The sequence below is a fragment of the Billgrantia sp. NRB1 genome, from assembly GCF_056921725.1.
In genome coordinates this window covers 1699749-1757419 of the sequence record NZ_CM167783.1, presented here as the reverse complement: position 1 = coordinate 1757419, position 57671 = coordinate 1699749, and the positions used below count along the sequence as shown (strand labels likewise).

The following is a 57671-nucleotide window of genomic DNA, read 5'->3' as shown; positions in this document are numbered from 1 at the left end:
GGCGGGACTGGCCGTTTACCTGCTGCTCTCCCGCGCCGGCCCACTGGGCCAGCTCGGCCTGCTGTTCACGCCCACCGCCATGGTGATCGCTCAGGCAATGCTGATCCTCCCGATCATCGCCGCCCTGACCCGCCAGCAGATCGAGGAGCTGCACGCCGAGTACCGCGAGCAGCTCCACTCCCTCGGCGTCTCCCGGCCGCGCATGATTCCCACCCTGCTGTGGGACGCCCGCTTCGGTCTGCTGACAGTGGTGTTGGCCGGCTTTGGCCGCGCCAGTGCCGAGGTCGGCGCGGTGATGATGGTAGGCGGCAATATCGAGGGCGTGACGCGGGTGATGACCACCGCCATCGTGCTCGAGACCGGCAAGGGCAATCTGGCCCTGGCGCTGGGTCTCGGCCTGGTGCTGCTGGTGCTGGTGACCCTGATCAATGGCGCGGCCTACGTGCTGGGCGAAACCGCCAGGAGGCGACTGGGATGATCAGCCCGCTCCTCTTTGAAGGCGTGAGTCTCCGCCACCGCGGCCAGCCGCTCTTGCACCCCTTCGATCTGCACCTGAGCGGCTGTCGCCGCAGCCTGGTGATGGGCCCCAACGGTGCCGGCAAGAGCCTGCTGCTGCGTCTTGCCCACGGTCTGATTGCCCCCAGCGCTGGACGCGTGCGCTGGCAGGGGCCAGCGCCTCGCCAAGCCATGGTCTTCCAGCGCCCGGTGTTGCTGAGGCGCTCGGCGCTGGACAACCTCACCTATGCCCTGGCCGTGACCGGCACGCCACAGCGAAAGCGCCGGGCGCTGGCCGGCGAGGCCCTGGCTCACTTTGGCCTGGAGCACCTGGCGCAGCGCCCGGCGCGGGTGCTCTCCGGGGGCGAGCAGCAGCGCCTGACCCTGGCCCGCGCCTGGTTGCTCGAGCCCGAAGTGCTCTTTCTCGACGAACCCACCTCGGCGCTGGACCCGGCCTCGATGCGCGCCGTCGAGAAAGCGGTGCTCGACTTTCATGCACGCGGTACCCGCATCCTGATGACCACCCACGATCTCAACCAGGCCAAACGCCTGGCGGATGAGATCATCCTGCTCCACGAGGGGCGCCTCATCGAGCACAGCGGCGTGGAGCGCTTTTTCAATGCGCCGACCTCCCCGACCGCCCGCACTTTCCTGAACGGCGACCTGGTCTGGTAGCTCGGCCCACTCGACGGAGGAGCACAGCGTCATGCACAAGACGAGCGTCCGCCTGGCCGCTGCCGGCCTGATGGGGCTATCGCTCTACGCCACCGCGGCAGACGTCGGCCATATCACCCTCGCCTCCACCACCTCCACCGAAAATTCGGGGCTCTTCGCGCATCTGCTGCCACGATTTCATGCGGCCACCGGCATCGAAGTGCGTGTCGTGGCCGTGGGTACCGGCCAGGCCTTCGAGATCGCCCGGCGCGGCGATGCCGACGCCCTGCTGGTCCACGATACCGCAGGCGAGGCGCAGTTCATCTCCGAGGGTTACGGCAGCGAGCGTGCCGACATCATGTATAACGATTTCGTGTTGCTCGGCCCCGCCGAGGATCCTGCTGCCATCGCCGACGCCGACACGGCGGCCGAGGCGCTAGCACGCATCGCATCAGCCGAGGCCCCCTTCGCCTCCCGAGGCGACGACAGCGGCACCCATCGCGCCGAGCGGCGACTCTGGCAGGCCGGCGGCATGGAGCCCAGTGGCCCCTGGTACCGACAGCTCGGCAGCGGCATGGGGCCAACGCTCAATACCGCCGCCGCCATGGACGCCTACGTGTTGAGCGACCGCGCCACCTGGGCCGCCTTCGCCAATCGCCAGAACCTGGTGCTGCTATTCGAGGGCGATGAAGCGCTATTCAACCCGTACGGCAGCGTCGTTATCGACGCCGAGCGCCACCCGCATCTCAAGCATGACCTGGCGGCCCGGTGGCACGCCTGGCTGCGCTCCGAAGCCGGCCAGCAAGCCATCACCGAGTTTCAGGTCAAAGGCGAACCACTGTTTTTTCCTGCAGTCGAATGACGCCATCTCCTACAGCGGCAATCCGGCGCTCTACCCGCTGGTCGACGATCAGGGCTGTCGCGACCTGGTGGTGGTCCAGGTCAATCCTCTGGTGCGCCGTACGTACACTGCCCGACAGCTCCCGGGACATCGTCAACCGGGCCAACGAGATCACCTTCAACTCGAGCCTGCTCAAGGAGCTACGCAGCATTCAGCTGCCGCAGCAGCTGATCGACGCCGAAGGGCTGGAACTGGAGGCCTACCCCGCCATGCGGCTAGACCTGATCCATGCCGAGCACTGCAGGGAGACCCAGAACAATCGGAGAAGGCCGTGAGGCCTCCCCCGGGGTTTCCTACCCACTGTTAGAACAGCGATTAAAACCTCCATTCAAAGCTGGCGCGGGCGCTGTGGTCTTCGGCGCCGTCGCCGAATTGGCCACCGTAGCCGACGCTGATAGCGGCGTTGTCGCTGATGTCCACCTGCACGCCGGCTTCCGCCACGGCGCTGTCTTCGGCCATGGGGGTTCCACTGATGGTGAAGGTGTCGCCGCTGTCGAAGCGCTGTTCACGTTCGAAGGTGGTGTCGCTCAGGGCGTGTTGCCAGCCGATGCTGCCGTAGACGCTGACCTGGGAGTCGCCGGCGTCGAAGCTGGCTTCCGGGCGCACGCCCAGTGTGGTGACGGTTGTGTTGTAGCTTTCGCTGCGGCTATTGAGCACGGCGCTGCCACCGTCTTCATTCACGCCGGCGGCCCGCTGGTGGATCTGGGCGACCTGCGCGAAGGGTTCCACACTCATGGCGCCCACTTCGATGGGAGCGGCGATCTCGGCGTAGCCGTGAAGGGTATGGGCACGGTAGTCGTCTTCCAGGCGCTGGCTGCTATTGCCGAGGCTGACGTGACGGCTGCTGTCGATCTCGTGGTGGGTGTAGAAGGCACCACCGCGTAGCTCGACACGCTGGCCGCTGCCATGGACGCTCAGCGGTGTGCTGGCGTAGGCGCCGAGATGGAAGCTGTCGACATCGGCATTGCCGCGGCCGTCCTGGGCACTGATATCGCTGCGGGTCATGCCGGTCATCAGCCCGCCGCGGAGGTTGGCGCTCAGGTCGGTATCCAAGCCGACGAATACCCCGGCGACATTGCGCTTGGCACCGGCGGCGTTGCCGTCGCCATCCTGCTCGCCCCACACGCCTAGCGCACGGGTCCAGTAGGTGATGCCGTTGTGCTCAGCCTGCTGGTCCATCAGTGCCTGCTTGCGACCGCCCCGGCGCAGGCGATCATGGGTGGCATCGCGGGCCAGGCGGCTGTCGCTGATCAGTACACCGGGCAGTGTGGCGTGCAGTTCGCCGGAGAGTTGACCCATCGCTGCGATGGCCTGTGCCTCACTCATGTTCAATACATGGTCGTAGACCTCGTGCCCCGCCGCCAGGGTAAAGGCCGCATCGGCGGTGGCGATCTGATTGGCCGTCATCCCTGGCAGCGCAAAGCTGTCGATGGGCGCGGGCTCCGGCTCAGGTTCGGGCTCCGGTTGAGGTTCAGGTTCGGGCTCCGGTTGAGGCTCGGGTTCGGGCTCCGGCTCCGGCTCCGGTTGAGGCTCCGGTTGAGGCTCGGGTTCGGGCTCCGGTTCGGGCTCCGGTTGAGGCTCGGGCTCGGGTTCCTCGGTGGCTAGGGTGCTTGTGACGGCCAAGGCATCACCGTCCTGCGCAAACGTAAAGTTCAGGAATGCGAAATCATTCTGCAGGTCGTTATTCAGCGCCTGCTCATCTTCGATCGTCAGGCTGCTGGCATCGATAAAGGTGTATTGGGCGTTATCCGCGAAGTTGGTGCCGCTGCCGTCTTCAGGCGTCAGGTGCACGATGGCTCCAGCTTCGATCAGGGCATTGCCGCTGACCTGCACCAGATCATTGTTGACGCCAGCGATGGTGCCGCCATCGCTCATTTCCACCAACAGGGTGCCGCCCGTTGCCAGTGTCCAGTCGCCGTCTACCGTCAGCGTACCGATGGAGTTACCCGGCGAGAGCGTACCGCCCGATTGGATGGTGGTGGTACCCACGGTACCGGAGCCACCGAGGATGGCGCCGTTTTCAATGATCAGCGAGCCACCCAGCGCACCGTTCCCGTCCGCGTCGCCGACAAGCAATGTGCCGCCCGAGACCGTGGTCGCGCCCCCAAAGCTCGAACTGTCACCAGTGAGCAGCACCGCGCCGCGGCCAGCAAAGCTGAAGGCGCCATTTCCCGAGAGGATGCCGTCATAATGGGCATCGTCCGCGTCGTTTGCCTGGTCGAAAACCACCGTACCGTCATTGGCGATGTTGCCGGAAATCGAATGCACATTGCCGACCAGCGTGCCGGACTGGACAAGGGTATTCCCATAATCATTGTTGCCGGTCAGCTCCAGCGTACCCTCTCCCGTCATCACCAGGTTGCCAGAACCGGATATGCCGCCATCAAGCCGGAGAACGGTGGCATCGACGACGTCGAACCGGCCATTGTCGTTCAAGATGATCACCCGGCTGCTGTCAATATCTGCCATGGTTGCCAATGTGCCGCCATTGAACGTCAGGGTGCCATTGGCATGACCAAGATTGGCATCATTCGAGATATTCAGCGTGCCCCAGTGCAATGTGGTGCCGCCAGCATAGGTGTTGTCGTTCGACAACGATAACGTGCCGTCGCCATCCAGCGTGATGCCGCCGCTGCCCGCGATTACCCCCGACTGGGTCACGCTGTCGCCGTCGGCCACCGACAGTATGAGTTCATCGTTGAGCGTCATGGTATGGCCGATATCCAGCCCATTGTCATAGGCCAGTGTCCCACCATTGATGGTCAGCGTGCCGGTGCCGAGCGCATCGTCGTGACCCAGCACAAGCGTCCCGGCGTTCAGCGCCGTGCCGCCGGTGAAGGTGTTGTTGCCTGTCAGGGTCAATGTGCCGTTGCCGTCCAGTATGACACCCCCGCTGCCCGAGATCGCGCCGGATTGGGTGGCGCTGTCGCCATCCACCACGTTCAAGGTCAAATCGTCGTTGAGCGCGATGGTATTGGCGATATCCAGCCCGTCGCCATAGCTGAGCGCGCCGCCATTGACCGTTACGGCGCCGGTGCCGAGCGCGTTGTTGTGACCGAGCGCAAGTGTCCCGGAATTCAGCACCGTGCCGCCGGTAAAGCCACTATCGCCTAACAGCGCCAGCGTGCCGTCGCCCTCCAGTGTGATGCTGCCGTCTTCGAAGATCGCGCCGGATTGGGTCGCGCTGTCGCCATCGGCCAGCGACAGGGTCAGGTCATCGTTGAGTGCGATGGCATTGGCGATAGCCACCCCGTCGCCATAGGCGAGTGTCCCGCCATTGGCGTGCAGCACGCCGATGCCCAGCGCATTGTCGTGACCGAGCGCAAGCGTCCCCGCGTTCAGTATCGTGCCGCCGGTGAAGGTGTTGTAGGCCGTCAGCGACACGGTCCCCGGGCCATCAAACCCGATCATGCCGCTGCCCGAGATTACCCCCGACTGGGTCGCGCTGTCGCCATCAGCCACCGACAGGTTCAGAGCGCCATCAAGCGTGATGGCATTGCCGATGTCCAGCCCATCACCATAGGCGAGTGTCCCACCATTGGCGGTCAGTGCACCGGTGCCAAGCGCGGCGTCGTGACTGAGCGCGATCGTTCCGGCGTTCAGCACCGTGCCGCCGTCATAGCTGTTGTCGCCCGACAGCGCCAACGTGCCGCCGCCCTCCTTGATGAGCCCAGACCCGGACGTACCGGCAACCGTATCGGCGATGGTCGCCGTCTGGCCGGCCGTCACCTCATAGATCAGATCCATACCCATCAGGAAAAAGCTGTCACCCGCCGCATCGCCGGTGGAACCGCCCCCGCTGCCGCCCGAGCCCGCGACGGTGCTGTTGCCGGCAGAGCCGCCATCGATGACGCGGATTGAACCGCCGTCGCGGACGAAGATCGCCCCGCCAAATCCCGACCCGCCATTGCCGCCCCGTGGAGGGTTGACGCCGGCGGCGCCGCCAAAGCCGCCATCGCCGCCGCCAAAGCCGCCGCTGCCGCCGCTGCCGCCACCAGAAACGCCAAAGCCGCCGCCGCCACCGCCGCCACCGAAGCCGCCATCGCTGCCATCACCGCCGGTCGCGGTGCCGCCATCACTGCCGCCCGCGCCACCACCGCCGCCATCAAGTCCACCACCACCGCCGCCGGAGTAGCCATTATTGGCACCGCCTCCGCTCCCACCCCTGGCCTCGTTATCGGCGAGGTCAACCGAATCCAGCACCAGATTGGCCTCGCTCTCGACAAAGACCCCACCACCCAGACCGGCGCCGCCGCCGCCGCCGCCATTGCCCGAGGCACCATCACCGCCGGTCGACGCGCCGTCCCGGATGGTCAGGCCACGCAGTGTCACATCGACGGCGTCGCTGCCATTGCCAACGCGAAAGACCCGATGCTGGCCATCACCGCTGATGGTCACGCCGCTAGAGCCGGAACCATTAATTGCCACATCGAAATCAAGAGCAGGCAATTCAGACCCCAGAACGATATCGCCGGAAACACCGGGGCCAAACTCTATCGTATGAGGGCCGGCACCATCGGCGGCGGCATCGGCGATGGCCTGTCTTAGCGACCCCGCGCCGGAGTCATTGGTATTGTTCACGGTAAACACGGCCGCATGGGCGGACATACTGGAGGCCAGGCCAAGCATCAAGGCAAGCGCCGATCCGGCCAACACCCCCACACCCCAAGCAGGCTCACGCATACTGCGAGGTGCAGCCATGCTCGATGATGGGCGCGCCCCCGATACCCGGGGGCGACCGCCCTTACCACAAGAACGAGCAGTTTCCGCCACTGCTTGCCAGGTGCCGGTGGAGTGGTTGAAAAGGGTACGATAGACATGATTCATGGTGTGGTTCCCTGGCTCTTCTCCATTGCCATCAGGCGATGGGTGAACTACGTCTCTTGAGTTTGTCGTTCTGACGTCACGTAATGTAGACATGGTGATCAGGCAAGCAAGCCGATGGCCCTTGTTGCATTGACCGCCCGGATGCGTATAGAAACGCCGCGCTTTTCGAGTCGACCACAGAAGACGGTGTAGCAGGACCAACTCACGCTTCAGGCCGTGTAGCTGCTCCAGAGCGGTACTGCCGGGATAATCGAGGGTCTCGCTTTCCAGGTCCTCGATTCGCTCTCCAATGCCGTCCAGCACCGGGAATCCGCTGGGTGCTGCCCTGTCACTCTCGCCGACGAATGCAATCCCCGCGATGATCCACCGATCAAACCATCTATCTGTATTACTGCAAGTAACTGTGCCTTAATGGGCATGAAAGTGGAATGGATGCCTGGAGGATAGCGTTGCACTCTCGACCGTCACTGTGGGGCCTGATACCCGGGCTTGCGCTCGTCTATCTGCTGGTGGGCATCGTCGTCAGTCACTCCGGACTGCATACCCAGATCATTCCGTTCTGGCTCCCCGCCGGGGTCGCCCTGGCGGCGGGGCGGCACTTCGGCTACCGCATCCTGCCGGGGGCGGGCCTGGGCAGCCTGATCTTCAACCTGGGCATGCCCACGCAGTGGAGCTTCGCCCTGACCCCGGCGCTCTGGCAGTCGGCCCTGCTGATTGCCATCGGCGTGACCCTGCAGGCGGCAGTGGGCACCTACCTGCTGAAGCGCCTCGGCGAGCCGATCTCGATCGGTGGCGAGCTTAAACTCGCACGCTTCATTTTCCTGGTGGGCTTTGGCAGCAGCCTGATCAGCGCCAGCATCGGCGTCACCAGCCTGTGGGGGCTGACCCAGCCGGCAGGCGGCATGAGTCTGGCCCACGACTGGCTGACCTGGTGGCTGGGCGACAGCTTCGGCATCATCCTGATGACACCGCTGTGCCTGGCCCTGCTGACGCCGGCCCACCAGCGCCGCAATCCGAACCTGCATAGGCGCCTGGTGATGCTGCTGGCCGGCGGGCTTGGCGCCATTCTGATCACCAACCAGGCATATCTCTTTCATCTCGAGCGCCAGCTGGCCAGCGGCTTCCAGCGGGATGTGGAAATCCTGCAGGCCAACGTCAATCGCCTCTATCAGCAGAACCTGGCCGATCTTAGCCGCCTCGAGCGCGAATTCACCCAGCAGCAGGGCATGACACCCGAGGCCTTCCGCGACGTCACAGACGATATTTTCACCGACAATCCGGCGGTGCTCGCCTACTCCTGGGACCTGATCGTCGCCGCCGAGGAGCGAGAGGCGTTCGAGGCACACACCCAGGCGCTGCTGGACTGGCCGGCGTTCGAGGTCTACGGCGAATCGCCCGAGCCCGATGATCCACTGGTCGTGGTCCAGTACGTGGAACCGTTCACCGAGAATATCGCGGCGCTGGGCTTCAACCTGCTCTCCGAGCCCGACCGACGCCGCTGGGTCCTCAAGGCCCAGGAAACCGGCCGACCGGTGGGCACCGAGATCCTCAACCTTACCCAGGCCCCCGACGAGCCAGGCGCCCTGATCCTGCAGCCGGTCTACCTCAACCCCGACGCCGAGGATGGCGATCTGCTCAGCCGCGACAAGCAGTTGGTCGGCTTCATGGCCGGGGTCTTCACCATCCAGCGCATGGTCAAGGCGGCCATCGCCCAGAGCGAACTGGAGCATGTCACCCTGACTCTCAGGGATGACGATGAGGTCTTCTATCGGTATCCGTCGTCGAACAGCGGTGACGCCACCGAGTTCTATCGCGGCAGCTTCGCCTTCGATTTTGCCCAGCAGCCCTGGCAGGTAGAGATAAGCGGCGGCCACGCCTATCGCGCCGCTAGCTCCCAGAACAGCTCGCTGGAGTTCCAGCTGCTGCTGGTGCTGGTTGGGGCCCTGGCCTCCAGCGTCATCCTCGGCATGTACAGCCGTGAGGACAGCCTGGCCAGCCGCGTTGCGGAACAGACACGCTCGCTGCGCTTCCAGGCCGAGCACGATCCCTTGACCGAGCTGCCCAATCGGCTGCGGCTCGAGCAGCAGATGACAGCGCTGCTGGAGCGGCCCGACCCGCCGCCCTTCGCGCTGCTGTTCATGGACCTGGACCGCTTCAAGCTGATCAATGACAGCCTGGGCCACACCACCGGCGACCAGCTGCTGATCGAGCTGACCCGGCGCTGGCAGGCCACCCTCCCAGCCGGGTGCGAGCTCTATCGCCTGGGCGGAGATGAATTCGTGCTGCTGCAGCAGCTGACGCCAGACACGGTGCCCGAAGCGACCGCCGAGCGCCTGCTGGCCGAGACCCGCAAGGCCATCCGCGTGGATGGCCTGCACCTGCAGATCACCGCCAGCGTGGGGCTGGCCCTCTGCCCTCTGCATGGCGTCGAGCACCAGACGCTGCTGCGTAACGCCGACACCGCGCTGCACGGCGCCAAGGCCCTGGGAAAGAACCGGGTGCTGCGCTACCAGCACAGCCAGACGGACGCCACCCAGCAGCACTTTTCCCTGGAACAGGACCTGCGCCTGGCCGTCGGCACCCATCAGTTGCTGCTGCATTTTCAGGCCCAGTACTCCCTGAAGGACAAGACGCTGGACGGGGTCGAGGCCCTGTTGCGCTGGGAGCATCCGCAACGCGGCATGGTCTCTCCCGGAGCGTTCATCCCGCTCGCCGAAGAGACCCAGCTGATTGTGCCGATCGGCTGGCAGGTGATCGAGATGACCTGCCGACAGATCGCCGCCTGGGACGCGGTAGCCCAGCCCGTTCCCTGTGTGGCCGTGAATATCTCTCCCCTGCAGCTGCTGCAGTCGGATTTCGTCGACTGCCTGAACCGCCTGGTGGACGCTGCCGGCGTGTCTCGGCACCGTCTGGAGTTGGAGATCACCGAGACCCTGCTGCATCTCGACCCGGACTTCGCCTTCCAGCAGCTCAAGGCCCTGCGACGCGCCGGCTATCGCCTGGCCCTGGACGACTTCGGCACCGGCTACTCATCGTTCAATCGACTCAAGAAGATGCCGCTGGACCGCATCAAGATCGATCGCTGCTTCGTCAAGGACATCGGCCGCAACCCCAAGGATGAAGCGATCATCCGCAGCATCATCGATCTGGGGCACCGGCTGGACATGAGCGTACTCGCCGAGGGTGTGGAAACCTGGGAGCAGTTCAACTACCTCGCCGCCGCTGGCTGCGACAGCATGCAGGGCTTCCTGCTGGCCAGGCCTACCGCCTCCCCCACCCTCTCGAGCCGCTATCAGGAGGAGCACGTGCTGCCCGGCGACTCGATCGAGTGAGCGAGGCTAGCTCAGGGAAGCCGCTCCAGCCCCGCCAGCAGCGCACCCAGCTCATTGCAGAGGAACCGCGCCTCCACGCACTCCGCCAGGTGCCCTTCGGCGAAGCGCAGAAAACCCAGCGCCGCATGGGAGAGGCGCCGGTCCCTGCGCACAATGAACTGCCAGTGGCTCTCGATGGGCAGCCCCTCCACCGGCAGGATCACCAGGTCGGAGTGCTCCGGCGGCAGCACATGCTCCGAGAGCACCGCGAGTCCCATACCCGACGCCACGCCCACGCGAATGGCCTCGTTGCTGGCCATCTGCAGGGTCGGCCCCAGGGACAGCCCCTGCTCCTGCAGCCAGCTCTCGAAGAGCATGCGAGTGGCCGAGCCCGGCTCGCGAAGCAAGAAACGCTCCTCCAGCAGCTCGCTCATCGCCACTCGCTCACGCTCAGCCAGCGGATGCCCCCGGGGCACCACGACCACCAGCGGATTACGCAGGAAACGCCCGGCCAGGGCGTGGGCCAGCGACGGCGGATGGCTGAAGACGTAGAGGTCGTCGTCCTGGCGCTCGAAGCGCGTCAGCATCTGGCGTCGGTTGCCGATATGCAGCGTCACATCGACATTGGGGAAGGCTTGGCTGTACGGCCCCAGCAGCCGGGGCAGCACGTACTGCGCCGTGTTGACCAAGGCGATGCTGAAACGGCCCCGCTCTCCGCCGCGCAGCGCTTCGAGATAATCCTGATAGTCACCGAAGCGCCCCAGTACCTCGCGGCTTGCGCGATAGAGCTCCCGCCCTGCCTCAGTGGGGGCCAGGCGACCCTGGCGCGTTATCAGCAGCGGCTCACCCACTGCCTCGGCCAGGCGCTTGAGCTGCTGGGACACGGTGGGCTGGGTCAGGTGAAGCTGCCTAGCCGCCTCGCTAACGGATCCACTGCGCACCACCACCACATAGACCTGAAGTAGGCGAAACGTCAGGTGGCGAATGTTCATCGGAGGCCTCCTGCCGACCACCTTATATAGATAAAAAGCTATGCTTCATCGCTATAGTTGTTATTTGTATCAATATATGGATTTGCTCACAATCGCCGCCGCCTCTCCTCCCCAACCAACGAGATGAGCCCATGCCCGATATCGTGGTGATGTTTTTCCTGCTCGGCCTGCTCGCCGGCGTCGTCAAGTCCGACCTGAATATCCCCAAGGCCGCCTACGACACCTTGAGCCTGCTGCTGATGCTGACCATCGGCCTCAAGGGGGGCATGGCCCTATACGGCAACCTGCGCTGGTCGCTGATTCCCGAGCTGGCCGCCGTGGCCGCCCTCGGCGCCCTGATCCCGCTGGCCCTGATGCCCATCCTGCGCCGGCTTACACGCCTCTCTCCCGCCGACAGCGCGAGTATCGCGGCCCACTACGGCTCGGTCAGCGCCGGTACCTTCGCCGTGGCGCTGGCGTTCGCAGAGAGCCGCGCCCTGCCGATCGGCGCCGAGGTGACACTCTACCTGGTGATGATGGAGCTACCGGCGATCATGGTGGCCATCGCCCTCTACCGGCGTCATGCCGGCAAGGAGGCAGGCGAAGCGCTCCAGGGCATCTGGCACGAAACCCTGACCAACCGTGGCGTCATCCTGCTGGCCGGTGGCGCGGTGATCGGTGCCATGTACGGTCCCCGGGAAGGTGCCGCCGTCACCGAGTTGTTCATGGGCGCTTTCCATGCGGTGCTCGCCCTGTTCCTGCTCCAGATGGGCCTCACCGCAGCGGAAACCCTGCGCCCCATTCCCTGGTACCACTGGCGCCTGCTCACCTTCGCCCTGGTGGCCCCGTTCTTCCTGGCCATGGCCGGCCTCGGTGTTGGCCTGATGCTGGGCCTGCCCATGGGCTCGCTGATGATACTCACGGCACTCGCCGCCAGCGCCTCGTATATCGCTGCACCGGCGGCCATGCGAACGGCGATACCCCAGGCCAACATCGGCCTGGCCATGCTGGCGGCGCTGGGCTTCACCTTCCCACTCAACGTGCTGTTAGGCATCCCCATCTACTACCAGCTGGCTCTGTGGCTGGGTAGCTGAACGCAACCCAGGACGCCACCGCCCCCAGGCGGTGGCGTCTTGCGTTGGGCTGAACCACGCTTGGGGTAAATCACCGCCTTCGACATTCGTCGGAGCCACCAAAACCTGCACTTTACGTTAACGTCAACCTCGCCTAGGCTTGGACCATCGTCAACAGAGTGCGGCACTTTGCGCCCACTTCGGCCCGACGGCCAACCACCTGACAGCACGACAAGGGAGCCCCCCATGCACACGCCCTACAAGCCCCTCGACTTCGGATTCGATGACGAACTCAACATGCTGCGCGATCAGGTCAACGCCTTCGCCCGCGACGAGATCGCGCCGCGCGCCGCTGAGATCGACGAGAAGAACGAGTTCCCCAACGACCTGTGGCAGAAGTTCGGCGACATGGGCCTGCTCGGCATCACCGTGCCCGACGAGGATGGCGGCAGCGGCATGGGCTACCTCGCCCACTGCATCGCCATGGAAGAGATCTCCCGGGCCAGCGCCTCGGTGGGCCTCTCCTACGGCGCCCACTCCAACCTCTGCGTCAACCAGCTCAAGATCAACGCCAACCCCGAGCAGAAGGCCAAGTACCTGCCCAAGCTGATGAGCGGCGAGCACGTGGGAGCGCTGGCCATGTCCGAGCCGGGCGCCGGTTCCGACGTGGTCTCCATGAAGCTGCGTGCCCGCAAGGAGGGTGACAAGTACATCCTCAACGGCAACAAGATGTGGATCACCAACGGCCCCGACGCCGATGTCCTGGTGGTCTACGCCAAGACCGACCCGGATGCCGGCTCCAAGGGCATCACCGCCTTCATCATTGAGAAGGGCATGGCCGGCTTCTCCACCGCCCAGAAGCTCGACAAGCTGGGCATGCGCGGCTCCAACACCTGCGAGCTGGTGTTCGAGGACTGCGAGGTACCGGCCGAGAACGTGCTGGGTGAGGAAGGCAAGGGCGTGCGCGTGCTGATGAGCGGCCTGGACTACGAGCGCACCGTGCTGGCCGCCGGCCCCATCGGCATCATGCAGGCCGCCATGGATATCGTGGTGCCCTACGTCCACGAGCGTAAGCAGTTCAACCAGTCCATCGGCGAGTTCCAACTGGTGCAGGGCAAGATCGCCGACATGTACTCCACCCTGAACGCCTGCCGCGCCTATCTCTATGCGGTGGCATCGGCCTGCGACCGCGGCCAGACCTCCCGCAAGGACGCCGCCGGCGTGATCCTCTACTGCGCCGAGAAGGCCACCCAGGTGGCGCTGGACGCCATCCAGCTGTTGGGCGGCAACGGCTACATCAACGAGTACCCCACCGGGCGGCTGCTGCGCGACGCCAAGCTCTACGAGATCGGCGCCGGCACCAGCGAGATTCGCCGCATGCTGATCGGCCGCGAGATCTTCAACGAGTCCAAGTAAGGGGAGCCGGCAATGGCGATTCTGAACACCCAGATCAATCCGCGCAGCGACGGTTTCCAGGCCAACGATAAGGCCATGCGCCACGAGGTCATGAAGCTGCGCGAGCTGACCGCGGCCATCGCTCAGGGCGGTGGCGAAAAGGCCCGGACCCGACACGAGTCCCGCGGCAAGCTGTTCGTGCGCGACCGCATCGACCACCTGATCGATGAGGGCTCGCCTTTCCTCGAATTCTCGGCGCTGGCCGCCCATGAAGTCTACGATGGCCCGGTTCCCGCAGCCAGCGTGGTCACGGGCATCGGTCGCGTCTCGGGCGTCGAGTGCGTCATCGTCGCCAACGACGCCACGGTCAAAGGCGGCACCTACTTCCCGCTCACCGTGAAGAAGCACATTCGCGCCCAGGAAATCGCCCGCAAGCACCGCCTGCCGTGCATCTACCTGGTCGACTCCGGCGGCGCCCACCTGCCCAGCCAGGATGAGGTCTTCCCGGACCGCGACCACTTCGGCCGCATCTTCTACAACCAGGCCACCCTGTCCGCCGAAGGCATCCCGCAGATCGCCGTGGTGATGGGCTCCTGCACCGCCGGCGGCGCCTATGTACCGGCCATGGCCGACGAATCCATCATCGTCAAGCAGCAGGGCACCATCTTCCTGGGCGGCCCGCCCCTGGTGAAGGCCGCCACCGGCGAGACCATCAGCGCCGAGGATCTGGGCGGCGCCGACGTCCACTGCAAGCTCAGCGGCGTGGCCGACCACTACGCCGAGAACGATGCCCACGCCCTGCAGCTGGCCCGCGCCTGCGTGTCCCGGCTCAACTGGCAGAAGCGCGGCGAGCTCAAGATGCAGGCGCCCAAGCCGCCGCGGCTGGACCCAAGCGAGCTCTACGGCATCGTCGGCACCGACCTCAAGAAGCCCTACGACGTGCGCGAGGTGATCGGACGCATCGTCGACGACTCCGACTTCGACGAGTTCAAGCGCTACTACGGTGACACCCTGGTCACCGGCTTTGCGCATATCCACGGCTACCCGGTGGGCATCGTCGCCAACAACGGCGTGCTGTTCTCCGAGTCCGCGGTGAAGGGCGCGCACTTCATCGAGCTGTGTGCGCAGAGGAAAATACCTTTGATTTTCCTCCAAAATATTACCGGCTTTATGGTGGGCTCCAAGTACGAGCATGAGGGCATCGCCAAGCACGGTGCCAAGCTGGTCACCGCCGTGGCCTGCGCCAAGGTACCCAAGTTCACCGTGCTGATCGGCGGCAGCTTCGGCGCCGGCAACTACGGCATGTGCGGTCGCGCCTACGACCCCAACCTGCTCTTCATGTGGCCCAACGCCCGGATCTCGGTGATGGGCGGTGAACAGGCCGCCGGGGTGCTGGCCCAGGTCAAGCGCGAACAGTATGAGCGCGACGGCCGCGAGTGGTCACCGGAGGACGAGGAAGCCTTCAAGAAGCCCACTCGCGAGCAGTACGAGCATCAGGGCCACCCCTACTACGCCAGCGCTCGACTGTGGGATGACGGGGTCATCGACCCGGCCCAGACCCGCGACGTGCTGGGGCTGTCGCTGGCCGCCGCCATGAATGCGGAAGTTCAGGAAACGAAGTTCGGCGTATTCCGGATGTGAGGCTGCTATGACACAGACATATTCCGAACTGCAGATCGACGAGCGCGGCGTCGCCTGGCTGACGCTGAACCGTCCCGAGGTCCACAACGCCTTCGACGACAGCCTGATCGCCGAGCTCAACGTCCACCTGGAGCGGCTGCACGTGGCCGCCGGCCACGGCGAGGTACGCGTGGTGGTGCTGGGCTCCGAGGGCAAGAGCTTCTCCGCCGGCGCCGATCTGGGCTGGATGAAGCGCATGGTGGAGTACGACTTCGACGGCAACCTCGCCGACTCGCGCAAGCTCTCCGCCCTGATGCACGGCCTGGACACCCTGCCCTGCCCCACGGTCTGTCGCGTGCAGGGCGCCGCCTTCGGTGGCGCCGTGGGCCTGGCCGCCTGCTGCGACATCGTGATCGCCTCCGAGAAGGCCAAGTTCTGCCTCTCCGAGGTGAAGATCGGTCTCTCGCCGGCGGTGATCAGCCCCTACGTGCAGCGTGCCCTGGGGGAGCGCCAGATGCGCCGCTTCGCGCTCTCCGCCGAGGTCATGGATTCGGCCACCGCCCTGGCGCTGGGCCTGGCCCACCAGGTGGTCGGCCCCGACGACCTGGACGAGGCCGTGAACGCCATGCTCGACACCCTGCTGGGCGGCTCGCCCCAGGCCCAGCGTGCCACCAAGGCGCTGCTGACCGAAGTGGCTCGGGAGCCCGACAGTAAGGCGACGCGCGAGCACACCTGCCGCGTGATCAGCGAACTGCGCGTTAGCGCCGAGGGCCAGGAGGGCCTGTCCAGCTTCTTCGAGAAGCGCCGCCCCGCCTGGAACCAGCCCGACGACGACAACACGACTTCCGCCACGGAGCGACGCTCATGAGCCGACCCACTACCTTCGACACCCTGCTGGTCGCCAACCGCGGCGAAATCGCCTGCCGCGTGATGCGCACGGCCCGCGCCATGGGCTTGCGTACCGTGGCGGTCTACTCCGACGCCGATGCCAACGCCCGTCATGTGCGCGAAGCCGACGAGGCCGTGCGCCTGGGCCCCGCGGCGGCCCGCGAGAGCTATCTCAAGGTCGAGGCGGTGGTGGAAGCCGCCAAGCGCACCGGCGCCGGCGCCATCCACCCAGGCTACGGCTTCCTCTCCGAGAACGGCCCCTTCGTCGAGGCACTGGACGCCGCCGGCATCACCTTCGTCGGCCCGCCTGCCTCGGCGATCGCTGCCATGGGCGACAAGTCCGCCGCCAAGGCTCGCATGGCCAACGCTGGCGTACCGCTGGTGCCGGGCTACCACGGTGACGACCAGGACGACGGCCTGCTGCGTCGCGAGGCCGATGCGATCGGCTACCCGGTGCTGCTCAAGGCCAGCGCCGGCGGCGGCGGCAAGGGCATGCGCGTGGTCGAATCCAGCGGCGACTTCCAGGCCGCCCTGGACGGCTGCCGGCGCGAGTCCCAGGCCGCCTTCGGCGACACCCGGATGCTGATCGAGAAGTACCTGACCCAGCCGCGTCACGTCGAGGTTCAGGTCTTCTGCGATAGCCACGGCAACGGCGTCTACCTGTTCGAGCGCGACTGCTCCGTGCAGCGCCGCCATCAGAAGGTGCTCGAGGAAGCACCCGCGCCGGGCATGACCCCCGAACTGCGCCGTGAAATGGGCGAGGCCGCGGTGCGCGCCGCCAAGGAGATCGGCTACGTGGGGGCCGGTACGGTGGAATTCCTGCTCGACGCCGACGGCTCCTTCTACTTCATGGAGATGAACACCCGCCTGCAGGTGGAGCACCCGGTTACCGAGATGATCACCGGCCAGGACCTGGTCGAGTGGCAGCTGCGGGTAGCCATGGGCGAAACGCTGCCCTGCTCCCAGGACGAGCTGACCATCACCGGCCACAGCTTCGAGGCGCGGCTCTACGCCGAGGACCCCGAGCAGGACTTCCTGCCCGCCACCGGCACCCTCAGCCAGTTCGCCATGGACCTCAAGGGCGCCGGCCTCGACCCCGAGCGAGTTCGCCTGGACAGCGGCGTGGAAACCGGCGACGCCGTCTCCATGCACTACGACCCGATGCTGGCCAAGCTGATCGTGCACGGCGACGACCGCACCCAGGCGCTGGCCACCCTCAACCGCGCCCTGGCGGCGCTCGACGTGCAGGGCGTGGTCACCAACCGCGCCTTCCTGCAGCGCCTGGCCACCCACCCCGGCTTCAAGAACGCCGAGCTGGATACCCGCTTCATCGAGCGCAACGAGGCCACGCTGTTCGCCCCGCGCCGCTACCGCATCGAGGAGTACGCCGGCGCCGCGCTGATCGGCCTCAACCAGCTCTCCCGCGAGTGCGAGAGCGACTCCCCCTGGGACCGCCACGACGGCTTCCGCCTCAACGCGCCCCACGCCATCCGCATCGCCCTGTGCGACCCGGACCACGCCCAGGACGCCGACGACTCCGAGGCAGTGGTGGTAGTGGAAGGCACCCGCGAGACCGACGCCGACCCCTGGCAGCTGACCATCGGCGGCGAGACCTTGACTGCTCGCCTGCAGCACCTGGCCGGTGACGCCGTGGCAGTGACCCTTAACGGCCACCGCCGTCGCCTGCAGGCGCGCCGCGACGGCAACATCGTCGTCATGGTCGACCCCGCCGGCGAGACCCGACTGTTCTGGCGGCGCATCGACGCCATCGACCACGGCCACCACGAGGCCGAATCCACCCTCACCGCCCCCATGCACGGCACCGTGGTGGCGCTGCTGGTGGAAGCCGGCCAGAAAGTGGAGAAAGGCATGCCGCTGATGGTCATGGAAGCCATGAAGATGGAGCACACCATGTCCGCCCCCGCCGACGGCCACGTGGAGTGCTTCCACTTCGCCGCCGGCGACACCGTCGGCCAGGGCGACGTGCTGCTCGAATTCGCCGCCGAGGAGTAAGCAAGCGGTAGGGGCGCCGTACCGGGCGCCCCGAGTTCCCGTCGAGACAGGAGGCCGCAGGCATCCCGAAACGACCGCTGTAGGAGCGCTGCTTCGCATCGCGACTGGAGGCCGCAGGCCTCCCCAATCAACGGCCACTGCTGGAGACACCACCATGGCTTTTCCCCAACACGTGCGCCTGGTCGAGGTCGGCCCCCGCGACGGGCTGCAGAACGAGCCCGAACCGATTCGCACCGAAACCAAGCTCGAACTGATCGACCGCCTGGGGGCGGCCGGCCTCGCCTACATCGAGGCGGCCAGCTTTGTCTCCCCCAAGTGGGTACCGCAGATGGCCGACCACCGCGAGGTGATGACCGGCCTCAGCCGCCGCAACGGTGTCACCTACGCTGCCCTCACCCCCAACCTCAAGGGGCTCGAAGGAGCGCTGGAGTGCGGCGTCGAGGAAGTGGCGGTCTTCGGGGCGGCCTCCGAGGCCTTCTCGCAGAAGAACATCAACTGCTCCGTGGCCGAATCCCTGGAGCGCTTCGCCCCGGTGCTGGAGCGTGCCAAGCAGGCCAAGGTCCGCGTGCGCGGCTACGTCTCCTGCGTGCTCGGCTGCCCCTACGAGGGCGAGATCACCCCCGCCAAGGTGGCCGAGGTAAGCAAGGCGCTCTATGACATGGGCTGCTACGAGGTGTCGCTCGGTGACACCATCGGCGTGGGCACCCCGCTCAAGGCGAAGCGCATGCTCGAAGCGGTGAGCCGGGACGTTCCCATGGAGAGACTCGCCGCCCACTTCCACGACACCTACGGCCAGGCACTCGCCAACCTCTACGCCGTGCTGGAAGAGGGCATCGTGGTCGTCGACAGCTCCGTGGCCGGCCTCGGCGGCTGTCCCTACGCCAAGGGCGCCTCGGGCAACGTGGCCAGCGAAGACGTGGTCTATCTGCTGGATGGCCTGGGCATCGAGACCGGCATCGACCTCGACGCCCTGGCCGCCACCGGCAGCTGGATCACCCAGACCATCGGGCGGCCGAACCGGTCGAAGGTGGGTGTTGCCCTGGCCAGCCGTTGACAGATCGGGGATCGGCGCCCTGCCCTTTCAAGTGACTACTGTCCTTGCCCCCGGCATTTCGCTCATGCCGGGGCTTTTACGGTAGATGCCACCGAAAAGCCCTTGAGCCAGTGAGTGACTCGGGAGCATGTGTCAGATGAACACCATCACCGTACATTCTGGGTGCAACGTCCGTGTTGCACTTTATTGGTTGAATCCAGGCTTAAAGCTTGTTACTCAGATGAGGGGAATAAATAATATAGCTCCTCAAGGTTGTTCTCATGAATAATTCGCTCCAACGAGTAACCTTCAGGATTAGTGTAATAAATGTCTGCGCCATGTTCAATTAAAACTTTTGCGCCATCAATATTTCCAGCAAGCGCTGCAATTAACAGAGGAGTGTTGTATGGTGCATCATCATCAACACTGACATTAGGACTGAACTGATTCGACAGCAGATACTCTAGCTCAGTTAACATAAAATCTCGTCTTGCCACCTCGAACAGCAACTCACCTTCAGCGTGCTTTCTCTTGCTTTCAGGGACTGATTGCAGCACATCCAGAATCATATCCATACTATTTCCCTTTATCAAAAGAATATCAAAAAATCCATACCCTTTTGAGCTTGCAATAGTAAAGTCAGCTCCATGTTCCAGCAGCACTCCCATACCTTCCACGTTATCTACAACAGCAGACATCAAAAGGGGGGTTGACTCGAAGTTTTCAACAACACACTCCTTCAACTCCACATTAGGATTGGCCCCGGCCTCAAGAAGCATTGATACCACCTCATTGTGGAAATTTCTAGTCGCCACGAATAATGGAGTAACGCCCTCAAAATTTGCCGCATTAAGGTTTGCGCCAGCCGATATCAACTCGCCAATCAGCCTCAAATCATTTATCTCTGCTGCAACTAACAAAAGGCTATAGCCACAGGTATTTTGCGTATCAGGATATCCCCCTTTCAAAAACTCAAATGCTTCAGTATTATCTTGAGTCTCTATAAGATCGGTGAGCATTGTTTCAAACTCAGTGTGATCCGCCTCATCTACATTGCAAACGCACTGAGCCTTTGCATGTCCTGAAGTAGCAGCAAGAAATAATACTGCCAATGCAATCATCTTCATATTATCCTTCCCCCACCTCAATTAATCCCTGATCCCATATTGCCAAACCTGCTTTCCAGCAGTTCTCCTGCAGTTTTCCACGTTATCACCAAATCTTGCTGGTATGGTTAAAAACCCCAGTCTGGGAATTTTAACATCCAAAATTAATTCTTGGGCTTTATGCAGACCTTTAGCAGCCAAATTGATGTGTTCGATTTCAGAGGGTGCTTCCCCTGCACCCAAGGCTGTGGAAATAGCTGCACAGCTAAGAATTCCTGCGCTAAGGCCAAGGCCTCTGAGTATTGCGGATCCCGAGCAAAAGCCGACATGCTGGATGGGAATAGTATTCCAACTCCGGGGCGATAGCTGTTCCCTGTCAATACCTCTCCGGTGGGGCGAGGTACCGGCGGCGGCATGTTGGCGGCATGGGCTTCGCGTGCCGCCGGCCCATAGGCGGCGCCCAGATTGCTTAGCCCCATACCAGACAACCCCAGCGGATCCACCATTCCGGTCGGGTTGGTGACGTAGCCGTACAGGTTGGTGCCGCCATTCAGACCGATGGGGTCCTGGGTGATGTACCTGCCCTGCTGCGGGTCGTAGTAGCGGTGGCGGTTGTAGTAGAGGCCGCTCTCTTCGTCGTGCCACTGGCCCTGGAAGCGGATCGGTTGTGGGGTGTTGCCTTGCTCGTGGGTGACGGCGGCCCAGTCATGGGGCTGGGCGTGCCACAGGGTCTCGCCCTGGGGCGTGACCAGACGCAGCGGGGTGCCGAGGGCGTCGGTGACGTAGGCGCCGATCCGTTTCGTTGCGCCATCGCCGGCTTGGTCGATTCTCAGCATGGGCACGAAGCTCCCGGGTTCGTAGACCACGGTGGTGCGCTGATGGTCGGTTTCCTCATGCACCAGGCGATCGCCGTCCCAGCCGTAGTGGTGGGTGGCGGTGGACGAGGTCATCGTGGTAGGGAGTTCAGACGCTCAGCCACGCTACCGCCAGGGAAGACAGCGAAGTGCCTTCCCTGGCGGGTGGTACATGGGGGCATGTGTCAGGTGAACACCGTCACTGTACATTCTATGGGATTAGTAAATAAGCAATCGCGATCCCGGTAATTTGCCCAAAAAAAATCGCAAAGCATATCGAGGCTCTAGCAAATCTTTCAAGAAATCCAATCCTTAAGATAACAACGCCATTGTAAAATAAGGATGTTAACCAAACCCCTAGTATCATAAGAAAAATCCAAGCTAGTGGCGAGGAAGGGCCAAAAGTGGCTAGTGACAAAGCGATAACAACATAAGAGGGGAGCATTACGACCCCCTCGATATTACGACTTCTCCAGAAGCTTTCACTTGTTTTTCTATCTTTCATCAGTTGCTGCCCGGTCTGCACATTCCAATTTCATAGTGTCTATCCGACAAGCCGTCACCGTCTAAGTCGCAATACAGGCTTTGACATTCAGCCATCCCTCCCGAATAGAAAAGCAGTCCCCACAGTCCTCTGGGGTTAGGCATAATCCTGCCAGTTGACGGTTCAATCTTCATCGCCCCGCCAGTAATGCTTCCTAGTCGATTACTAAGACCCGCATTCCCTATCCGTTCTAACGCTGTCCGAGGTGCAGGGCCCTGACGTGTGATAGGTGCACCAACTCGACCTTGCCGCCCCGACTGATCTATAGGACCTGGCCTACCAAACAACCCCAACGGATCCACCATCCCCGTCGGGTTGGTGACGTAGCCATACAGGTTCATCCCGCCGTTCAGGCCAATCGGGTCCTGGCTAATATACCGCCCTTGCTGGGGGTCGTAGTAGCGGTGGCGGTTGTAGTAGAGGCCGCTCTCTTCGTCGTGCCACTGGCCCTGGAAGCGGATAGGTTGGGTGACGTTGCGCTCGGCGCGCTGCTTCTTGACCGCGGCCCAGTCGTCGGGGTCGGCGAGCCAGCGGGGTTGGCCGTTGGGGCCGAGTAGCTGCAACGGGGTGCCCAGGGCGTCGGTGACGTAGGCGCTAAGGCGACGCACTGGCTCACCATCGTGCTGCGCTTCATCGATGCGCAGCATGGGCACGAAGGTGCCGGGTTCATAGACCACGGTGGTGCGCTGATGGTCGGTTTCCTCATGCACCAGGCGGTCGCCGTCCCAGCCGTAGTGGTGGGTGGCGGTGGTGCCGTTGGCGTGGCGCACGCGCTTGCCGATGCGCCGGCCGAGGGCGTCGTAGCGGTAGTGGGCCTCGCGGGTATGGCCGTAGGCGCTGGTGTGGGTGAGGTGCACCAAACGGTTGGCGCCGTCGTAGCCCAGGGTCAGGCGTTCGCCGTTGGGGGCCTCGCGCTCGATCAGGTTGCCGGCGCCGTCATGGCGGTAGCGGTTGCCGTTGAGCCGGCTGATCTGGTTATCGGCCTGGGCGGAGGCCTGGCCTTCGAGGCGATTGCCGGCGGCGTCCATCGGGTAGCGGTGGGCGTGGTCGCCGTGCTGGCTGGCGATCAGCCGCCCGGCCGGGTCGTAGCGGTAGGCGATGGTGCTGGCCTGGCCTTGGCCCTGCTGGGTGCGGAAGGTCATCCGCCCCAGGGCGTCGTACTGGTAGTGTTGCTCGGCGCTAAGGCCGGGCCTGCCCAGGCTGAGGTGGGCGATCTGGCCGAGGGCGGTATAGCCGCGCTCGAGGATCAGCGGTTGGGGACTGCCATTGGCGTCCGGCGCGCTGAGGTGGAAACGCCGCCGGGTCTCGCGGTGCAGGGCATCGGGTTCCAGGGCGATCTCCAGGCCGAGCCCGCTGGCCAGCAGGCCATGCAGGTGGCCGCTGCCGTAGGTCAGCCAGCCGAGCTCGGTCAGGTCGCCGAAGCGGCTGGCCTGGGGCGCGCCGGTGGCGGTAAGCTGATGCTGGTATTGCCACTGCCAACCGCTATCTCCTTCCAAGCCGGCATGCCGCTGCTGTTCGCCGCTCGGGCGCCCCGCCTTATCGAAGACGAACGTGACCTCGCCATGGGCGTTCTCGGCGCCGGCCAGCTGGCCATCGGCACGCCAGTGGTAGCGCTCCGTGCTGGCCGGGGCGGCGTCGGTCTCGGGCAGATGACGGGCGATCAGCCGGCCATTGGCGTCGTAATCAAAACGGGTGACCAGCGGCCGGCCGTCGGGGCCCGGGCGGTTGACTTCCGTGCGTTCGATCAGCTGACCGGCGGCGTCGTAGGCGTAGCGCTGTTCGCGGCCGTCGGGGCCGGTCTCGCTGATGAGTCGACCCATCACGTCATAGGCGAAGCGGTAGACCGCGCCATTGCCCAGGGTCAGCTCGCCGAGGCGCCCGGCCTCATCATAGGCCAGGGTGGTGTGGCTGCCGTCGGCATCGATCCGCTGGGCGGGGCGGCCGTGCTCGTCGTAGAAGAGCTGCTGACGGTAGCCCTGGGGGCCCTCCTGTTCCACCGGGCGGCCCTGGGCGTCGTGGTGGTGGTGCCAGTGGCTGCCGTCGGGCAGCTGGGTGGACTGGCGCCGCCCCATGACGTCATGGGTGGTGCGGGTGGTCTCACCCAAGGCGTTGGTGACGCTGGCCAGATGGCCGCGGGCGTCATGGGCGTAGGTGGTGCGCCGCTCGGAGCAGTCGGTCTCCGCCGCCAGCTGGCCCAGGGCGTTCCATTCGAGGCGCCGGGTGGCGCCCTGCGCATCGGTGACGGCGGTGGGCCGGTCGGGCAGGCGCGGATCCTCGTAGGCCAGGGTGGTGGTGCCCTCGGGGCCGCTGATCGCGACAGGATGACCGCGCTCGTTGCGCTCGATCTGCCAGGATTGCGCCTCCGGCCCCTCGACGCGGATGGGCTGCCCCAGAGCGTCGCGCGCGATGGCCCAGCGGCTGCCGTCCGGGGCGGTCTGGGCGATCACCTGGCCCTGGTCATCCCGCTCCATCACGGTCTCGCGGCCCAGCGGGTCGAGGGTGGCGATCTGGTGTCCGGCGCGGTCATAGCGGAACTCGATGCGTGAGCCGTCGGCGCGGGTATGCGCCGTCCAGCGCTGACCGGGGCCGGCGCCGACGAAGTGGTAGCGCTCCTCGCGGCCGAGGCTATCGGTGACGCGGGTGTGATCGGGATGGTAGGCGTAGGCGCGCGCCAGGCCGCCGGCCTCCTGCTGGCCGATCACCCGGCCGTCGGGGGCGTGGCGATCCCAGCGGTAGTGGGCCTCGAGGCCGCCGGGCACGCGGTGGGCGACGAGCATATGCGCCTGCCACTCGAACTCGCGGACCACCTCGCCATGGCGGTGGCGCACGGCGATCAGGTCGCCGGCGGGGCTATAGGAGTAGCGCACCAGCCACTCGTCCTGGGCGCTGCCGTCGTGCTCCCGGATCAGCTTGACGCCCATCAGGCGCTGGCCGCGGTCCGCCTCGCTTTCGGGCAGCAGCGCGTCATAGTCGAAGCGGTAGTGGCGCCCGGCGCTGTCCTCGACCCGTACCAGCAGGTCGGCCTCCCAGGTATAGGTGGTGGCATAGCCATTGCGGTCCCGCTCCTGGATCAGCTGCCACTTGCCGGAAGGGCTATCGCCATTCTCGGCTGATACGGAAGGCGCGAAGACATAGTAGAGGCCACCGGCATCGCTAAGCACGATCCGCTCGGGGTCGGTACGCAGTGCCTCGTCGAGGGCCTGCCAGCGAACCTCTTCTTCTGCCTCGCCCGGTTCGCCCCCACGCCGCAGCCAGAGCTGCTCGGTGGGCGAGTGGCGGGCCTGGCCCGGGGCCAGGGGCCCGAAGGTGATATCGCGGCCCTGGGCGTCGTGGACCACGCAGGCGTCGTCGCGCAGGGTGAGCGACAGGCCCTCGCCGGGCAGCGACCAGCCCTGGCCCAGTACGCCGATGCGCGCATTGCAGGAGAGGTAGCCGCGGCTGAACACGAAGGGCCGCGGCGCCGGCAGGGCAATGTCGGTCTCGGCGGGCAGCAGCTTGGCGCCGAGCAGCGGGTTGACCGGGCTGCCCACGGCGGGCGCGCAGGCGCTGCAGCGGTCGGCCAGGCCGTCGGCGATATCCACCGCGCCCAGGTCCAGCGGCGTGGCGGCGACGATCTCGCTTTCCAACAATGGCGTCTGGTGAGGCGCGAGGGTCACGTCCTCGCTGGTCTCCGGGGTGGCCTCGCCGGGCAGGCGCGGCAGCACCACGGCCTGGCCGCGGCCCCGCCCGGGGCTGCCGCCGGAGTTGATGCGCACCTGGCTGCCGACGATGGTCACCCCGGCGCCGTCGAGCTTGATAAAGCTGCCGCCGGCGGCCAGGGTCAGTTCGGCGCCGGCCTCCACCACCACCTGGGTACCGGCCTGGTGGTGGACCTCCTGGCCGGCCTCCACCCGTTGGGCCGCGCCATAGTGCTCGTGGCGGGTCTGGTCCACCCGCAGGTGGTCATCGCCCTTCACCTGGGTGTGGCGCTGGCCGTGCACGGTGAGGTGGTCGTCGCCGTGGATCTCGCCGAGGCGGTGGCGCTCGACGGCGAGGTGGCTGTCGCGGCGGATGGTCTCGGTGCGGTCGTTGAGGGTCAGCAGCTCCAGGTCCTTCTGGGCGTGCAGCCAGATCTGCTCGGCGTCGGTGGCATCCTCGAAGCGCAGCTCGTTGAAGCCTTCCGCCTTGTGGCTCTGGGTGCGCAGCACGGTGCGGGTCTTGTGCGCGGGCAGCGCATAGGGCGGGGTGTTGACCGCGTGATAGGTGCGCCCGGTGATCAGCGGCTGGTCCGGGTCGCCCTCCAGGAAGGAGACGATCACCTCGTGGCCGATGCGCGGAATGGCCATGGCGCCGTAGCCGCCGCCGGCCCAGTCCTGGCTGACCCGAATCCAGGCACTGGCCCCTCTTTCAGCGGCTTCGCCGCCAGCCCCGGCGGTATCGGGCTCGGCGTAGCGGTCCCAGGGGAACTGCACCTTGACCCGGCCGTGTTCGTCGCAGTGGATCTCCTCGCCCTCGGGGCCGACCACGACGGCCACCTGCGGGCCGTCGACCCGCGGCCGGACGGGCGGCGCGGGACGCCAGACGCGCTCGGCGGGGGCCAGCACCAGCTCGTTATAATAGCGGGTCATCTGGCCCTGGCCAGCCGCCTCCCCCTGGGCGACGCCATCCTCCTCCAGGGCCTGGGGCTGCTCGCCATGATGCACCACCTCGACCACCTGCCAGTCGCGGTTGAGGGCGGCGATATCGTGGTCGGCGAGGGTGAAGCGGGTACCCGGGGCCAGCTCCGGCAGGTCGCTCTCGGCCTCGGCGGTATTGGCCTCGGCGCGCAGCGCTTCCAGCCGCACCCGGGTGAAGGGCACCCCGGAGGCATCCGCCTTGTAGCGGCCCGGGTAGTCGAAGTGCTCGTACTCTCTATCAACCACGCCACGCTGGCCATGCTCGCCCAGCCCCTCTGCAACATGCTCGTGGAGCTGGTCGTAGGCCGGGTTCTTGAAGGTGTAGTCCTTGAGCGTCACCGCCGCCGGGCGCACCCGCGAGACCTGGGTGAGCTTGCGCACATGGCGGCGCGGCGGGGTGCCGCCGGCGCGGCCGTGGTAGGTACGCTCGCCCAGGTGGGGCAGCAGCACCGGCGCGTCGGCGAAGATCAGCCGATGGGCGCCGCCGACCGCGGGCTCGAACTCATGGAAGTAGACCAGCCCCTCCTCGGCGGCCAGGCGCTCGACGAAGGCCAGGTCGCTCTCGCGGTACTGCACGCAGTACTCGCGCTCCTCGGGCTCGCGGGTCAGGGCGAAGGCCACGTCCGTCAGGCCGCGCTCGGCGCACAGGGTGGCGAGGATGTCCTGGGGCGGGACGTCCTGGAAAATGCGCGAGTTGTGGCGCAGGCCGAGGCGCCACAGCGCCGGGCGGATGACCAGGGTGTAGAAGGTGCGGCGGTGGCCGCGGTCGCCGCGACCGAACTCGCTGACCACGCCATGGAGGTGGCGCAGCGGCTCGCCGTCCTCCCAGACGACCAGGGTGGCGTTGCGCTCGAGCACCTCGGCGGGGCCGAGGTCGGGGTCGCGGCTGGCCAGGGTGACCCTGAGCTCGAAGGGGGCGGAGAGCCGCTCGCGATGGGTGAAGTCGACCACCGCCAGGCCGGGGATGCCGGCGAGGCTCAGGGTGAACTGGAGTCCGGTGGAATCGGCCATCAGCTGCCCTCCCCGCTGGCGGAGCCGATCACCACGCCGCCGCAGTCCACGGCGTGGCCGGTGTCGGTGCCGATATTACCAACGAGGACAAAGGGGGTGCCCATGATGAGAAATCCTTTTCCAATGTAACGTAGTCATCCTGATGAATACTGTTCTACTTTAAGCTCTTTCCCCCACTTCCAGCGAAAGCAAGGTTAACGGTCATGGCCTGGTGGTAGCCGCGGTGTTAAGCCTTCAGCACGCATCTGTTCGCGCATTTCAACTGGTGAGGGAGGCGGAAACTCGACACCACGCGCTATCATCATATCGCGCAGTTCTCTGTATTTTTCTCCCACGGCACCACCTCTATCTTGAGTGCGATTATGAACTCGCCAAGCAGTAGTGACACCATTTTCCATACGGATATTGGGTTCTGAGCCCTGCTCCAGGAGATAAATGGCTATCTCGGGTTTTGTGCCAGCTGTGCTACGATCAAAAGGGCTAGGCCCCACACCGTCACGCGTCCGGTAGTGTATGTCTGCCCCTCGCTCTACCAGTAATTTTACGTGCTCGAGGCTGCCCATTGAAATGGCGCTAAAAAGAAGTGGATTGTCCCCGCCAATGTCATCATTGGGCGATAGTCCGCCGTCCAGCATGGCTTCAAGGTAGTGGGTATCCGGCGCCCCTAGGGCGAGGCCAAGGGGGGTGCGCGCCCCTTTCCCTTCGATAGGTCCCTCATTGGGATGAACCCCTATTTCCACCAGGGTGCGAACGGCTTCAGGGTTTTGTTTTAGCATTGCAAACCACATCAGAGTGATCTGCTTGTTGCCACGGGCATGGAGGTCAATTCCCCGTTCAGCACCTTGGCGCAGGGCGTCCATTTCATTGCGCTCGATGGCTTCGGCCATTTCAAGCTGGGGGCCGGTGAAAAAATCGCTTGCAGAATATTTGTGAGACATAAAGACTCCATTAGACTGACAGCCGGTAATCAGTAAACTCACCGCGAGTAGTATGGCCATCGTTAAACCCCATAATCGTGTTGGGGGACATTCCGTCATGGCAAGGCTCCCTAGTATCAACAGTGATGGCCCGTGGCTTCCGCAAGCTGGCGTTGATCATAGGCCTTCTGTGCCTCAAGCCCATCAATGACCTGCTCCATACCATGGCGCTCGACCGGGTTGGCGCCGCGGCCGGGCAGTTGATACGGAGTGCCTGCAGCGTCCGGCAAGGCCGCAGCCAATAGTGTACTGCCCAAGGCTCCTACAGCAGCGCCCTTTATGCCACCAAATGTTGCTCCTACAGCAGCAGCGGTGACGGCCGAGCCCCAGCTATTCTCCTGTAGGGCAGTCAGCACCTCCCCTTTTACGCGGTAGGCCGCGATATTTTCCTGCTCGGGAATGTGCAGCATACCTCCGTAACGTTCAATGGTGCTTGTGTGCAGACCCGCTGCGTTAAAGGTCGTGGTATTCATACCGCTGGCCCGAGAGGCGGCGGATGCCATGCCTCCGCCTAGCGAATGGCCTGTCACATGCACGTTGGCGCCCGTATCTTTTATCATGCTCCCTAATCCGACGGCTCGCTCATAATAATCAGAAGAGAAATTAAGTGATTGCTGCGCATTATTCCGCCAGTCTTCTCCAGAAGACATAGTTGTGCCCTTGAAAGCCAGCGCGGGTTCAAACGCATCACCGAAAATCTCTGGGTTAGGCATGTACATACCCGCTCGAAAGCCGCTTTCTTCAGGTTGTAAATCCTCCGGGCTTAGGTCCATGCTCGCAAGAAATTCTTGATCACCACCTTTGCTTTCCCACCCTATGGGATCTGGCTGGCCAGGGTCATATACATGCTGGGCTAGCTTTGCATGCTCGACGGCGAGGCTATTGCGCTCAAAGCGTTCAGCGGTTGCCAACAATTCAGCCCGCTGGCTATGACTGGCAGGTAACCGATTGGCTTTTGCCCGCCCTGCGGCGATCTGCCCTTGACGACACTGCCAACGAAAGGCTTTTTCATGAAGCGCCGCTTCTCCCCCGTTTGCTTCTTCTACTGCTTCATCAAGCGCAAGCGTAGTATCGGGAGCATCTTCTTCAGTTGATACCTGGCTGCCCACCCAGGAGGCGGCAGTGACGGTGGCCGTTCCCAGAAGCGGAGTCAGATGTGGATCATGTGTGACATCATCGCTTACCTCGGGGACTGCTTCGCCTGGAGGTCGCGGTAGTTTGGCCGCTTGCCCGCTGCCCGCGCCGGGGTTGCCGCCGGCGTTGACCTTGATCCAGGGGCCGACGATGGCCACGCCGCTGCGGTCGAGCTTGATAAAGCTGCCGCCGGCCTTGAGGGTGATCTCGCAGCCGGCGTTGAGCACGACCTTGTGGCCGGCCTTGATATGCAGTTCGCGGCCGCTCTCGGTCAGCCAGGCCTGGCCGGCCTCGAGGTGCAGGCTGCCGTGCACGGTGAGGTGCTGGCCGTCCTCACCCTTCACCTGGGTGTGGCGCTGGCCGTGCACCGTGAGGTGATCGTCGCCGTGGATCTCGCCGAGGCGGTGGCGCTCGATGGCGAGGTGGCTGTCGCGGCGGATGGTCTCGGTGCGGTCGTTGAGGGTCAGCAGCTCCAGGTCCTTCTGGGCGTGCAGCCAGATCTGCTCGGCGTCGGTCGCATCCTCGAAGCGCAGCTCGTTGAAGCCTTCCGCCTTGTGGCTCTGGGTGCGCAGCACGGTGCGGGTCTTGTGCGCGGGCAGCGCATAGGGCGGGGTGTTGACCGCGTGATAGGTGCGCCCGGTGATGATCGGCTGGTCCGGGTCGCCCTCCAGGAAGGAGACGATCACCTCGTGGCCGATGCGCGGAATGGCCATACTGCCGTAGCCGCCACCGGCCCAGTCCTGGCTGACCCGAATCCAGGCGCTGGCCCCTCTTTCAGCGGCTTCGCCGCCAGCCCCGGCGGTATCGGGGTCGGCGTAGCGGTCCCAGGGGAACTGCACCTTGACCCGGCCGTGTTCGTCGCAGTGGATCTCCTCACCCTCGGGGCCCACCACGAAGGCCACCTGGGGGCCGTCGACCCGGGGCCGGACGGGCGGCGCGGGACGCCAGGCGCGGTCGGCGGGGGCCAGCACCAGCTCGTTGTAATAACGGGTGCGGCCGTCGCTGTCGACGCCATCCTCTTCCAGAGCCTGGGGCTGCTCGCCATGATGCACCACCGCCACCACCTGCCAGTCGCGATTGAGGGCATCGATATCGTGATCGGCGAGGGTGAAGCGGCTGCCCGGGGCCAGCTCCGGCAGGTCGCTCTCGGCCGCGGCGGTATTGGCCTCGGCGCGCAGCGCCTCCAGCCGCACCCGGGTGAAGGGTACCCCGGAGGCGTCCGCCTTGTAGCGGCCCGGATAGTCGAAGTGCTCGTACTCTCTATCAACCACGCCACGCTGGCCATGCTCGCCCAGCCCCTCTGCAACATGCTCGTGGAGCTGGTCATAGGCCGGCTGCTTGAAGGTGTAGTCCTTGAGCGTCACCGCCGCCGGGCGCACCCGTGAGACCTGGGTGAGCTTGCGCACATGGCGGCGCGGCGGGGTGCCGCCGGCGCGGCCGTGGTAGGTGCGCGCGCCCAGGTGGGGCAGCAGCGTCGGCGCGTCGGCGAAGATCAGCCGGTGGGCGCCGCCGACCGCGGGCTCGAACTCATGGAAGTAGAAAAGCCCCTCCTCGGCGGCCAGGCGCTCGACGAAGGCCAGGTCGCTCTCGCGGTACTGCACGCAGTACTCGCGCTCCTCGGGCTCGCGGGTCAGGGCGAAGGCCACGTCGGTGAGGCCGCGCTCGGCGCACAGGGTGGCGAGGATGTCCTGGGGCGGGACGTCCTGGAAAATGCGCGCGTTGTGGCGCAGGCCGAGGCGCCACAGCGCCGGGCGGATGACCAGGGTGTAGAAGGTGCGGCGGTGGCCGCGGTCGCCGCGGCCGAACTCGCTGACCACACCGTGGAGGTGGCGTAGCGGCTCGCCGTCCTGCCAGACCGTCAGGGTAGCGTTGCGATCGAGCGTGTCGGCGGGGGCGATCTCCGGGTCGCGGCTGGCCAGGGTGACCCTGAGCTCGAAGGGGGCGGAGAGCCGCTCGCGATGGGTGAAGTCGACCACCGCCAGGCCGGGGATGCCGGCCAGGCTCAGGGTGAACTGGAGTCCGGTGGAATCGGCCATGTCGCCTCCCTGCGACTGGAGAAGAACGCGATAACAGTGGGAACTGGCAAGCGCAAGCCATCGCGCATTATCGGGCGGTCAACATACCAGTCATGGGAGTGCATATCTGTGACATTTCACGGACAGCCGTGTAGGAAATCGCCAACAAAGGCGACCGGCCCTCCTTCCCTCGGCGACACTTGCGGCACGCGACGCCCCGGGCCGTTGTCCGCCGGGCGGCACATGGATAAGCTAAGGGGTCAGGGTCACGACAAGGAGTCCCCTGCCCCATGAAAACCCTCGGGATGCTGGGCGGCATGAGCTGGAAGTCCACCGCCAGCGACTATCGGGCACTATCTCTCCATCACATCATCGACGCCCTGCAGCAGAGAGGCGCCGAGGCGGTGCGATGAAGCTGATCCTCAGCCGCAAGGGCTTCGACTCCGCCGCCGGCGGCGTGCCCAGCCCCATCCTGCCCGACGGCCGACTGCTGGCCCTGCCGATCCCGGATGCGACCTCGACGATTCGCTATGGCGATATCGCCGTCGATGACACCACTCTCGACGCTCTGGTCTCGCCGCTGACCCGCGACCGGCTCACCGCCGACGACGGCGCCCACCTGGACCCCGACCTGATCGACGCCATGCTGCCCCGAGCCCCCGGCTGGCGGCCCCTCTTCGGACAGAGTGGCCAGGCCCAGGGGCACCTGCGCAACCAGGGCGTCGGCCCCGGGGACCTGTTCCTGTTCTTCGGCCTGTTCCGGCAGATCGAGCGCCAAGACGGACACTGGCGCTGGGCCCCCGGCTCACGCCCCTGTCACGTCATCTGGGGCTGGCTGCAGGTCGGCTCGGTGGTTCCGGTCGATCAGGCCCGGGGCGACGACTACGCCTGGGCCCATTACCACCCCCACTTCCGCCACGGGGAGAATCCCCACAATACGCTCTATCTGGCCCACCCTCGCCTGGACCTGCCGGGCGTCGACGAGACGCTGCCCGGGGCCGGGATCTTTCCCCGTTTCGCGCCTCAGCAACGGCTCACCGCGCCGGACGCGCAGCGGGTCTCGCAATGGCGGCTGCCCGCCTGGTGCTACCCGGACGACGGTCGCCCGCCGCTGAGCTATCACGCCAGGCGCCAGCGCTGGCGCCGACACCCCGACCACACCGAGCTGGACGCGGTCGCCCGGGGCCAGGAGTTTATCCTGGACGGCGATCACTATCCCCAGGCCCTGCCCTGGGCCGCCGAGCTGATTCGAAAGCGTCGCTAGGCTTTGTCCGAAAAGTCGGCGAGCGAAGGCCAGACAAGGCAAAAATCGGCGAAAAGACGGAGTTTACGGGGTGTAAATGAGTACTTTGAGCCGATTTTTAACGCCGTATGGTCGAGCGCAGCCAGTTTTCAGACAGAGCCTAGCAGCCGCGGCAAGCGAGCGGGTCGAGGCGGTGCTATGGTAGGCCCTCCCTCCAGTCGATGATGGAAGGATACCCGCGTGAAATATCTCGGAGCCCACGTCAGTGCCGCCGGTGGCCCCGACCAGGCCGTGCGGCGCGCCGTAGAGATCGGCGGCGACGCCTTCGCCCTGTTCACCAAGAACCAGCGCCAGTGGCACGCCAAGCCGCTGACCGACGAGGCCATCGAGGCCTTCCGCACGGCCTGCCGCGAGCACGGCTTCGGCCCGGGGCAGATCCTTCCCCATGACAGCTACCTGATCAATCTTGGCCATCCGGACACCGCCGGGCTCGAGAAGTCCCGGGCGGCCTTTCTCGACGAATTCCAGCGCTGCGAACAGCTCGGGCTCACCCTGCTCAACTTCCATCCCGGCAGTCACCTGAAGAAGATCAGCGAAGCCGAGTGCCTGAGGCGCATCGCCGAGTCGATCAACCATGTGCTCGCCGACACCCGCGGCGTTACCGCGGTGATCGAGAACACCGCCGGCCAGGGCACCAACCTGGGCTGGCGTTTCGAGCACCTGGCCGAGATCATCGACCAGGTCGAGGACAAGTCGCGTGTCGGGGTCTGCCTCGACACCTGCCACGCCTTTGCCGCCGGCTACGACCTGCGCACGCCGGAGGCCTGCACCGAGACGCTGGACGAATTCGACAAGGTGGTGGGCTTTGGGTATCTGCGCGGCATGCACCTGAACGATGCCAAGAGCGAATTTGCCAGCCGCGTCGATCGCCATCACAGCCTGGGCCGAGGCAATATCGGGCTGGACGCCTTCACCACCCTGATGCGCGACCCGCGCATCGATGAGATCCCGATGGTGCTGGAGACCATCGAGCCGGCCATCTGGGCCGAGGAGATCGCCTGGCTGCGTGCCCAGATCGAGTCTGATTGAGTCAGGCAGCAAGCACCCGGGGCAACAAGCGCACCCCGGGTGGGAAGCGAGGGCGACACTCAGCCCCAGCTGCCCTTGCCTCCTCCTATGCCGCTGACCGTGGAGACCGTGCCCGACTGGAAATGGCCCAGCAGCTTGCTGTTGCGGTCGAAAAACAGGATGCTCAGATAAACCGGCGTCGACTGAAACTCGAAACTCACGGTATCGCGATAGAGCCGGTCGATATCGTCAGTGTAGACATCCCCAAAGAGTGCACCACCCCCTGGGGATGAGGCCCCACCGGCGTGGCCATCGAAGCTCTTGCCATCGGTAATGTTAACCTGGAACTGAAGGTAGAAAATTAGGCTGGCCACGCTTCCTGTCGCACCATAGGCCTTCTCTGAAGCAACCAGCCTTTCGGCCACCTCATCAATCTGCTCTGGCTCCAGCTTGCCATTCATCGCGACGCGAAAGTCGTGAGCGATTAGTTGCTTGTCAATATCGTGAGGAGCGTTCATCGGTTAATACCTCGTGCAGATGTCGTGGAATAAGCGGCCATTAACCGACCGCGGTTTAGCTGCCCTAACCATTCCAGTCCAGTTGCCATGAGGTGACAGCATCAGCTTGGTATCACCGCTGCCGCGGGATACCACCCAGCGGATCACTTCGGTATCAGCGTCTCCCGCCCTCTTGGTTGAAGCGCGCAGATAAACGACCCTGAAGCAAACCACTGCCCAGGGAGTATCACCATGGACCATGCACCGCTCCGGGTCGCCGTCATTGGCGGCGGCGTCTCCGGCCTGTCGCTGGCCTACTATCTGCAGAAATATGGCGGCGAGACGGCCAGGGAAATCGAGGTCACCGTATTCGAACGCAAGGCCACCCTAGGCGGCAATGCCGAGACGGTGTGGGTCGACATGGGCAACCGTCGCCAGCCGGGAAAGCCCGACGTTCCCTATCGACGCTGGGCCGATCTGGGGGTCAACGATGTCAACCTGGCCACCTATCACCGCCTGCGCGCGGTGCTCGGCGAGATCGGCGAGCTGTCGCGCATGAAGCCTCTGGAGAATACCGAGAGCTATTACAGCCGCGACGGGCGCATCGCCCTGACGGACGATAGCGATCTGGTTCGCGGCGTCAGCGACCCGGCTCACGAACTGAGCCAGGCCGAGGGAGGCAAGCTGGCACCGCTGATCACCGTGGTACACCGCAGCGCCATCGAGCTGGTAGAGAGCCGGCGCGTTACCCCGCGCTACACGGTCGACGACTTCTTCGACGGCTGCGTCGCCGCCCCCGCGGAGATGCTGGCCGCAGCCGCCGATCGGTTGCACATCACCATTGACTGGCAGGACCCAGCGCTTCCGGCTCGCCTAGAGCGAATCCGCCGGGTTATCTACTATCCCCGCATCTCGGCCATGTATTTCGCCGACGATCGCGGCCCCGGCGGCATGCCACTCCAGTCCCCCTTCGAGTATTACCGCATTCAAGAAGGTGGTTCGCCTCCGGATCGCCGCTACTTCGAGCACGGCGCCCAGCACTGGCTGGAGGCGCTGGCCGCCCATATCGCCAACCCGGAGTCCCAGGGCCCCAGCGTCGAGATCCTGCGGGGCATCGAGGTGGAGGCCAGCGTCTCGCCGCAGGGCGTGACGCTGGCGGAGCGTGCCCCAGGCGAACGCCGCTGGGAGGCAGACCTGCTAATCATGGCGACCCACGCCGAAGATGCCCTGCCCATGCTGACGTTCGGCGGCGGCCTTGCCGACACCCAGCGGGAGCTTGAGCATATCCTTGGCAAGGTGCGCTACACCCGCAGCTTCGGAGTCTGTCATACCGCCGCCGCTCGCCTGCCTCCCGACCGCAACCTGTGGCGCACCTACAACATCGAAGTGCGTAGCGCCGACGACACCCTCTTCCCCTACCGCATCGACTATGTGGCGAATCGCCACCAGAACGATGCCGTTAACCCCGACTACGATCAGGCGGGCCTGCCGCAGTACTTCGTCTCACTAGTGGATGACCTCAATCGCATTCCCCGGCGCGAGATGCTCGACCGGCGCCCTTCTCCCCTCAACGCCCCCGCCGCGCTGGTGGAAGCCGAACCCCACGAGGCCGGCTACCGGGACCGGCTGCCGCGCCTGGCCGCTGAGCTGGAGAACAAGGCCTGGACGGTGTTCAAGCACAATGTGCTGGATGCCGACTGCCTGGAAGCTCAGGCGGACATCGCCCGCTACAACGGTACCAACGCCCGGAAACACATCGAGGGCCATCGGGACGTGTGCCCGCTGCTGTTCGCCGGCGGCTGGACTCGCGGCGCTGGCCTGCAGGAGCAGTGCTTGGAGCAATCGGCGCAGATCATCGCTCTGGTGCTGGGGCATACCAACCAATCCGAATAGGCTCACAGCCGCTGGGCCGCCAGGCAGGGCTGCGTCATCAGCAGACCAGCGGCCTCGCCGCGGCGCCAGCAGGCCCGCAGGGTCGCCAGGGCACCGGACTCGGCCCTCTCCAGCCAGTCGGCGTGGGCCTCGATCAGGGTTCGATGGTGCTTGCCCCAGGCGCAGGGTTCATCCGCCATCAGTTGAGTGAGGCGCCCGGCATAGTGGCGGGCCTCAGCGGGGCGGCGGTCGAGCAGGCAGACCTCCGCCGCCGCGATCAGGAAGCGGTAGCCGTTGTGCCCCACGCAGCCAGCGTCGAGCAGTGCTTCGCCCTGCTTCAGCGTGGCCAAACGTGCCTCGGAATCCTCTTCCAGCAGCGCCCTGGTGCCCAGCACCCAGGGGCCGATAAAGGCCTTGAGCCCGTGCTGCTCCACCAGCTGCCAGGATCGCTCGATCGTGGCGCGGGCCTGCGCCTGCCGTCCGGTAATCAGTTCGACCCGGGCACGACTCTCCAGCAGGAAGGCCTCAAAGCGCCCTGACCCCAGACCGCGAGCCACGGCCAACGCCAGGCTGACCTGTTCGTCGGCGGCATGGGGATCGCCCTGGGAAAGCAGAATCCAAGCGGCGGTCAGCCGTGCGACCACCTCGGCACGCCGATTGCCGACCCGTTTGCCCAGCTCGGCGGCATCGAAACAGTCGGCGAGCGCCGCATCGGTCTCGTTGGCATAGATGCGGGCCGTCCCCAGCATGAACAGGTTGGAAGCCTCCAGGTCGGCGTGACCGTGAGTCCGGCATAGCGCCACGCAGTGGTCGAACAGCTCGTGGGTGCTGCGCATCTGCCCCTCGGCATAATGGGCATCGCCAAGCCCACTCAGGGCCTGAATCTCGGTGCGCACGCCGCCGCCACGGCGGGCATGCGCCAGCGCCCGGGTGTGATATGCCCGACTGGTGGCAAAATCCCCTCGGGGAAAATAGAGGTTGCCCTTGAGATAGAGCGCCTCGGCCAGGGGCAAGGGGTCCTCCAGCGTCTCGCCCAAGGGCAGCAGCTCGTCGAGGATCGCCTCCTCGGCCTCCAGGGCATCGAGCATGTTCAGGGCCCGGGCCAGCCAGAGGTCGGCGGCAATGCGCTGCCGCTCCTCTCCAGCGACACCGCGGGCCGTTTCGAAGTGCTCCCGTGCCGCCTGGATGCGCCCGGTGGCCATCGCTACCTGACCCAGCAGCAACGTCAGCCGGTACTCATCCTTTGGCGCATAGTCGATGGACTGGCACTGGGTCAGCAGCGCCATGGCCTCTTCATGCCGATAACGAGCCATTTCCGCCGCCACCGCCTGCAGGAATGCCCTCGGCGCCTCCAGGGATCGCGCACGGTGCAGGTGGCGTGCACGCAGTCCTGGCTCGGCCTCGCCGTAGTGCTCGGCCAGGCGGAGATGCAGGCGATCGCGCTGTACCTTGGGGATCCCTTCGTAGATGCCCTGCAGAATCAGGTCGTGCACGAAGCGGTAGCGCCCTTCTTCCAGGGGGCGCACGAGGCTGTGACGCTGAAGCAGATCGGGGTGGTAATCGGGCTGCCCCAGCACCTCCTGCAACGACGCCAGGGAGAAACGCTGCCCCATGGCAGCGGCGATGCAGATGGCCCGGCGATCCAGCTCGGTAAGCTGATCCAGCTTGGTCTGTACCAGGTTGGCAAGGCTGGCCGGCAAGCTACGATGAGGATGGAACAGCAGCAGCTGAGTCAGGAACAGCGGATTGCCCTGGGCCTGGCTTACGCAGCGGGCGGCATGTTCAGCGGGAATCGTCCCGAAGCTGGCCACCAGCGCCTCGGCCTCCTGGGGACGCAGCGGCGGCAGCTCGATCAGGGTCAGCGGCGACTCCGGCAGCTGCGGTCGCAAGCGGGTCTCCAGCGGGTCCTGTTCCAGGCGCGAGGTGAACAGCCAGATCACCGGCGCTTCCAGGGTGGCCTGGAGCAGCCCTGTCAGGGTGCCCAGCAACGCTTCGTCGGCCCAGTGAAGGTCCTCTACCACAAGGAGTTGGGGGCGGTGAATGGACCGCGCCAGAATGAGGTCGCACAGCGCCAGGGTCAAACGCTGGCTACGAGTCTCCGGCGTCATCGCCGCATAGAGACGCTGGGCATTCTCCGGCTGTGGCAGACCCAGCAGCGGGCGCAGCAGCATGGCATGATCCAGAGGCAACCGCAGCGCCGAGAGGCGGGCTAGCAGCTGCGCCTCGTCCACGGTTTTGTCCGATGTCTGCAGCAGTGAGCGGGCAAGCTGCATCAGCGGGCCCTCATCGGCGCGAGTACCGAAATCCAGCACCTCCGCCTGGTGGTGATCGGCATGGGCCGCCGCCATCGCGGCAAACTCGGCGCTGAGCCGAGTCTTGCCGATGCCAGCCATGCCGCGGATATAGATCAGATGGCCGTCCTGGTAGGCCTGTGTACTCTCCAGGATGGCTTGCAGCTGCCCCAACTGGACACGGCGCCCCACCAGTTCGAAGCGCGCCTCCTGTGCCTCATCGCGGGGATGGCAATAGCGCAGCCAGCTGCCGCCGCGATCCTCGAAGACGAAGCGCTCGACGAGCTGCACTGCCACCCCGCGCTCGACCCAAACGCCGCTCGTACCGGCTCCCATCGCCGGAGGCTCCGCGACCGGCCAGCGGCCAGCCTGAAGGCGAGCGCCCGGGGCCACCCCCTGCTCTATCAGGGTCACCGCGCACAGCAGCCCGCGCTGCGCATCGCTGCGGTAGGCACGGGGCAGCCCGAAGAGTGCCGTCCCTGGCTCTGCCAGGCTGCCGCCGAAATGCTTCACCCAGGTGGCCATGGCCGCCTTGTCGGCCGCCACAGCGTGCAGCTGAATCAGCAGACGCGCGCTTTCCATCTCCTCGGTCTCGGCGCTGGGTTCGTCGCCAGCCGCCTCGGCCACCGCCGACAGGTCCTCGACCTCGACACCGTAGATATCGGCCAGGTGGCGAGCGGTGCGATAGAGCACCGCCCGCCCGCTCTCGGCCCGCTTGATGGATGCGATGGAGACGCACAGGCGCCGGTCGAAACAGTGCTCGGCCAGGGCCTCCTGGCTCAGGCCGAGCCTCTTGCGGTGCTCTTTCAAACGCTGGCGATCCAGCCGCAAGCGCCCGTCTTGTGGGAGTGGCACGGTTGGCTTCCTTTCCTGGAGGCGCGACGTGAAAGCCATCGCGGCTCGTTGAGACTCAACATTAGCAGAGTCTTAGCCTAGCAGATCGCTCCCCAGCGGCAGAGTGCCCCGGCACGGGCATCGCTTACGAGGAGAGCTCGGCCGCCTCCCCCTCGATATCCACCCCGATGAAGCCGCCGGACTGGCGCCGCCACAGGGCGGCGTAGAGGCCGTCTCGGGCCAGCAGCTCCTGGTGGGTGCCGCTCTCGACGATCTGCCCCTCGTCGATGACCACCAACCGGTCGAGCATGGCGATGGTGGAGAGGCGGTGGGCGATGGCGATCACCGTCTTGCCCGCCATCAGCGCGTAGAGCTGCTCCTGGATCGCCGCCTCCACCTCGGAGTCCAGCGCCGAGGTGGCCTCGTCCAGCACCAGGATGGGCGCGTTCTTGAGCAGCACCCGGGCGATGGCGATGCGCTGGCGCTGGCCGCCGGAGAGCTTCACGCCCCGCTCGCCGACGTGGGCGTCCAGGCCGCGGCGTCCCTGGAGATCCACCAGGTCGTCGATGAAGGTATCGGCATGGGCGCGGCGCACCGCCTCCCGAATCTGCTCCTCGCTGGCCTCCGGGCTGCCGTAGCGGATGTTGTCGCGCACCGAACGGTGCAGCAGCGAGGTGTCCTGGGTGACCATGCCGATATGCCGGCGCAGCGACTCCTGGGTCACCCCGGCGACGTCCTGGTCGTCGATGAGGATGCGCCCGTCCTCCAGGTCGTAGAAGCGCAGCAGCAGGTTGGCCAGCGTGGACTTGCCAGCCCCGGAGCGGCCGATCAGCCCCACCTTCTCGCCGGACGCAATGGTCAGGTCGAGCCCGTCGAAGACTCGGCGGCCCTCGCCGTCGGGGCGCGCGTAGCCGAAGCGCAGGGCTTCGAAACGAATCTCGCCGCGGGGTACCGAGAGCGCCCGGGCATCGGGCGCGTCGGTCACCGCCGGCTCCCGGGCGATGGTGTTGATGCCATCCTGCACGGTGCCGATGTTCTCGAAGAGCCCCGCCACCTCCCAGAGGATCCAATCGGACATGAAGCGGATACGCATCACCAGGGCGATCGCCACGGCGATGATGCCCAGGGACACCGTCTCCAGGTACCAGGCGCCGATGGCCATGGCCGCCACCCCGGCCAGCAGCAGCGAGTTGAGCGCTGTCAGGCTCACGGTGAGCCAGGTCGCCAGGCGCATCTGCCGGTAGACGGTAGTCATGAAGCCCTCCATGGCATCCCGGGCGTAGGCCTGCTCGCGACGGGTGTCGGCGAACAGCTTGATGGTCTGGATATTGCTGTAGCTGTCGACGATGCGCCCGGTCATCACCGCACGGGCGTCGGCCTGGGCCATGGAGACCGCCCGCAGCCGCGGCACGAAGACCCACATGATGGCGACATAGCCGACAAGCCATATCACCAGCGGCAGCATCAGCCAGGGCTCGGCGCGCCCCATCAGCAGCATGGCGCCGGTGAAGTAAACGACCACATAGACCATCAGGTCCATCAGCTTCATCACCGTCTCGCGGATCGCTAGGGCAGTCTGCATCACCTTCTGGGAGACCCGTCCGGCGAACTCGTCCTGATAGAAGGCCAGGCTCTGGCCCAGCATATGGCGATGCGCCAACCAGCGCCCGATCATTGGGTAGTTGCCGAAGATGCTCTGGTGGGTCACCAGCGCCTGCAGCAGGGTCAACATCGGCAGGCCAACCAGCACCAGCGCCGCGATGCCCGCCAGGCGCCAGCCGTAGTCGGCGAAGAAGCCCTCCCGCTCAGCGCCGGCCAGCCAGTCCACCAGCTGTCCCATGTAGTGAAAGAAGAGCACCTCCGCCGCCGAGACCAGGGCCGTGAGCAGCGACATCACGATCAGCAGCGGCAGCACCGGCCGTGAGAAGTGCAGGATAAAGGCGAACAATCCCGTGGGCGGGGTTCCCCGACTCTCCTTGGGATAGGGATTCACCAGGGTCTCGAAGTAGCGAAACATGGCAGCCGTCCAGTTGCATTCAGGGGCCCGGGCCCGCTTGCCCGAGAATGGCAGGCAGGGTAAAACCTCTAGTTAAGTCGAGGTCAAGGAGAATGTCATGTCCCCTCCCCTGCCGCGCGAGCTGAGCGTCGGCGAGGTCGCCCGGCGAAGCGGCCTGGCGGTCTCGGCCATCCACTTCTACGAGGCCAAGGGGCTGATCACCAGCCGCCGCAATGCCGGCAACCAGCGGCGCTTCCGGCGCGACGTCCTGCGCCGCTTGGCGATCATCAAGGTTGCCCAGCGCACTGGCATCTCGCTCGACGAGATACGCGAGGCCTTCGACACCCTGCCCGATGCCCGAGCCCCCGGTGCCGCTGACTGGCAGCGCCTCTCGGCTGACTGGCGAGCGGCCCTGGACGAGCGCATCCGCTGCCTCACCCAGCTGCGCGACCAGCTCGACCACTGCATCGGCTGCGGCTGCCTGTCCCTGGACGAGTGCCCGCTGCGCAACCCCGATGATGAACTGAGCGAGCAGGGCTGCGGCGCACAGCTGCTGGAACCCGACTGAGCCCGCGCCCCTGAGCGCCCGCCCCCTCATCAGCCCCGCCACAGCCAGGCCCGGACTGGCCACCGGGGCTATGCTGACGGAGATGAACAAGCGCCTGGTAGTACTCGGCGCCCGGGGCGACTACGGATACGAGCCGGGCGAGCGCATGGCCCACGCCAACCACATCGAACCGCTCCTGCACGCCGTGTTCGGCTACCTGGACATCGAGGCACTGCATAGCATCGTTGGCGTAACGATCAGGGCTCGCCTTTCTCGGCTGATGACCCCTGAATTTCTCCTCCGATGGCCCCGACATGGCGCAGGCTGACGATGGAGACCACCGCCAGCGCCAGGATAGCGATGCCGCCCACGGTGGCGGTCACATTCAGCCCCGCGGTAAAGGCCTGCTGGGCTTCCATCAGTACGCCGGCAGGCAGGCTATCGCCGGCCGCAACGGTGACCCATAGGCTATCCTCCACGATACCCGCCGCCTCAGCAATTTCGCCATCGGCCATCGTCGCGCTGACCTGGGCGCGATAGACGAAGGTGGCCAGGCTACCCAACAGCGCAACGCCCAGCTCCTGCACCACCCGCGACGTGGCGCGCGAGGTCGAGTCACTCAAGGAGCAGGGCGTCGAGGGCATCGTGCTCGACCTGCGCAACAACGGCGGTGGCGCCTTGCAGGAAGCCAATTCGCTGATCGGCCTGTTCATCGACCGCGGCCCCACCGTGCAGGTGCGCGACACCCGTGGCCGCATCAGCCTCTACGGCGACACCGAGAGCGGCAGCCTCTACGAGGGGCCGCTGGGGGTGCTGGTCAACCGACTGTCGGCCTCGGAAATTTTCGCCAGCGCCATCCAGGACTACGGTCGCGGCCTGGTGCTCGGCAACCGTACCTTTGGCAAGGGCACGGTGCAGACCGTCAACGACCTCAGCCACGGCCAGGTCAAGCTGACCCGCGCCAAGTTCTACCGCATCTCCGGCGAGAGTACTCAGCACCGCGGCGTGGAACCGGACAGAGTGTTCCCCAGCCTGCTCGACCCCGAGATCATCGGCGAGAGCGCCCTCGACAACGCCCTGGAGTGGGACACCGTGCGCGCCGTGCAGTATCGCCACTACGGCGAGCCGTGGCGCTATCTCGAAGAGCTGAGTGCACGGCACCGCGAGCGCGTGGCAGCGAACCCCAACTTCGTCTATCTCGAGTCTCAGGCGGAACTGGCCCGCGAGCTGCGCGAAGAGCAGACCAGCGTCAGCCTCAACCGCGAGCAGCGCCAGCGCGAGATGGAAGAGCTAGAGGGACGTCAGCTCGGCCTCGAGAACGACCGCCGTCGCGCCCTGGGTCTCGAGCTACTCGACGACTGGGTCGACGCCCGCGGCGAGGATGAAGAGGAGAGCGAACCCGCCGAACGTGCCAAGCTGCTGGAAAGCGCCGAGGTGCTCCTCGACTACGCACTGCTGTCCGAACGCCGCTAACCCGCACCACGCACTGCCCGCCTGCCCCGCCACCCTGGCGGGGCAGGCGTTTGTGTATTCGACTATGCTGATATCAACGCCGTATCACCCACGGCAATGACAAGGATGTCAGCATGGTCGCTCTCCGCTACACCGCTCCGGGCCTACTGCACTGGTTCGCCAGCTTGGCGTTGGCTTTCTGCAGCGCCACTCTGCTGCCCACCGCCGTTGCGCATGACTGCCCCGATACGGCACCGGATGATGCCAGTGTCGAACAGCTCGCCGAACGCGTTGCCGCCTGGGACGAAGCCTATTATCAGCGCGGCGAGCGGTTGGTCGAGGATGCCCTTTACGACCAGGCACGCCAGCGGCTGGAACGCTGGCAGGTCTGCCGCGGTAAGCGCTCCGCCGACACCCCGCATGAACCCGACGGCCCGCTCCACCACCCGGTGGCACAGACCGGCCTGGCCAAGCTCGACGACCAGGCCAGCCTGGCACGCTGGATGCAGCGCCGTCAGGCTCACTCGCTATGGGTGCAGCCCAAGGTCGACGGCGTAGCCGTGACGCTGGTCTATGAACGCGGCCAGCTGGTACAGGCCATCAGCCGCGGCGACGGCGAACGCGGCAGCGACTGGCTGCCACATCTACGCCAGGCGCCCCATGTTGCCCAGCGCCTGACAGCCCCCTACCCAGCGCGCGTAGTGCTGCAGGGCGAGCTCTATCTGCGCCTTGATGACCACGTGCAGGCCGAGCACGGCAGCGCCGGGGCGCGCAGTGCCATCATCGGCCTGATGTCGCGCCATGCCTGGCAGACGGAGGATGCCGAGCGGGTCGGCCTGTTCGTCTGGGACTGGCCGGACGGGCCAGCCGGCATGCAGCAGCGGCTGGACAGGCTCACCGCCTGGGGCTTTGACGACAGCGTGGCCATGACCCAGGCGGTGACCCGTGCCGATGAGGTGGCCGCCTGGCGTCAGCGCTGGTATCGCGGCGCCCTCCCCTTTGCCACCGATGGCATCGTCGTGCGTCAGAGCCAGCGGCCAGATGCCGAGGCTTGGCAGGCGGCCGCGCCGGCCTGGGCGGTGGCCTGGAAGCACCCGGCCCAGCAGGCGATGGCCGAAGTACGCGGCATCGAGTTCCGCGTTGGCCGCACCGGCCAGATCACCCCGGTACTCAGGTTGATGCCCACCGTTCTCGACGATCGCACGATCCGCCGCGTCAGCCTCGGCTCGCTGGCGCAGTGGCAACGTCACGATATCCGCCCTGGGGATCACGTCACAATTCGCCTTGCCGGGTTGACCATCCCCCAGTTCGAGTCGGTGCTGACGCGCCGCCAGCCGCGCCCGCCCCTGGAAGTCCCAGACGCCGAGGCATTTCACCCCCTCAGCTGCCTGCGTCTGAGCCCGGGCTGCGAAAGCCAGTTTCTGGCCCGGCTGACGTGGCTCTCCGGCCCGGACGGCCTAGACATGGCCGGCATCGGCGAGGGCAGCTGGCAGCGCCTGATCGATGCGGGGCTACTCGAGGAGCTGCTCGACTGGCGCGACCTCAGCCCGACTCAGTTGCAGCAGCCCCACGGCGTCGGCGAGGTACGCGCCGCCCAGTGGCACGCCCTGTTCGCCGAGAGCGCCGAGCAGTCGCTACCCCGCTGGCTGGTGGCCCTGGGGATGCCCAAGGTCGCGCCCGCGGCACTTCAAGACGCCAATGGCGAGGTCACACTCGCCGAACTGCGCCAGCGCTCCGCGACCGACTGGCGCGCCCGGGCAGGCATCGGCGAGATCACCGCCGAGCGGCTGGTAGCGTTCTTCAGCGATCCGCGCATCAACGCCTGGCTCGACGCCCTGGTCGAGTCAGCCCAGGGCTGACTGCACCTCGGCCAGGCGGCGTTCGAGAAAGCGCCTCTCCGCCGCCTGGGGCGATAGCGCCAACGCCTCGCGATACGCCTCGGCGGCCTCAGCATAGCGTTTCAGGCGCCGCAGTAGATCGGCGCGTACCGCCGGCAGCAGGTGGTATCCCGGCAGGTGAATCTCATCGAGCAGTGCCAGGCCGACTTCGAGACCATCGGCCATGGCGATCGCCACGGCACGGTTCAGCGCCACCACCGGGGTCGGTTGCATGGCGTAGAGCAGGCTGTAGAGCGCCGCAATGCGCCGCCAGTCGGTGTCGGCGGCGCCTGGCGCCTCGACGTGCAGCCCGGCGATGGCGGCCTGCACGACATAGGGGCCGGGTGGGCCGTCGCGCAGCACCTGGTGCAGATGGGCACGCCCCTCTTCTATCGATTCATGATGCCAGCGCGAGCGATCCTGATCCTCCAGCAGAACGATATCGCCGTCCTCGTCGAGACGCGTATCGCGCCGTGCATCGTGGAACAGCATCAGTGCCAACAGGCCGCGCGCTTCGGGCTCGGCGGGCATCAGCCCCACGAGCAAGCGGCCCAGACGGATGGCTTCATGACACAGTTCCTCGCGCACTAGCCGCTCACCGCCGCTGGCGGCATAACCCTCGTTGAAGATCAGGTAGATCACCGCCAGCACCGCATCGAGACGCTCACCAAGGGCGGCGTCATCCGGCACCTCGAACGGAATGCCGGCATCGCGTATCTTGGCCTGGGCGCGTACAAGACGCTGGGCCAGCGTCGGCACCGGCAGCATGAACGCGCGGGCAATTTCCTCGGTGGTCAGACCGCCCAGGGTGCGCAAGGTCAAGGCAACCTGAGCGGGACGCCCGAGCGCCGGGTGGCAGCAGGTGAACATCAGCCGTAGGCTATCCAGCGGCACCTCATCATCCGGCGCTGGCGCCTCGCCCAGTGTCTGCTCGAGATGCATGGCCAACTCGCCCTGCTTGCGCTCGAGCATCTGGCGATGGCGCAGCTGATCGAGCGCCTTGTGGCGGGCGGTCGCCGCCAGCCAGGCCAGGGGACTGGGGGGCGTACCCTGCTCGGGCCACTGATACATGGCGGCCTCGAAGGCCGCCTGCAGCGCATCCTCGGCCAAGGCGAAGTCGCCGAAGCGACGAATCAGACCCGCCAACAATCGGCCATAGGCCTCGCGATAGAGCGCGTCGAGATTCATTGCCTACATGCGATAGGCGGGGTCGACCGGCCGCACCTCGACCGAGCCCCCCACTCGCAGCGGCGGAATGCGCCGGGCCAGCGCCAGCGCCTCGTCTAGATCGCGGCACTCCACGACATGGAAACCCCCCAACTGCTCGCGGGCCTCGGCGAAAGGCCCGTCGTGGGTCACCACCTGGCCATTCTGCTCGCGCAGCGTGGTAGCACTTTCCACCGACTGCAGACGCGCCCCGCCGCGATAAGCGCCGCTGGTGACCATCTCCTGGATCAGCGCATGGTAGTCGTGCATTACCGCATCGCGGGACGCCTCCGGCAGTCCCTCCCACAGCGCTTCGTCGATACAGCACATCAGCATGTATTGCATGTCATCTCTCCCCATTTACCTGACAAGGCCGTTCGCCCTGGTCATCACACTATCGCTGCAGGTCGGCGCTTTTCGACATCGACCCACGCCAAGCTGCAGGGAGATCAACGCTGCTTCATGGCCACCACCGACAGGCCCGTGACCACGAAAGTCAGGCCGGCACCGACATTGAGACCAGAAACGATCCGCGGCCGCGCCTGCAGCCAGATGGAGAGACGCGCCGCAAAGACGCCCATGAGAGAGAACCCGACTGCCGTCAACGCGGCAAACCAGCCACCATAGATGAGCATCTGCACGGCGACGGATCCTGCCGCTGGGTCAACGAACTGGGGAATGAAGGCCAGCAGGTTGTCAGGCCCTGGCGCAAGCACCAGCAGAATGCAGGCCGCGGTATAGGCGACCCAAATCTCGAACGAAAACATTGCCTCTCCTTAACGGTGATAGGTACGCGGCATCCTTGTCACCGCAAAGGATAGAACGCCTTGGCAAGGGCGCCACTATTCGACTTATCTCAAGCGCCCAGGCACGGCTCAGCGAACACTTCTCGTAGCCATTCGGCCACTCGCTCAAGGGCAACATGGCCAGCGAAGCGGCTGTGCCGAATCAGCTGATAACGCAGCCCAGGAAGCCTTGGCCCGAAGGGGACCTGCAGCACGCCACGTTCAAGTTCATCCTTCACCAGCGTTTGGCTCAGCAGTGCCACGCCCTGGCCGGCAATGGCCGCCTGGATCGCATGACTCTCGTCGGAGAAGGTTAGGCTCGCGCCCAGGTCGGCGATGCTGCCACCCGCCGCTTGGCACCAGTGCTGCCAAGACGGCAGGCCCAGCGTAGCGCAGTACCAGTCGAAGACGATGTGCCGGACCCTGTGCAGATCCTCATACCCGCTCAGCCCCAGCTGCGGGCTGGCCACCAGGGCAAAGCTGTCATCCGCCAGCACCTCGGCCTGATGCTCCGGGTAGGGCCCCATGCCATAGCGAATCGCCAGCGCGGCACCGCGCGATAGATCCAGGGGCACTTCGCTGGCGTGAATGCGCAAGTCGATATCGGGGTGCCGTTCATGGAAGTCGGCCAGCCGCGGCAACAGCCAGTGGCTGGCAAAGGCTGGGGTGCAGGAGAGCGTGACGCTGGCCGGCGCCGTCTGCTCGCGCAGCACCTCAAGGGCGTCACCGAAGGCATCGAAGCCGCGCTGCAACACCGGATACAGGTGTTCCGCCGCCGCCGTCGGCACCACCTGGCGGACGCGCCGCCAGACACAGGGCCGCGAAGTGGTCTTCGATGACTACCGGCTGCGCGTGGCCGGGGTAATTCGCGACTACGGCATGCACGAACGCGAACAGGCACCTGGCGACAGCCTTGAGCGTCATGATTCTTCGCCTGCTTCTGGATGAAGGACATCTAGACTCACGTGCTTGCTCATGCCCTCGAAGAGCTAGGTCGCCATATCGGCATGTTCACTCCCGATGGCAGCGCCGTGCTGCTGCACGCCCGTACTGACAGCCTGACCTGGTTCGCTCATCAACTCGCCCGTCAGCCCTACGACTTCGAGATCCTCTACCCACCCGAGCTTTGCAGCGCCCTTGCCCAGCAGGCCGCCCGTCTCCAGCGTCTGGCCGTCCAGACTGACCGATAGAAAATGCGCGTGCCTGTCGAAAGCGACTATGTTGAATCGACGAAGGGAAGTAGCACCAACCACAACCCTTGGAGATTCACCATGCAGCTTTCCACCTACCTGATCTTCGACGGCAACTGCCGCGAAGCCTTCGCGTTCTACCAGCGTTGCTTCGACGCCGAATTGAAGGCCATTTCCACCTATGCCGAGATGCCCAGCAGCGAGGGCATGGAGATACCCGACGAAGCCCGCGACCTGGTGATGCATGCACGCCTGCGTATTGGCGACCAGTTATTGATGGCATCGGACAACGCCCCCTTCTGCCCGGCGCCCTATGAAGGCATCAAAGGCGCGAGCATTGCGGTCGGTGTCGACTCAGTAGAGGAGGCCGAACGGCTCTTCAACGCGCTGGCCGACAACGGTAGCGTGGAGATGCCACTCGAAGAAACCTTCTGGGCGCACCGCTTCGGCATGCTGGTGGACAAGTTCGGCGTCGCCTGGATGATCAACTACGAGAAGGAGGCGTAGCTGGCTTCCCCGCCCTCCTCGCTGATGGGCGCCGTTGAGATCATCACGTATTGCAGAACTGCGGCGCCTTATTCCCCAACCTCAAACGGGATCGGTCTAAATCGATACATTGAGCCTCGACTCCCAAGCCGCTTTGCTCCTGATAAGCATCACTATCTACCAGCCTGCTCGCTAAGGCTGCCCCCGGTGCTTGACCTACAGGCACGCGCCCTGGACGCAGTGTCCAATAGTCCCATGATCCACTCGCGCACGGCGGCGATGGCCGGTTCCTCGAGCCGCTCGGGCGGGTAGACGAGCTGGAAGGGAGCGGCCTTAACCTCGGGGCCGAATGGCTGTACCAGGCGCCCTTGGCGCAGCTCCGCCTCGATCAGGTGCCGGCTCATCAGGGCTATGCCCTGGCCGTCCAGGGCAGCGGCGATGCCATGGGTCTCGTCGGAGAACATCAGTCCGGCGCTGACGTCGAGCCCCGGTACCTGGACCTGGCGCTGCCAGGCCACCCAGTCCAACGGCGCGGGCGAAGAGAAGTGCAGCAGCGTATGGCGCACCAGTTCAGCCGGTTCACGCAGCTTCAGCACGGGGCTGCACACGGGCACGAAGACATTGTCGAACAGCTTCTCCGCGACCAGCCCGGGCCAGGGGCCCTCACCGTAGCGAATCGCCATGTCGGCGACGACGCCATCCAGGGCGACCGCTTTGTGTGAGACCTGAATGCTCAGGTCGATCTGCGGGTGGGCATCGCGCAGCAGGCAGACCCAGGGCAGCAGCCAGCGTGCTGCCACGGCCGGAGTGGTCGAGAGCGTTACCGCCTGCCGCGTCGGCGGACGGCGCAGCTTGGTCACCGTCTCGGCGATGGCATCGAAGGAGTCGCTCAGCACGGTGAGCAGCGCCTGGCCCTGAGTCGTCAGCACCAGCTGCCGCGGCCGCCGCACGAACAGGGCCACGCCCAGGCTCTCCTCGAGCTGGCGGATCTGATGGCTGATCGCCGTCGGCGTGACCGAGAGTTCCTCGGCAGCACGCTTGGCGCTGAGGTGGCGCGCCGCCGCCTCGAAGGCACGCAGGGCGGAGAGAGAAGGCAGTCGTCGCGGCATCATGGATGAGTTTTATTTTCCAAAATCGAAAAAGAATCGTCGTTTGTCACCCTACGTAGCTTCAGGCTTATATGAAACAAGCCACAAGCAAGGCTGAGAACAGCTCATTCAAAAGATCCTACACCCAGTGACGGAGAACACCCATGAGGCGCTTACTTCACCTCGATGCTAGTCCACGCCCCGGCCGTGCCGGCAGCCACGATCACGGCGCGCATACCCGCCGGTTGACCCATCACTTCGTTTCCCGCTGGCACACTCTGGCGCCGGATAGCGAGATCGTCTATCGCGATATCGGCGCCAACCCACCACAGCTCACCAGCGTAGAGTGGATCGAGGCCGCCTTTACATCCCCCGAGCAGCAGACCGATCCGATGCGGGCGGTTCTTGCCGAGAGCGATACGCTGGTCGACGAGGTCGTACAGGCCGACATCCTGGTACTCGGCGTACCGATGTACAACTTCGGCCCGCCGGCCGCGTTCAAGGCATGGATCGACAACGTCATTCGCCTGGGCCGAACCGTCGATTTCGACATGCAGTACGGTGCCCACCCCTTCATGCCCCTGGAATCTTACGTGCCGCTGCTGGCCGACCGAAAACGGCATGCGGTGCTGCTCTCCTCTCGCGGCGGTTACGACTTCGACCCAGGGCGCAGCATGGCGGCATTCAACCATCTCGAGCCGGGCGCGCGCACCGCCCTGCAGTTCATCGGCATCGGCGGCTTTCACAGCGTCGCCATCGAGCATCAGGAGGAAGGCGGCGAGGCGCTGGCCGCCTCGACCCAAAGTGCCCTGGAGCGCATCGACCGGCTGGTCGAGCAATTGCATCGTGAGTTCGCCACGTCGCGCCTGACGCAGCCGGCGTGACGACTGCTCTCAGACGACCGAACACCGGGGCGCCTGGCGCCCCGTTATGCATGTCACCGCTATGAGGCCTGACTGACCGCCGCCTTGTCCGTTACCGGATCGGCCTTGGCACCGGCCGCCTCACGGCGCTCCGAGTAGCGGTCCACCAGCGTTTCGGCGTGGGGCCGTAACAACACGGTGAAGCGCACCAGTTCTTCCATCACGTCGGCGATGCGGTCGTAGAGCGGCGAGGGACGCATGCGCCCGGCCTCGTCGAACTCCTGGTACGCCTTGGGCACGCTGGACTGGTTGGGGATGGTGACCATACGCATCCAGCGCCCCAGCAGGCGCAGCGTGTTCACCGCATTGAAGGACTGCGAGCCGCCGCTGACCTGCATCACCGCCAGGGTGCGCCCCTGGGTGGGCCGCACCGCTCCCATGCTCAGCGGCAGATGGTCGATCTGGGTTTTCATCACGCCGGTGATCTGGCCGTGGCGCTCGGGGCTGCACCACACCTGCCCTTCGGACCACAGCGCCAGCTCGCGCAGCTCCCGCACCGCCGGGTGATCGTCGCCCGGCACCTGGTCCGGCAGCGGCAGGTCGGATGGGTCGAAGATGCGTGTGTCGGCGCCGAAGTGGCGCAGCAGCCGTGCCGCCTCCTCCACCGCCAGGCGCGAGAAGGAGCGCTCGCGCAGCGAACCGTAGAGCAGCAGGATGCGCGGTGGATGCCCCAGCGGATCGGGCAAGCCCTGGCCGGGCTGCCGCAGAGCGAAGCGCTCGTCGAGGGCCGGTAGATAGTCGGGGTCGTTGAGCGTGCGAAGCCTCATGTCGCCTCCTTCAGGGCGTGGGTTTGCAGGACGAGCAGCGCCACCAGGGCGGCCAGCCCCAGGGCGGAGGAGAACAGCAGCGCCTGGGTGCCGAAGCGCTCGATCAGCAGGGCGAAGGCCAGCGGCGCCAGCGCCTGACCGAAGCGTGCCGGTACCATCAGCACGCCCTGGCGCAGGCCATAGCCATGGGGGCCGAAAATGGCCAGCGGAAGCGTACCCTTGGCGATGGTGAGAATGCCGTTGCCGGCGCCGTGCAGCAGCACGAACGGCGTGGCGAGCGGCGCCCCCAACGCCATCACGCCGAACGCCCCAATGGGGTGAGCCACCACCGCCAGTTTTGCCGCGAACAGCGGATGAAAGCGCTGCAGCAGCGAGAACTCGAGCAGTCGCGCCGCCACCTGGGCCGGCCCCACCAGCGCCGCGGCCGCGATGGCGGCGGCGGGCGAGAGGCCGGCGATCTGCAGCAGCCACGGCAGGTGCGCGGCCATGCCGGTACTGACGAACCAGGTCACGGCAAAGACGAAAGCCAGCAGCGCCATGGGCAGCCAGGTCGACTCGACCTCTGACACAGCCGCCTCGGTGTGCGGAGTGGGCGGCTGAATGCCGAAGGGAATCAACAGGCGGTTGAGTGGCAGGCCCAGCAGCAGGTGCACCGCAGCCCAGGTGAAGCAGGCGTTCTGCCAGCCGAATTCGGCGTTGAGCCAGCCGGTGATCGGCCAGCACACCGTGCTGGCAAAGCCCGCCAATAGCGTGATCCCAGTAATCGGGCCGCGCGCCTCGCGGCCGTAGAGCCCGGCCAGGGTCGAGAAGGCCGACTCATAAAGCCCCATGCCCATGCCGACGCCGATCACCAGCCATCCCACCCACAGCAGCACGGGCCCATCCGCCAGACCCAGCAGTACCAGGCCTAGGGCGAACACCAGGCTGGAAACCGTCAGCACGTCGCGTCCGCCGAAGCGGTCGATGCGCCGACCCACCGCCGGGCCCAGCACCGCCGAGACCACCAGCGCCGAGGAGAACGCCGCGAATACCGTACCCGTGGTAAGGCCCAGGTCTTGCGCCATGGGCACGGCGAGGATGGCCGGAAGATAGTAGGTCGAGCCCCAGGCAAGCGTCTGGGAAACGCCCAGGGCGACGACCACCCCGGTGCGCGAACTCATCGACTACCTCGATCATCGAGGTATCTGGACCTGTAAAAACGCCCTGCGCTCATCCTTCATGCTCCTCCCGCTTCACCGAACCGCCCGCCATGCGGCGGCTCTCGACGATGCAGTCCGTGGCCTCCAGCCAGGCGTCCACCGCCACCTGAAAGGCCTCCCGCCCCTTCTCCGTCAGCGCGTAGACCTTGCGCGAGCGCCCCTGCACGACCTCGTTACTCGAGGAGAGATAGCCCCCCGCCTCGAACTCGTTGAGCACAGGATAGACCGTGCCTTCCGAGGGGCTGCAGCAGCCGTTGGTGCTCTTCTCCACCGCCTGCACCACCTCGTAGCCGTGCATCGGTTTGCGGTGCAAGACGCTGAGCACGAAGAACTTCGACAGCGACATCTTGATCGTGCCGTGCCAGTAGGAAGGGTCGCTGTAGTCGGGGATCCGGCGGCCGGCGGCCGCTTCGGATTTCACTTTGGTCATGGGGGAAACCTATACCTCGATGGTCGAGGCGTCAAGACTGAACGCCATAACGCCGCCGCACATGGTCGCGATAGCTACCTGGCGTCAGGCCGGTCACGGCCTTGTAGTCATGGATGAAGTGGGCCTGGTCGAAGTAGCCGGCGGTAAAGGCAGTATCGGTCAAGGAAGTGGCACTCCCGCCCAACTTGATCAGCTCGCGACTGCGGGCGACGCGCAGCAGCCGGGCATAGCGCTTGGGCGAAAGCCCCATGTGGCGCTGGAACAGCCGCTCCAGGCGGCGCTGGCCAAACGGCAATTCCTCCACCAGCGCAGCGATGCTGACCTGGCCTTGGTGTCGCTGCAACCAGCCAAGCGAGGACACCAGCCCCGGCGGCCCGGTCCGAGGCCATGGGTGTCTCGCGCAACACCATCAATTCCATCGAGGTTGGCCGCTACGTGCCCTCGCTGCCACTCGCCTTGCGCCTGGCGCGATTCTTCGGCAAGCCCGTCGAGGAGGTATTCGATGACACATCACCATGACACGCCAGCCCACGGCAAACCCCTGCTCGTGCCGCTGGTCGGGGCGGGTCTGGGGGTTGCGATGTTCCTGACCGCCTGGCTGGCCGCGGATGCCCCCGGGGTCGGCCTGGTCATGCTCGCCATCATGCTGGGCTATGCCGCGCTGATGCGCTTCGGCCAGCGCTTCGAGTCGGTCCAGGTACTTAGCCAGGACCCACCACTGGATGAGCGCCACGCCCTGATCCAGCTCCACGCCCTGCGTGCCGCTTACTGCGCCGTGCTCGGCGTGGCACTGCTCGGCTTCTTCTGGGAGATCGCGCGCGGTGCACCCGGCGCCTTCACCCTGATCGCTGCCGTCGGCGGCGCCACCCACCTGCTCGCCACCATGGTCGTCAGGCGACGCCTGTGAGCGGCAGCGTGTCACTCCTTCGGTCCTAAGAACCCTCACCCCGCCAGGGCCTTGCGCAGCCCACCGAAGCGGCGCCGGTACTGGGCCGGGGTCAGGCCGACCTTGCGCCGGAACAGCCGGCCGAAGAAGGCGCCATCCTCGTAGCCCACCGCCTCGGCGATGGCATCCACCGGCGTCTTCTCGGTCTCCAGCATCTGCTTGGCCTCTTCCAGACGCAGGGTATGCACGTACTCCATGGGCGTCAGGCCGGTGGCCTTCCTGAAGCGACGGTGGAAACTGCGTTCGCTGAGCCCCGATTCCTCGATCAAGGCGGCCACGGGCGACGGCTCATCGTAGTGTTCGGCGATCCACGTCTGGCAGCGCGCGATGACGGCATCCTCGGCCTGCCGGGTGCGCGCAAGCATGGCGAAGGGAAGCTGGCCGGCCGCATGCCAATCGATCAGGAACAGCTTGGCGAGATGCATCGCCTCGTCGACGCCGGCTAGGCGCGCGACGAGATACAGCGCCAGGTCGCTCCAGGAGGTGCCGCCCCCCGCCATGACCAGGCGACTCCCGGTGCCGCCGATCACCAGCGCACGATGCGGATGCACCCGCACGTCCGGATAGCGACCCAGCACATCGCAGTAGGCCCAGTGCGTAGTGGCATCCTCGCCCCTCAGCAGCCCCGACTCGGCCAGCAACAGGGCGCCGGAACAGGCGGTCGCCAGGATGGCGCCAGCGGCATGGCAGCGCCTGAGCCATTCGACCTCCTCGCTATAGCGCCCCTCGAGCACCGCCTCGGGCGGCAGCATGATCTCGGGAATGCACACCACATCGGGCACCCAATCCAGGCCGGCGTCGGGAACGATGCGTACACCGTTGGCGATAACCATCTCGTGGGGGCCAGCACGAGCAGCCACCTGCGGCACGAACAGCGGCTCACCGGCCTTGCCCTCGATCAGGGCGGGCCAGTCGCGTCCCGCCGCAGCGAAGACATCGTAAACTCCGTACAGGGTGGAAGCCGCCACTTCAGGAATTGCCAGCAAGGCGATGGTGGGTTTGTGCATCGACATGGCGGAAACCGCCGGTTTTTGTCCGTAGGGACTTCAGTGTAGCCCAGCCGGGAGCGACAGAATGGACGCGTCAATGACACAACAAGACCTATGGAGAACCGCCATGACTGCCCAAGCCCAACCCTCCGTTCCCGCCAATTTCGACGCCTCCCACGCCGCCGACTTCGAGAACCGCTTCGTGCGTGCGCTCAACGAAGGCGCCATGCTGCAGCTGATCTCGCTGGCCCACCGCAGCGGCCTGCTCACCCAGTTGACCGACGGCGAACCGGTGACCAGCAACGAACTTGCCGCCAAGGCCAAGCTCGATGAGCGCTACGTGCGCGAGTGGCTGGGTGGCGCGACGGTCGCCGCCCTGGTCGAGCACGACCCACGGGCCATGACCTATCGCCTTCCCCCCGAACATGCCACGCTGCTGACCGACGGCGGCGAGGCCAACCTCGCCGTGTTCTCCCAGTACCTACCGCTGATGGGCCAAGTGGAGGACGACGTGCTGGAATGCTTCCGCCACGGTGGCGGCGTGCCGTACTCGCGCTATGCCCGTTTCCATGAGGTCATGGCCGAGGATAGCGGCCAGACCGTGCTGCCCGTGCTGTTGGATGCCATCCTGCCGCTGGCAGCAGAGCTGCCGGACAGGCTGGCGCAGGGCATCGACGTACTCGACCTGGGCTGCGGCCGCGGCCTGGCGCTGATGAAGCTCGCCGAACGCTTCCCCAACAGCCGCTTTACCGGCTACGACCTATCTGCAGAGGCCATCGGCTGGGCGACGCAGCGTGCCGCTCGCCTGGGCCTGGCCAACCTGTGCTTCGAGGAGCGCGACCTGAGCGACTTCGACCGCACGGCGCCGGCGCAGCGCTACGACCTGGTCACCACCTTCGATGCCATCCATGACCAGGCCCACCCGCTGAACCTGCTCAAGGGTATCCGCCGCACCCTGCGCGAGGATGGCGTCTACCTGGCCCAGGATATCCACTCCTCGAGCCACCACCACGGCGACCGCGACCACCCCATGGGCACGTTGCTCTACACCCTGTCGATCATGCACTGCATGAGCGTCTCGCTCGCCCAGGGCGGCGAAGGGCTGGGAACGATGTGGGGCCGGGAGAAGGCACGGGAGTATTTCGGTAAGGCCGGCTTCGGCAACATCGAGGTGCACCAGTTGCCCCACGACATCCAGAACGACTACTGGGTGCTCAGGCCTTGAGCCGTTCGCCGACAACAAGGCCCTGCTTGGCGCTGCGGCCCCGGCTCAATGCTCCATGCTCACTGCCTGCCCGGTGACGACAATGCCGCCCGAGAGCGGAATGTCCACCTGCAGGCGGCTGGGCCGGCCCATCGCCTCGCCCTGCCGGATCGTCAACTGAGCCGGAGCCTGGAGCAGGCCGGCGTCACGAAGGTAGCCACCCAGCGCCGCGGCCGCCGCGCCGGTGGCGGGGTCTTCCACCACACCGCCCACCGGGAACGGGTCACGGGCGTGGAAGTACCCTTCGCGCTCGCGCCATACCAGCTGCAGCGTGGTCAGCCCTTCACGCAGCATCAGCGCCTTGAGATGCTCGAAATCATACTCGAGCCGTTCGAGGCGCTGCTGCGTCTTGCATGCCAGCACCAAGTGCCAGGCCCCGGCATAGGCCCGTGCCGGCGGAATCTCGGGATCGAGTTCATCCGCCTGCCAGCCAAGCAGCTCACGCACCTCCTCGACCAGCTCCGGTTCGGCGGGGCGATACTCCGGCGCAACCGACACCAGCGACGCCTGCCACTCCCCCGCCACCTCGCGGACCGTGACGCTCACCTCGCCCACCGCCGTCTCCAGCAGATAGGAGCCCGCCCCGCTCAGCTGCCCCATCAGCACGCCGCTGGCTACTGTGGCATGACCGCAGAAACTCACCTCCGCCTCGGGACTGTAGTAGCGAGCCGTGCGACGCTCACCCTTGGCCGGGGCAATGAAGGCGGTTTCGGAATAGCCTACTTCGGCGGCGATGCGCTGCATCTGCGCCGGCTCGGGCAGCGCCTCGCCCAACCACACCCCCGCAGGGTTGCCGCCGCTCGGGGTATCAGTGAAGGCTGCAAGGCGATGGAGGGTACCGCTCATGGGAGTCTCCTCGGTGATCAAAGGTGCCCGATCATAGTAGGCGGAAGGGAAATGATAGAACAGGCAGGACGATAGCGAAGCGACTATGTTTAAGCATTTCGTAGCCCCGCACTAACCACGCACAACACCCCCCGAGGCGCCACATGAAAGTCAAACGCATCATGTCCAACTCGGCCACATCGGATCTCGACAAGGCTGCTACCTTCTATGGTGAAATCCTGGGTCTCGACCTGCTCATGGATCACGGCTGGTTTCGAACCTACGGCTCGGACGAGAAAATGATGGTTCAGGTGAGCTTCGGTACCGAAGGCGGCTCCGGTACACCGGTGCCCGATCTCTCCATCGAAGTCGACGATATCGAAACGGCACAGGCACGCTTCGAGAAGGCCAGCATACCC

General features: G+C 65.7%; 46 protein-coding genes and 3 pseudogenes (2 of these 49 cut by a window edge). 25 read left to right on the top strand and 24 right to left on the bottom strand.

Translation table 11 applies throughout. From position 1 onward, the window contains the following. The 4 genes in view from ACZIYR_RS07935 to ACZIYR_RS07920 are tightly spaced (at most 31 nt apart) and all read left to right on the top strand, a layout consistent with a single transcriptional unit that may run on beyond the window. A protein-coding gene (locus ACZIYR_RS07935) for an ABC transporter permease (RefSeq protein WP_473033253.1) crosses the window boundary here: on the top strand, positions 1–478 show its 3' portion. Its footprint begins 221 nt before the window's first position; only the last 478 of its 699 coding nucleotides appear in the window; the start codon falls outside the window, past its left edge; it ends in the stop codon at positions 476–478. Next, positions 475–1170: an ABC transporter ATP-binding protein gene (locus tag ACZIYR_RS07930; protein WP_483528807.1), complete on the top strand. Its 696-nt coding sequence runs from the start codon at positions 475–477 to the stop codon at positions 1168–1170. The genes ACZIYR_RS07935 and ACZIYR_RS07930 overlap by 4 nt, the downstream gene beginning before the upstream one ends. A gap of 31 nt (positions 1171–1201) precedes the next feature. Next, positions 1202–2011, top strand: coding sequence for an ABC transporter substrate-binding protein (locus ACZIYR_RS07925; protein ID WP_473033250.1), 810 nt, complete (start codon positions 1202–1204; stop codon positions 2009–2011). After that, positions 2008–2325, top strand: coding sequence for a hypothetical protein (locus ACZIYR_RS07920; protein WP_473033249.1), 318 nt, complete (start codon positions 2008–2010; stop codon positions 2323–2325). Before ACZIYR_RS07925 ends, ACZIYR_RS07920 begins: the two co-directional genes overlap by 4 nt. 40 nt (positions 2326–2365) lie before the next feature. On the opposite strand, the gene ACZIYR_RS07915 is transcribed toward ACZIYR_RS07920, so the two are convergent. Beyond that, on the bottom strand, positions 2366–6877 hold the full coding sequence (locus ACZIYR_RS07915) for an autotransporter domain-containing protein (protein WP_483528806.1): 4512 nt from the start codon (positions 6875–6877) through the stop codon (positions 2366–2368). A gap of 449 nt (positions 6878–7326) precedes the next feature. On the opposite strand from ACZIYR_RS07915, the gene ACZIYR_RS07910 reads away from it, so the two are divergent. Further along, entirely contained in the window at positions 7327–10209 is a 2883-nt protein-coding gene (locus ACZIYR_RS07910; RefSeq protein WP_483528805.1) for a bifunctional diguanylate cyclase/phosphodiesterase, read from the top strand. 11 nt (positions 10210–10220) lie between these two features. Here ACZIYR_RS07910 and ACZIYR_RS07905 read toward each other — a convergent pair whose 3' ends face one another. Beyond that, a complete protein-coding gene (locus ACZIYR_RS07905; protein WP_483528804.1) occupies positions 10221–11180 on the bottom strand; it encodes a LysR family transcriptional regulator in 960 nt (319 codons plus the stop codon). A 131-nt stretch (positions 11181–11311) separates the two neighbouring features. Here ACZIYR_RS07905 and ACZIYR_RS07900 point away from each other — a divergent pair, with 131 nt between their 5' ends. The 6 genes from ACZIYR_RS07900 (at position 11312) to ACZIYR_RS07875 (ending at position 19202) form a co-directional block, all read left to right on the top strand. Further along, positions 11312–12253, top strand: coding sequence for a sodium-dependent bicarbonate transport family permease (locus ACZIYR_RS07900; RefSeq protein WP_473033234.1), 942 nt, complete (start codon positions 11312–11314; stop codon positions 12251–12253). A gap of 225 nt (positions 12254–12478) precedes the next feature. Then, positions 12479–13648, top strand: coding sequence for an isovaleryl-CoA dehydrogenase (locus ACZIYR_RS07895; RefSeq protein WP_483528803.1), 1170 nt, complete (start codon positions 12479–12481; stop codon positions 13646–13648). A 12-nt stretch (positions 13649–13660) separates the two neighbouring features. Then, positions 13661–15268 (top strand): carboxyl transferase domain-containing protein, encoded by a 1608-nt coding sequence (locus ACZIYR_RS07890; RefSeq protein ID WP_483528802.1) that lies wholly within the window; start codon positions 13661–13663, stop codon positions 15266–15268. Positions 15269–15275: 7 nt separating this feature from the next. Continuing rightward, positions 15276–16115 (top strand): enoyl-CoA hydratase/isomerase family protein, encoded by an 840-nt coding sequence (locus ACZIYR_RS07885; RefSeq protein ID WP_473033230.1) that lies wholly within the window; start codon positions 15276–15278, stop codon positions 16113–16115. Beyond that, positions 16112–18148 carry an acetyl/propionyl/methylcrotonyl-CoA carboxylase subunit alpha gene (locus ACZIYR_RS07880; protein ID WP_483528801.1) on the top strand — a complete coding sequence of 679 codons (2037 nt, stop codon included), beginning with the start codon at positions 16112–16114 and terminating at the stop codon, positions 18146–18148. The genes ACZIYR_RS07885 and ACZIYR_RS07880 overlap by 4 nt, the downstream gene beginning before the upstream one ends. A 154-nt stretch (positions 18149–18302) precedes the next feature. Next, a complete protein-coding gene (locus ACZIYR_RS07875) occupies positions 18303–19202 on the top strand; it encodes a hydroxymethylglutaryl-CoA lyase (protein WP_483528800.1) in 900 nt (299 codons plus the stop codon). Between the two features lie 212 nt (positions 19203–19414). On the opposite strand, the gene ACZIYR_RS07870 is transcribed toward ACZIYR_RS07875, so the two are convergent. The 7 genes and pseudogenes from ACZIYR_RS07870 to ACZIYR_RS07840 all read right to left on the bottom strand — a co-directional run. After that, on the bottom strand, positions 19415–20308 hold the full coding sequence (locus ACZIYR_RS07870; protein ID WP_483528799.1) for an ankyrin repeat domain-containing protein: 894 nt from the start codon (positions 20306–20308) through the stop codon (positions 19415–19417). Positions 20309–20451: 143 nt separating this feature from the next. Further along, complete coding sequence (locus tag ACZIYR_RS07865) at positions 20452–21237, bottom strand: RHS repeat-associated core domain-containing protein (RefSeq protein ID WP_483528798.1); 786 nt, start codon at positions 21235–21237, stop codon at positions 20452–20454. 408 nt (positions 21238–21645) lie between these two features. Further along, positions 21646–25215 carry an RHS repeat-associated core domain-containing protein gene (locus ACZIYR_RS07860; protein ID WP_483529061.1) on the bottom strand — a complete coding sequence of 1190 codons (3570 nt, stop codon included), beginning with the start codon at positions 25213–25215 and terminating at the stop codon, positions 21646–21648. 87 nt (positions 25216–25302) lie between these two features. After that, a pseudogene (tssI, locus tag ACZIYR_RS07855) lies at positions 25303–27351 on the bottom strand (type VI secretion system tip protein TssI/VgrG); the annotation flags it as partial. A 194-nt stretch (positions 27352–27545) separates the two neighbouring features. Beyond that, complete coding sequence (locus ACZIYR_RS07850) at positions 27546–28289, bottom strand: ankyrin repeat domain-containing protein (protein ID WP_483528797.1); 744 nt, start codon at positions 28287–28289, stop codon at positions 27546–27548. A 116-nt stretch (positions 28290–28405) separates the two neighbouring features. Continuing rightward, positions 28406–29437: a Tle-like phospholipase domain-containing protein gene (locus tag ACZIYR_RS07845; protein WP_483529060.1), complete on the bottom strand. Its 1032-nt coding sequence runs from the start codon at positions 29435–29437 to the stop codon at positions 28406–28408. A gap of 48 nt (positions 29438–29485) precedes the next feature. Further along, positions 29486–31498, bottom strand: a pseudogene (locus ACZIYR_RS07840) (type VI secretion system Vgr family protein); the annotation flags it as partial. Between the two features lie 269 nt (positions 31499–31767). On the opposite strand from ACZIYR_RS07840, the gene ACZIYR_RS07835 reads away from it, so the two are divergent. The 3 genes from ACZIYR_RS07835 (at position 31768) to nfo (ending at position 33809) form a co-directional block, all read left to right on the top strand. Next, positions 31768–31890, top strand: coding sequence for a hypothetical protein (locus ACZIYR_RS07835; protein WP_483528796.1), 123 nt, complete (start codon positions 31768–31770; stop codon positions 31888–31890). Then, positions 31887–32741, top strand: coding sequence for an Nmad3 family putative nucleotide modification protein (locus ACZIYR_RS07830; protein WP_473033228.1), 855 nt, complete (start codon positions 31887–31889; stop codon positions 32739–32741). Before ACZIYR_RS07835 ends, ACZIYR_RS07830 begins: the two co-directional genes overlap by 4 nt. A 219-nt stretch (positions 32742–32960) precedes the next feature. After that, positions 32961–33809 carry a deoxyribonuclease IV gene (gene nfo, locus ACZIYR_RS07825; RefSeq protein ID WP_473033226.1) on the top strand — a complete coding sequence of 283 codons (849 nt, stop codon included), beginning with the start codon at positions 32961–32963 and terminating at the stop codon, positions 33807–33809. Between the two features lie 59 nt (positions 33810–33868). On the opposite strand, the gene ACZIYR_RS07820 is transcribed toward nfo, so the two are convergent. Next, positions 33869–34306 (bottom strand): VapA/VapB family virulence-associated protein, encoded by a 438-nt coding sequence (locus ACZIYR_RS07820; RefSeq protein WP_473033225.1) that lies wholly within the window; start codon positions 34304–34306, stop codon positions 33869–33871. Between the two features lie 231 nt (positions 34307–34537). Between ACZIYR_RS07820 and ACZIYR_RS07815 the strand changes: the two genes are divergently transcribed. Then, positions 34538–36178 (top strand): FAD-dependent oxidoreductase, encoded by a 1641-nt coding sequence (locus ACZIYR_RS07815; protein ID WP_483528795.1) that lies wholly within the window; start codon positions 34538–34540, stop codon positions 36176–36178. Positions 36179–36180: 2 nt separating this feature from the next. Here ACZIYR_RS07815 and ACZIYR_RS07810 read toward each other — a convergent pair whose 3' ends face one another. Both ACZIYR_RS07810 and ACZIYR_RS07805 read right to left on the bottom strand, forming a co-directional pair. Further along, complete coding sequence (locus ACZIYR_RS07810; protein ID WP_483528794.1) at positions 36181–39303, bottom strand: ATP-binding protein; 3123 nt, start codon at positions 39301–39303, stop codon at positions 36181–36183. A 124-nt stretch (positions 39304–39427) separates the two neighbouring features. Continuing rightward, entirely contained in the window at positions 39428–41299 is a 1872-nt protein-coding gene (locus ACZIYR_RS07805) for an ABC transporter ATP-binding protein (protein ID WP_473033222.1), read from the bottom strand. 97 nt (positions 41300–41396) lie between these two features. Here ACZIYR_RS07805 and soxR point away from each other — a divergent pair, with 97 nt between their 5' ends. Continuing rightward, positions 41397–41846, top strand: coding sequence for a redox-sensitive transcriptional activator SoxR (gene soxR, locus ACZIYR_RS07800; RefSeq protein WP_483528793.1), 450 nt, complete (start codon positions 41397–41399; stop codon positions 41844–41846). A 236-nt stretch (positions 41847–42082) separates the two neighbouring features. On the opposite strand, the gene ACZIYR_RS07795 is transcribed toward soxR, so the two are convergent. Further along, entirely contained in the window at positions 42083–42448 is a 366-nt protein-coding gene (locus ACZIYR_RS07795; protein ID WP_473035103.1) for a hypothetical protein, read from the bottom strand. On the opposite strand from ACZIYR_RS07795, the pseudogene ACZIYR_RS07790 reads away from it, so the two are divergent. Both ACZIYR_RS07790 and ligB read left to right on the top strand, forming a co-directional pair. Continuing rightward, positions 42411–43298: pseudogene (locus tag ACZIYR_RS07790) on the top strand (carboxy terminal-processing peptidase); the annotation flags it as partial. The gene ACZIYR_RS07795 and the pseudogene ACZIYR_RS07790 overlap by 38 nt on opposite strands. 113 nt (positions 43299–43411) lie before the next feature. Continuing rightward, positions 43412–45136, top strand: a complete 1725-nt coding sequence (ligB, locus tag ACZIYR_RS07785) for an NAD-dependent DNA ligase LigB (RefSeq protein ID WP_483528792.1) — start codon at positions 43412–43414, stop codon at positions 45134–45136. Here the strand turns inward: ligB and ACZIYR_RS07780 are convergent. From ACZIYR_RS07780 to ACZIYR_RS07765, 4 genes are all read right to left on the bottom strand, one after another. Next, positions 45122–46342 (bottom strand): RNA polymerase sigma factor, encoded by a 1221-nt coding sequence (locus tag ACZIYR_RS07780; protein ID WP_473033219.1) that lies wholly within the window; start codon positions 46340–46342, stop codon positions 45122–45124. The genes ligB and ACZIYR_RS07780 overlap by 15 nt on opposite strands. A gap of 3 nt (positions 46343–46345) precedes the next feature. Further along, positions 46346–46705 carry a YciI family protein gene (locus ACZIYR_RS07775; protein ID WP_483528791.1) on the bottom strand — a complete coding sequence of 120 codons (360 nt, stop codon included), beginning with the start codon at positions 46703–46705 and terminating at the stop codon, positions 46346–46348. A 104-nt stretch (positions 46706–46809) separates the two neighbouring features. Then, entirely contained in the window at positions 46810–47127 is a 318-nt protein-coding gene (locus ACZIYR_RS07770; RefSeq protein WP_483528790.1) for a hypothetical protein, read from the bottom strand. 89 nt (positions 47128–47216) lie between these two features. After that, complete coding sequence (locus ACZIYR_RS07765) at positions 47217–47936, bottom strand: LysR substrate-binding domain-containing protein (RefSeq protein ID WP_473033215.1); 720 nt, start codon at positions 47934–47936, stop codon at positions 47217–47219. Positions 47937–48110: 174 nt separating this feature from the next. Between ACZIYR_RS07765 and ACZIYR_RS07760 the strand changes: the two genes are divergently transcribed. Together ACZIYR_RS07760 and ACZIYR_RS07755 are read left to right on the top strand one after the other, a co-directional pair. Then, a complete protein-coding gene (locus ACZIYR_RS07760; RefSeq protein WP_483528789.1) occupies positions 48111–48335 on the top strand; it encodes a WCX domain-containing protein in 225 nt (74 codons plus the stop codon). Between the two features lie 81 nt (positions 48336–48416). Further along, entirely contained in the window at positions 48417–48842 is a 426-nt protein-coding gene (locus tag ACZIYR_RS07755; RefSeq protein WP_483528788.1) for a VOC family protein, read from the top strand. Positions 48843–48994: 152 nt separating this feature from the next. On the opposite strand, the gene gcvA is transcribed toward ACZIYR_RS07755, so the two are convergent. Continuing rightward, entirely contained in the window at positions 48995–49933 is a 939-nt protein-coding gene (gene gcvA / locus ACZIYR_RS07750; RefSeq protein WP_483528787.1) for a transcriptional regulator GcvA, read from the bottom strand. A 140-nt stretch (positions 49934–50073) separates the two neighbouring features. Here gcvA and ACZIYR_RS07745 point away from each other — a divergent pair, with 140 nt between their 5' ends. Then, positions 50074–50793, top strand: coding sequence for an FMN-dependent NADH-azoreductase (locus ACZIYR_RS07745; protein ID WP_483528786.1), 720 nt, complete (start codon positions 50074–50076; stop codon positions 50791–50793). Positions 50794–50852: 59 nt separating this feature from the next. On the opposite strand, the gene arsH is transcribed toward ACZIYR_RS07745, so the two are convergent. Genes arsH through ACZIYR_RS07725 form a run of 4 tightly spaced genes read right to left on the bottom strand, consistent with a single transcriptional unit; the run spans position 50853 to position 53571 of the window. Next, positions 50853–51599, bottom strand: coding sequence for an arsenical resistance protein ArsH (arsH, locus tag ACZIYR_RS07740; protein ID WP_473033211.1), 747 nt, complete (start codon positions 51597–51599; stop codon positions 50853–50855). Beyond that, positions 51596–52759, bottom strand: a complete 1164-nt coding sequence (locus ACZIYR_RS07735) for an MFS transporter (protein WP_473033210.1) — start codon at positions 52757–52759, stop codon at positions 51596–51598. Before ACZIYR_RS07735 ends, arsH begins: the two co-directional genes overlap by 4 nt. Positions 52760–52808: 49 nt before the next feature. Beyond that, positions 52809–53228, bottom strand: coding sequence for a PadR family transcriptional regulator (locus tag ACZIYR_RS07730; RefSeq protein ID WP_483528785.1), 420 nt, complete (start codon positions 53226–53228; stop codon positions 52809–52811). Positions 53229–53259: 31 nt separating this feature from the next. Continuing rightward, positions 53260–53571: a helix-turn-helix domain-containing protein gene (locus ACZIYR_RS07725; protein ID WP_473033207.1), complete on the bottom strand. Its 312-nt coding sequence runs from the start codon at positions 53569–53571 to the stop codon at positions 53260–53262. Between the two features lie 44 nt (positions 53572–53615). Between ACZIYR_RS07725 and ACZIYR_RS07720 the strand changes: the two genes are divergently transcribed. Both ACZIYR_RS07720 and ACZIYR_RS07715 read left to right on the top strand, forming a co-directional pair. Continuing rightward, positions 53616–53747, top strand: coding sequence for a helix-turn-helix transcriptional regulator (locus ACZIYR_RS07720; RefSeq protein WP_473033206.1), 132 nt, complete (start codon positions 53616–53618; stop codon positions 53745–53747). Beyond that, on the top strand, positions 53731–54135 hold the full coding sequence (locus ACZIYR_RS07715; protein ID WP_483528784.1) for a hypothetical protein: 405 nt from the start codon (positions 53731–53733) through the stop codon (positions 54133–54135). The genes ACZIYR_RS07720 and ACZIYR_RS07715 overlap by 17 nt, the downstream gene beginning before the upstream one ends. 35 nt (positions 54136–54170) lie before the next feature. Here ACZIYR_RS07715 and ACZIYR_RS07710 read toward each other — a convergent pair whose 3' ends face one another. Continuing rightward, the gene (locus ACZIYR_RS07710; RefSeq protein WP_483528783.1) at positions 54171–55187 is read right to left on the bottom strand and encodes a GlxA family transcriptional regulator; all 1017 of its coding nucleotides are present in this window, start codon (positions 55185–55187) and stop codon (positions 54171–54173) included. 103 nt (positions 55188–55290) lie between these two features. On the opposite strand from ACZIYR_RS07710, the gene ACZIYR_RS07705 reads away from it, so the two are divergent. Beyond that, positions 55291–56388: a methyltransferase domain-containing protein gene (locus ACZIYR_RS07705; protein ID WP_483528782.1), complete on the top strand. Its 1098-nt coding sequence runs from the start codon at positions 55291–55293 to the stop codon at positions 56386–56388. A 45-nt stretch (positions 56389–56433) separates the two neighbouring features. Here ACZIYR_RS07705 and ACZIYR_RS07700 read toward each other — a convergent pair whose 3' ends face one another. Beyond that, positions 56434–57273: a PhzF family phenazine biosynthesis protein gene (locus tag ACZIYR_RS07700; RefSeq protein ID WP_483528781.1), complete on the bottom strand. Its 840-nt coding sequence runs from the start codon at positions 57271–57273 to the stop codon at positions 56434–56436. A gap of 143 nt (positions 57274–57416) precedes the next feature. Here ACZIYR_RS07700 and ACZIYR_RS07695 point away from each other — a divergent pair, with 143 nt between their 5' ends. Further along, positions 57417–57671, top strand: the 5' portion of a protein-coding gene (locus ACZIYR_RS07695) for a VOC family protein (RefSeq protein WP_473033198.1). The gene runs 96 nt beyond the window's last position; only the first 255 of its 351 coding nucleotides appear in the window; it begins with the start codon at positions 57417–57419; the stop codon falls past the right edge of the window.

Bases quoted from the DNA above. Each gene is read 5' to 3' on its own strand.
- ACZIYR_RS07780 (WP_473033219.1), bottom strand. From the start codon at position 46,342: ATGAATCTCGACGCGCTCTATCGCGAGGCCTATGGCCGATTGTTGGCG.
- ACZIYR_RS07715 (WP_483528784.1), top strand. From the start codon at position 53,731: ATGACACATCACCATGACACGCCAGCCCACGGCAAACCCCTGCTCGTG.
- ligB (WP_483528792.1), top strand. From the start codon at position 43,412: ATGGTCGCTCTCCGCTACACCGCTCCGGGCCTACTGCACTGGTTCGCC.
- ACZIYR_RS07745 (WP_483528786.1), top strand. From the start codon at position 50,074: ATGAGGCGCTTACTTCACCTCGATGCTAGTCCACGCCCCGGCCGTGCC.
- ACZIYR_RS07815 (WP_483528795.1), top strand. From the start codon at position 34,538: ATGGACCATGCACCGCTCCGGGTCGCCGTCATTGGCGGCGGCGTCTCC.
- ACZIYR_RS07805 (WP_473033222.1), bottom strand. From the start codon at position 41,299: ATGTTTCGCTACTTCGAGACCCTGGTGAATCCCTATCCCAAGGAGAGT.
- soxR (WP_483528793.1), top strand. From the start codon at position 41,397: ATGTCCCCTCCCCTGCCGCGCGAGCTGAGCGTCGGCGAGGTCGCCCGG.
- ACZIYR_RS07730 (WP_483528785.1), bottom strand. From the start codon at position 53,228: ATGACCAAAGTGAAATCCGAAGCGGCCGCCGGCCGCCGGATCCCCGAC.
- ACZIYR_RS07830 (WP_473033228.1), top strand. From the start codon at position 31,887: ATGAAGCTGATCCTCAGCCGCAAGGGCTTCGACTCCGCCGCCGGCGGC.
- ACZIYR_RS07820 (WP_473033225.1), bottom strand. From the start codon at position 34,306: ATGAACGCTCCTCACGATATTGACAAGCAACTAATCGCTCACGACTTT.
- ACZIYR_RS07865 (WP_483528798.1), bottom strand. From the start codon at position 21,237: ATGACCTCGTCCACCGCCACCCACCACTACGGCTGGGACGGCGATCGC.
- ACZIYR_RS07770 (WP_483528790.1), bottom strand. From the start codon at position 47,127: ATGTTTTCGTTCGAGATTTGGGTCGCCTATACCGCGGCCTGCATTCTG.
- ACZIYR_RS07905 (WP_483528804.1), bottom strand. From the start codon at position 11,180: ATGAACATTCGCCACCTGACGTTTCGCCTACTTCAGGTCTATGTGGTG.
- arsH (WP_473033211.1), bottom strand. From the start codon at position 51,599: ATGAGGCTTCGCACGCTCAACGACCCCGACTATCTACCGGCCCTCGAC.
- ACZIYR_RS07900 (WP_473033234.1), top strand. From the start codon at position 11,312: ATGCCCGATATCGTGGTGATGTTTTTCCTGCTCGGCCTGCTCGCCGGC.
- ACZIYR_RS07710 (WP_483528783.1), bottom strand. From the start codon at position 55,187: ATGTCGATGCACAAACCCACCATCGCCTTGCTGGCAATTCCTGAAGTG.
- ACZIYR_RS07705 (WP_483528782.1), top strand. From the start codon at position 55,291: ATGACTGCCCAAGCCCAACCCTCCGTTCCCGCCAATTTCGACGCCTCC.
- ACZIYR_RS07755 (WP_483528788.1), top strand. From the start codon at position 48,417: ATGCAGCTTTCCACCTACCTGATCTTCGACGGCAACTGCCGCGAAGCC.
- ACZIYR_RS07885 (WP_473033230.1), top strand. From the start codon at position 15,276: ATGACACAGACATATTCCGAACTGCAGATCGACGAGCGCGGCGTCGCC.
- ACZIYR_RS07880 (WP_483528801.1), top strand. From the start codon at position 16,112: ATGAGCCGACCCACTACCTTCGACACCCTGCTGGTCGCCAACCGCGGC.
- ACZIYR_RS07850 (WP_483528797.1), bottom strand. From the start codon at position 28,289: ATGTCTCACAAATATTCTGCAAGCGATTTTTTCACCGGCCCCCAGCTT.
- ACZIYR_RS07930 (WP_483528807.1), top strand. From the start codon at position 475: ATGATCAGCCCGCTCCTCTTTGAAGGCGTGAGTCTCCGCCACCGCGGC.
- ACZIYR_RS07925 (WP_473033250.1), top strand. From the start codon at position 1,202: ATGCACAAGACGAGCGTCCGCCTGGCCGCTGCCGGCCTGATGGGGCTA.
- ACZIYR_RS07835 (WP_483528796.1), top strand. From the start codon at position 31,768: ATGAAAACCCTCGGGATGCTGGGCGGCATGAGCTGGAAGTCCACCGCC.
- ACZIYR_RS07920 (WP_473033249.1), top strand. From the start codon at position 2,008: ATGACGCCATCTCCTACAGCGGCAATCCGGCGCTCTACCCGCTGGTCG.
- gcvA (WP_483528787.1), bottom strand. From the start codon at position 49,933: ATGATGCCGCGACGACTGCCTTCTCTCTCCGCCCTGCGTGCCTTCGAG.
- ACZIYR_RS07875 (WP_483528800.1), top strand. From the start codon at position 18,303: ATGGCTTTTCCCCAACACGTGCGCCTGGTCGAGGTCGGCCCCCGCGAC.
- ACZIYR_RS07890 (WP_483528802.1), top strand. From the start codon at position 13,661: ATGGCGATTCTGAACACCCAGATCAATCCGCGCAGCGACGGTTTCCAG.
- ACZIYR_RS07735 (WP_473033210.1), bottom strand. From the start codon at position 52,759: ATGAGTTCGCGCACCGGGGTGGTCGTCGCCCTGGGCGTTTCCCAGACG.
- ACZIYR_RS07700 (WP_483528781.1), bottom strand. From the start codon at position 57,273: ATGAGCGGTACCCTCCATCGCCTTGCAGCCTTCACTGATACCCCGAGC.
- ACZIYR_RS07915 (WP_483528806.1), bottom strand. From the start codon at position 6,877: ATGAATCATGTCTATCGTACCCTTTTCAACCACTCCACCGGCACCTGG.
- ACZIYR_RS07870 (WP_483528799.1), bottom strand. From the start codon at position 20,308: ATGAAGATGATTGCATTGGCAGTATTATTTCTTGCTGCTACTTCAGGA.
- ACZIYR_RS07775 (WP_483528791.1), bottom strand. From the start codon at position 46,705: ATGCAATACATGCTGATGTGCTGTATCGACGAAGCGCTGTGGGAGGGA.
- ACZIYR_RS07895 (WP_483528803.1), top strand. From the start codon at position 12,479: ATGCACACGCCCTACAAGCCCCTCGACTTCGGATTCGATGACGAACTC.
- ACZIYR_RS07720 (WP_473033206.1), top strand. From the start codon at position 53,616: ATGGGTGTCTCGCGCAACACCATCAATTCCATCGAGGTTGGCCGCTAC.